The 45,307-nt window shown below is 61.5% G+C and carries 38 protein-coding genes and 1 pseudogene; 13 read left to right on the plus strand and 26 right to left on the minus strand.

Annotated elements, in window-relative coordinates; all coding sequences use genetic code 11:
• Positions 1 to 527: 527 nt before the first annotated feature.
• From cysG to ABIE33_RS33190, 9 genes and pseudogenes are all read right to left on the minus strand, one after another.
• A pseudogene (gene cysG / locus ABIE33_RS33150) lies at positions 528 to 1,670 on the minus strand (siroheme synthase CysG); the annotation flags it as partial.
• Entirely contained in the window at positions 1,642 to 4,299 is a 2,658-nt protein-coding gene (locus ABIE33_RS33155; protein ID WP_429132970.1) for a molybdopterin-dependent oxidoreductase, read from the minus strand. The gene ABIE33_RS33155 and the pseudogene cysG, both read right to left, overlap by 29 nt.
• A gap of 2 nt (positions 4,300 to 4,301) precedes the next feature.
• On the minus strand, positions 4,302 to 4,652 hold the full coding sequence (nirD, locus tag ABIE33_RS33160) for a nitrite reductase small subunit NirD (protein WP_429132971.1): 351 nt from the start codon (positions 4,650 to 4,652) through the stop codon (positions 4,302 to 4,304).
• A 4-nt stretch (positions 4,653 to 4,656) separates the two neighbouring features.
• Positions 4,657 to 7,116: a nitrite reductase large subunit NirB gene (gene nirB / locus ABIE33_RS33165; protein WP_429132972.1), complete on the minus strand. Its 2,460-nt coding sequence runs from the start codon at positions 7,114 to 7,116 to the stop codon at positions 4,657 to 4,659.
• 6 nt (positions 7,117 to 7,122) lie between these two features.
• Positions 7,123 to 7,923 carry an ABC transporter ATP-binding protein gene (locus ABIE33_RS33170; protein ID WP_429132973.1) on the minus strand — a complete coding sequence of 267 codons (801 nt, stop codon included), beginning with the start codon at positions 7,921 to 7,923 and terminating at the stop codon, positions 7,123 to 7,125.
• Positions 7,924 to 7,937: 14 nt separating this feature from the next.
• Positions 7,938 to 8,831, minus strand: coding sequence for a nitrate ABC transporter permease (ntrB, locus tag ABIE33_RS33175; protein WP_429132975.1), 894 nt, complete (start codon positions 8,829 to 8,831; stop codon positions 7,938 to 7,940).
• A 59-nt stretch (positions 8,832 to 8,890) separates the two neighbouring features.
• Positions 8,891 to 10,183, minus strand: a complete 1,293-nt coding sequence (locus ABIE33_RS33180; RefSeq protein WP_429132977.1) for a CmpA/NrtA family ABC transporter substrate-binding protein — start codon at positions 10,181 to 10,183, stop codon at positions 8,891 to 8,893.
• Positions 10,184 to 10,537: 354 nt separating this feature from the next.
• Positions 10,538 to 11,764 (minus strand): CmpA/NrtA family ABC transporter substrate-binding protein, encoded by a 1,227-nt coding sequence (locus ABIE33_RS33185; RefSeq protein ID WP_429133030.1) that lies wholly within the window; start codon positions 11,762 to 11,764, stop codon positions 10,538 to 10,540.
• 121 nt (positions 11,765 to 11,885) lie between these two features.
• Positions 11,886 to 12,473 carry an ANTAR domain-containing response regulator gene (locus ABIE33_RS33190; RefSeq protein ID WP_429132979.1) on the minus strand — a complete coding sequence of 196 codons (588 nt, stop codon included), beginning with the start codon at positions 12,471 to 12,473 and terminating at the stop codon, positions 11,886 to 11,888.
• Between the two features lie 9 nt (positions 12,474 to 12,482).
• On the opposite strand from ABIE33_RS33190, the gene ABIE33_RS33195 reads away from it, so the two are divergent.
• Positions 12,483 to 12,698, plus strand: a complete 216-nt coding sequence (locus tag ABIE33_RS33195; protein WP_429132981.1) for a hypothetical protein — start codon at positions 12,483 to 12,485, stop codon at positions 12,696 to 12,698.
• 165 nt (positions 12,699 to 12,863) lie between these two features.
• Positions 12,864 to 13,514, plus strand: coding sequence for a glutathione S-transferase family protein (locus ABIE33_RS33200; RefSeq protein WP_429132983.1), 651 nt, complete (start codon positions 12,864 to 12,866; stop codon positions 13,512 to 13,514).
• Positions 13,515 to 13,870: 356 nt separating this feature from the next.
• Here the strand turns inward: ABIE33_RS33200 and ABIE33_RS33205 are convergent, their stop codons facing one another.
• Complete coding sequence (locus ABIE33_RS33205; protein ID WP_429132985.1) at positions 13,871 to 14,767, minus strand: DMT family transporter; 897 nt, start codon at positions 14,765 to 14,767, stop codon at positions 13,871 to 13,873.
• Positions 14,768 to 14,925: 158 nt separating this feature from the next.
• Between ABIE33_RS33205 and ABIE33_RS33210 the strand changes: the two genes are divergently transcribed.
• Positions 14,926 to 15,399, plus strand: a complete 474-nt coding sequence (locus tag ABIE33_RS33210) for an Lrp/AsnC ligand binding domain-containing protein (RefSeq protein WP_429132987.1) — start codon at positions 14,926 to 14,928, stop codon at positions 15,397 to 15,399.
• A 271-nt stretch (positions 15,400 to 15,670) separates the two neighbouring features.
• Here ABIE33_RS33210 and ABIE33_RS33215 read toward each other — a convergent pair whose 3' ends face one another.
• The 4 genes from ABIE33_RS33215 to ABIE33_RS33230 all read right to left on the minus strand — a co-directional run bounded on the left by ABIE33_RS33215 (position 15,671) and on the right by ABIE33_RS33230 (position 20,099).
• Positions 15,671 to 17,524, minus strand: coding sequence for an ABC transporter ATP-binding protein (locus ABIE33_RS33215; protein ID WP_429132989.1), 1,854 nt, complete (start codon positions 17,522 to 17,524; stop codon positions 15,671 to 15,673).
• Positions 17,525 to 18,172: 648 nt separating this feature from the next.
• On the minus strand, positions 18,173 to 18,679 hold the full coding sequence (gene msrA, locus ABIE33_RS33220; protein WP_429132991.1) for a peptide-methionine (S)-S-oxide reductase MsrA: 507 nt from the start codon (positions 18,677 to 18,679) through the stop codon (positions 18,173 to 18,175).
• Positions 18,676 to 19,122: a peptide-methionine (R)-S-oxide reductase MsrB gene (msrB, locus tag ABIE33_RS33225; RefSeq protein WP_429132993.1), complete on the minus strand. Its 447-nt coding sequence runs from the start codon at positions 19,120 to 19,122 to the stop codon at positions 18,676 to 18,678. The genes msrA and msrB overlap by 4 nt, the downstream gene beginning before the upstream one ends.
• Positions 19,123 to 19,223: 101 nt before the next feature.
• A complete protein-coding gene (locus ABIE33_RS33230; RefSeq protein ID WP_429132994.1) occupies positions 19,224 to 20,099 on the minus strand; it encodes a LysR family transcriptional regulator in 876 nt (291 codons plus the stop codon).
• Positions 20,100 to 20,290: 191 nt separating this feature from the next.
• Here ABIE33_RS33230 and ABIE33_RS33235 point away from each other — a divergent pair, with 191 nt between their 5' ends.
• On the plus strand, positions 20,291 to 21,529 hold the full coding sequence (locus tag ABIE33_RS33235; protein ID WP_429132995.1) for a bifunctional alpha/beta hydrolase/OsmC family protein: 1,239 nt from the start codon (positions 20,291 to 20,293) through the stop codon (positions 21,527 to 21,529).
• 314 nt (positions 21,530 to 21,843) lie between these two features.
• A complete protein-coding gene (locus tag ABIE33_RS33240; protein WP_025430185.1) occupies positions 21,844 to 22,056 on the plus strand; it encodes a hypothetical protein in 213 nt (70 codons plus the stop codon).
• A gap of 190 nt (positions 22,057 to 22,246) precedes the next feature.
• Here ABIE33_RS33240 and ABIE33_RS33245 read toward each other — a convergent pair whose 3' ends face one another.
• Positions 22,247 to 23,668, minus strand: a complete 1,422-nt coding sequence (locus tag ABIE33_RS33245) for a PLP-dependent aminotransferase family protein (RefSeq protein ID WP_429132998.1) — start codon at positions 23,666 to 23,668, stop codon at positions 22,247 to 22,249.
• A gap of 108 nt (positions 23,669 to 23,776) precedes the next feature.
• On the opposite strand from ABIE33_RS33245, the gene ABIE33_RS33250 reads away from it, so the two are divergent.
• The 3 genes from ABIE33_RS33250 to ABIE33_RS33260 all read left to right on the plus strand — a co-directional run bounded on the left by ABIE33_RS33250 (position 23,777) and on the right by ABIE33_RS33260 (position 25,762).
• Positions 23,777 to 24,202, plus strand: a complete 426-nt coding sequence (locus tag ABIE33_RS33250) for a cupin domain-containing protein (protein ID WP_057217035.1) — start codon at positions 23,777 to 23,779, stop codon at positions 24,200 to 24,202.
• A 4-nt stretch (positions 24,203 to 24,206) separates the two neighbouring features.
• Positions 24,207 to 24,662: a carboxymuconolactone decarboxylase family protein gene (locus ABIE33_RS33255; protein ID WP_025430188.1), complete on the plus strand. Its 456-nt coding sequence runs from the start codon at positions 24,207 to 24,209 to the stop codon at positions 24,660 to 24,662.
• Between the two features lie 134 nt (positions 24,663 to 24,796).
• Positions 24,797 to 25,762 carry an NADP-dependent oxidoreductase gene (locus ABIE33_RS33260; RefSeq protein ID WP_429133001.1) on the plus strand — a complete coding sequence of 322 codons (966 nt, stop codon included), beginning with the start codon at positions 24,797 to 24,799 and terminating at the stop codon, positions 25,760 to 25,762.
• 45 nt (positions 25,763 to 25,807) lie between these two features.
• On the opposite strand, the gene ABIE33_RS33265 is transcribed toward ABIE33_RS33260, so the two are convergent.
• From ABIE33_RS33265 to ABIE33_RS33275, 3 genes are all read right to left on the minus strand, one after another.
• Positions 25,808 to 26,749 carry an EamA/RhaT family transporter gene (locus ABIE33_RS33265; protein WP_429133002.1) on the minus strand — a complete coding sequence of 314 codons (942 nt, stop codon included), beginning with the start codon at positions 26,747 to 26,749 and terminating at the stop codon, positions 25,808 to 25,810.
• Between the two features lie 174 nt (positions 26,750 to 26,923).
• Positions 26,924 to 27,718, minus strand: coding sequence for an SDR family NAD(P)-dependent oxidoreductase (locus tag ABIE33_RS33270; protein ID WP_429133004.1), 795 nt, complete (start codon positions 27,716 to 27,718; stop codon positions 26,924 to 26,926).
• 145 nt (positions 27,719 to 27,863) lie between these two features.
• Complete coding sequence (locus ABIE33_RS33275) at positions 27,864 to 28,655, minus strand: SDR family NAD(P)-dependent oxidoreductase (protein ID WP_429133006.1); 792 nt, start codon at positions 28,653 to 28,655, stop codon at positions 27,864 to 27,866.
• A 196-nt stretch (positions 28,656 to 28,851) separates the two neighbouring features.
• Here ABIE33_RS33275 and ABIE33_RS33280 point away from each other — a divergent pair, with 196 nt between their 5' ends.
• Both ABIE33_RS33280 and ABIE33_RS33285 read left to right on the plus strand, forming a co-directional pair.
• Positions 28,852 to 29,073 carry a DUF2798 domain-containing protein gene (locus ABIE33_RS33280; protein ID WP_025430193.1) on the plus strand — a complete coding sequence of 74 codons (222 nt, stop codon included), beginning with the start codon at positions 28,852 to 28,854 and terminating at the stop codon, positions 29,071 to 29,073.
• A gap of 26 nt (positions 29,074 to 29,099) precedes the next feature.
• A complete protein-coding gene (locus tag ABIE33_RS33285; RefSeq protein ID WP_429133009.1) occupies positions 29,100 to 30,050 on the plus strand; it encodes an alpha/beta fold hydrolase in 951 nt (316 codons plus the stop codon).
• Positions 30,051 to 30,063: 13 nt separating this feature from the next.
• On the opposite strand, the gene ABIE33_RS33290 is transcribed toward ABIE33_RS33285, so the two are convergent.
• Positions 30,064 to 30,969 carry a LysR family transcriptional regulator gene (locus ABIE33_RS33290; RefSeq protein ID WP_429133010.1) on the minus strand — a complete coding sequence of 302 codons (906 nt, stop codon included), beginning with the start codon at positions 30,967 to 30,969 and terminating at the stop codon, positions 30,064 to 30,066.
• A gap of 235 nt (positions 30,970 to 31,204) precedes the next feature.
• On the opposite strand from ABIE33_RS33290, the gene ABIE33_RS33295 reads away from it, so the two are divergent.
• Positions 31,205 to 31,498, plus strand: a complete 294-nt coding sequence (locus ABIE33_RS33295; RefSeq protein WP_429133012.1) for a DUF6916 family protein — start codon at positions 31,205 to 31,207, stop codon at positions 31,496 to 31,498.
• A gap of 15 nt (positions 31,499 to 31,513) precedes the next feature.
• Here ABIE33_RS33295 and ABIE33_RS33300 read toward each other — a convergent pair whose 3' ends face one another.
• Complete coding sequence (locus ABIE33_RS33300; RefSeq protein WP_429133014.1) at positions 31,514 to 32,077, minus strand: N-acetyltransferase family protein; 564 nt, start codon at positions 32,075 to 32,077, stop codon at positions 31,514 to 31,516.
• 116 nt (positions 32,078 to 32,193) lie between these two features.
• Between ABIE33_RS33300 and ABIE33_RS33305 the strand changes: the two genes are divergently transcribed.
• On the plus strand, positions 32,194 to 38,262 hold the full coding sequence (locus tag ABIE33_RS33305) for a putative Ig domain-containing protein (RefSeq protein ID WP_429133032.1): 6,069 nt from the start codon (positions 32,194 to 32,196) through the stop codon (positions 38,260 to 38,262).
• 441 nt (positions 38,263 to 38,703) lie between these two features.
• On the opposite strand, the gene ABIE33_RS33310 is transcribed toward ABIE33_RS33305, so the two are convergent.
• The 3 genes from ABIE33_RS33310 to nirK form a co-directional block, all read right to left on the minus strand.
• Complete coding sequence (locus ABIE33_RS33310) at positions 38,704 to 39,405, minus strand: Crp/Fnr family transcriptional regulator (protein ID WP_429133016.1); 702 nt, start codon at positions 39,403 to 39,405, stop codon at positions 38,704 to 38,706.
• Between the two features lie 120 nt (positions 39,406 to 39,525).
• Positions 39,526 to 40,443 carry an SUMF1/EgtB/PvdO family nonheme iron enzyme gene (locus ABIE33_RS33315; RefSeq protein ID WP_429133018.1) on the minus strand — a complete coding sequence of 306 codons (918 nt, stop codon included), beginning with the start codon at positions 40,441 to 40,443 and terminating at the stop codon, positions 39,526 to 39,528.
• Between the two features lie 110 nt (positions 40,444 to 40,553).
• A complete protein-coding gene (gene nirK, locus ABIE33_RS33320) occupies positions 40,554 to 41,702 on the minus strand; it encodes a copper-containing nitrite reductase (RefSeq protein WP_429133020.1) in 1,149 nt (382 codons plus the stop codon).
• Positions 41,703 to 42,037: 335 nt separating this feature from the next.
• Between nirK and ABIE33_RS33325 the strand changes: the two genes are divergently transcribed.
• Positions 42,038 to 43,261: an NnrS family protein gene (locus ABIE33_RS33325; protein WP_429133022.1), complete on the plus strand. Its 1,224-nt coding sequence runs from the start codon at positions 42,038 to 42,040 to the stop codon at positions 43,259 to 43,261.
• A 78-nt stretch (positions 43,262 to 43,339) separates the two neighbouring features.
• Here ABIE33_RS33325 and ABIE33_RS33330 read toward each other — a convergent pair whose 3' ends face one another.
• From ABIE33_RS33330 to ABIE33_RS33340, 3 genes are all read right to left on the minus strand, one after another.
• Positions 43,340 to 43,648, minus strand: a complete 309-nt coding sequence (locus ABIE33_RS33330; RefSeq protein WP_429133024.1) for a metal-sulfur cluster assembly factor — start codon at positions 43,646 to 43,648, stop codon at positions 43,340 to 43,342.
• Positions 43,635 to 44,171: a DUF2249 domain-containing protein gene (locus ABIE33_RS33335; protein ID WP_429133026.1), complete on the minus strand. Its 537-nt coding sequence runs from the start codon at positions 44,169 to 44,171 to the stop codon at positions 43,635 to 43,637. The genes ABIE33_RS33330 and ABIE33_RS33335 overlap by 14 nt, the downstream gene beginning before the upstream one ends.
• Positions 44,172 to 44,446: 275 nt before the next feature.
• Positions 44,447 to 45,307: IS110 family transposase (locus ABIE33_RS33340; RefSeq protein ID WP_429133028.1), on the minus strand; the 861-nt coding region annotated here is incomplete at its 5' end.

Genomic DNA, 45,307 nt, shown 5'->3' on the forward strand with positions numbered 1-45,307 from the left:
TTTCGGCTACCGCCTGAGCCTTCAACTCATTTGACCAACGTCGAACCTCTCGCGGCGCGCCCTCCAGGCGACCCGCAACGGCTTCGATCATATGGAACGTTCTATGTTCGGACATAGGTTCAGACATAGCAATTCATACCAAGCTCATTCCCTGAGCTCACACGAATAAACCCGATCCACCGCTATCGCCAGACGGGGTCAATGCACCGCTTACGCCATAAGCAAGTCGGCGATGGAACGAATTCTCGCCGCTTATCGGGCGAGCGGACATAAACGTGCGCTGCCGATCGGCCCTGCTTTCGCCGGAGATCGCGCAACGGCGCCTTGATCCGAGTTTATGGCGGCGCTTCGCGCAGGGCGAATAACGGAAAGGCTCCAGCGGCCGCTCTCGAAGGAAACGACGACGCTGCGGGCGGTTTGCTGTCTATAGAACCACAGTGCGAAATACGCGTTTGCGATGCGGCGCAAGACTGTCGCCTTGCGGTCTATGTCAATAAAGGCAATCGCAGTCGTCACGCCCGACGAGAGATGGGATCGCTATGATCACGGTCTCCGATCGGGACACACGGGTGTGCTGCCGTGGCGCTCGCCACCGCGATGCCCGGGACGACATCGACCGCAATGCCCCTCTCTTCCAACCGGGCGATCTCCTCGCGGCCACGGCCGACAATCGCCGGATCACCGGATTTCAACCGGACAACCCGTTTGCCGGCGCGTGCCCAGGATACCATCATGTCGTCGAGATCTTCGTGCCTGCAACTTGTGCGCCCACCACGTTTGCCGACCAGCAGACGCTTGGCCTCGCGCCGGGCAAGCTCCAGCACGTCGTCGGAAACCAAATCGTCGAAAAGGATGACATCGGCCGCTTGCAAAGCACGCACCGCCTTCAGCGTCAGGTGCTCCGCGTCGCCCGGCCCGGCGCCGACGAGCGTGACGCGGCCGGTGTCGGTCCGGTTCGCCGCAAGGCGATCCATCTCCGTCACCAGCCGCATCTCGGCACCCTCCTCCGGTGTCTCCTGAAAGGCACGATCGACAAAGCGCTCCCAAAAAGCGCGGCGTGCCGCGCCGGGCTTGAGGCGCGCATTGACCTTGTCGCGGATCGCCTGCGCCAGCGACGCCCAGTCTTTGAGCACCGGCGGCAGCAGCGTCTCGATGCGACGACGGATTGCCTGGGCAAGGATGGGTGCGGCGCCATCCGTCGATATGGAGACGACGATCGGCGAGCGATTGACGATGGAGCCGAACTGGAACTGGCAATAGGCCGGTTTGTCGATGACGTTGACCGGCACGCCGGCCTTTTTGGCCGCCTCGAAGAAGGCTTGGGCATCGCTCTCAGCCTCGCAGTCGGCGATCGCAAGCGCCGCGCCGATGATCGCTTCCTTTGTCCAGGCCTCGCAGTGATGGACGAACCTGCCGCCCGGGTGAGAGGAACCGCTCTCGAGCAGGCGGCTGCAGACCTCTCCGAGTTCCTCAAACGGCGCATAGACATGCACTTCGGCGCCGCAGGCCGCCAACAGTTCCGCCTTCCAGGCAGCGGCGTCTGAGCCGCCGGCCACAACGACACGGCGGCCTTCGAGTCCAAAGAACACGGGCAGCTTCGCCAAAGGCATCATACGCGGCGGCTCGGCGCGCAGGCGCCTTTCATTCCGCGGCAACAGCAAGGCATCCATCGACGATCCCCCTGATCTCGGCGCGGCAGGAGCCGCAATTGGTTCCGGCATTCAGCGTCTGGCCGACGGCTTCAACCGTACGACAGCCGCCACGGACGGCAGCAACGATCTGGTTGACCCCGACATTGAAGCAGGAGCACACGGTTGCGCCCGGATCGGGCTTGTCCGCACCCGGCCGGCCGGCCACGAGCACGAAGCGCAGGCGCAGATCCGAGTGCGAGACGCCGAGCTGCTCGACCGCCCAGCTGCGAGCAACAGCGACAGGCTCCGGCGCCAGATAAAGTGCCAGCAGAAGCCGATCGCCGTCGAAGAATGCAAGCCGGCGAAGGCCCGACGGCCCGTCCGCGTAGCCGATCGGATCGATATGCCCAGGGAGGTCGAAGATGCGCCGGCACCAGGCGACCCAATCGTCAGGCTCAGTCTGCGTCGCCAGTTCCAACCGCCACCCTCCTTGCGCCTTGGCCAGCGCCCAATAGGTACTATCAAGCCCGTCCGGCCTTGCAGCGCTGACGGCAAATCCATAGGTGGAGGCGGAAAAACGGCGGGCGGAAACGGCAACGTTCTTGGAAGCCGGCTGCCCTGAAACAGGATCGGTGATCGGCGGCACCAAAGCGTCGATGCGCGCCTTGGCCGCGAACTGGTCGTTCCAGTGCATCGGCACGAACAGGTTGCCGCGCACCTGGCGTTCAGTAATCAGCGCCCGGACGATCGCCGTACCATAGGGGCTCACCAGCACCACGAGATCGGCAGGAGCGAGATCAAGCTCCATCGCATCGCGCGGGTGGATCTCGACGAAGGGCTCGCCGATATGGGCGGAGAGCCGTGCGCTCTTTCCCGTCCGGGTCATCGTGTGCCAGTGGTCGCGGACCCGGCCGGTGTTGAGGGTGAAAGGGAAGGCATCGCTGAGGCGACCGGCGATCTGGCTTGTGGTCGCGATGAAGCGTGCGCGACCATCCGGATGGTAGAAACCGCCGTCGGCGAAGAAGCGCGTCGTCGCGCTTGCCTTGCCCCGCGGCTGCGGCCATTGGAACGGCATCAGCGCATCATAGCCAGCACAATCGATTCCGGTGTGAGCGCCGATATCGAAATCGCGCCGACCGCCGTTCTCGAAGCCGGATAGACCGGCGTGTTCGCCAAAGATTTCTGACGGCGATGCGTAGGCAAACGCGCCGGCAAAACCCATGCGGCGACCAAGCTCGGCAAGTTGCCACCAGTCCGCCCGGGCCTCACCGGGGGCCGCCAGGAAGCTGCGCTGTCGGGAGATGCGCCGCTCGGAATTCGTAACAGTGCCATCCTTCTCGCCCCAGCCAAGCGAAGGCAACAACACATGCGCATGGCGGGTCGTATCGGTCTGCCTGATGACATCGGAGACGACGACGAAGGGACAGGCCTTGAGCGCCGCCTCGACGGCATCGGCATCCGGCATCGACACCACCGGATTGGTTGCCATGATCCAGATCGCCTTGATACGCCCGTCGGCGACCGCGCGAAACATGTCAACGGCCTTGAGTCCCGGCTTGGCGGCAAGCGACGGCGCGCCCCAGAAGCGCCGGACCTGATCGCGGTCTCCGGCCTTTTCGATGTCCATGTGCGCGGCCAGCATATTGGCAAGGCCGCCGACTTCACGGCCACCCATGGCGTTCGGCTGGCCGGTGAGCGAGAACGGCCCCATGCCCGGCCGGCCGATGCGGCCGGTCGCCAGATGGCAATTGATGATGGCATTGACCTTGTCGGTCCCGGCCACCGACTGGTTGATCCCCTGGCTGTAGGAGGTGACGACCTTTTCTGTTGTTTCGAATAGCTGGAAGAAGGCGGAAAGCTCGGCTTGATCCAGCCCCGTCGCGCGCGTCAGCCCCTCGGCGTCCAGTGCGCAAGCGGCGGTGAAAGCGTCAGCGAAACCGGTGGTGTGAGCGGAGATATAGGTCTGATCGACGGCCGGGCTCGTAGCCAGGTGCGCGAAGAGACCATTGAACAGCGCGACATCGCCGTCCGGCCGGATCGCCAGATGCAGGTCGGCGATGTCAGCGGTCATCGTGCGGCGCGGGTCGATGACGACGACCCGCATCTGCGGCCGGGCTGCCTTGGCCGCCACCAGCCGCTGATATAGGACCGGATGGCACCAGGCGAGGTTGGAGCCGGTCAGGACCACCAGATCCGCCAGCTCCAGATCCTCATAGCAGCCGGGCACAGTATCCGCCCCGAAGGCGCGGCGATGGCCGGCCACAGACGAGGACATGCACAGGCGCGAATTGGTGTCGATATTCGCCGAACCGATGAAGCCCTTCATCAGCTTGTTGGCGACATAGTAGTCTTCCGTCAGCAACTGACCGGAGACATAGAAAGCAACCGAATCCGGCCCATGTTCGGCAATCGTGCTTGAGAAGCGCTCGGCAATATGGTCGAGCGCTTCATCCCAATCCGCCCGTTCACCGGCGATCTCCGGATAGAGCAGCCGCCCGTCGAAATCGAGTGTCTCGGCAAGCGCCGCCCCCTTGGAGCAAAGCCGGCCGAAGTTGGCCGGATGATCCGGGTCGCCTTTCACACCGACGCCGCCGTCATCGCCAACCGTCGCGATCACGCCGCAGCCGACACCGCAATAGGGACAGGTGGTTTTGACTTCGGTTGCCATGGCTACTCCGCCGCGATCATCAGGCTTTCGAGTGCGATGAACAGCGAGCCGCCATCGTTGCGCACGGGGATCGTGCGCACGGCCCCCTCATCTGCGCCCAGCGCCTTGCCGGTCTCGAGCGAGATCACCCAGTTGTGTAAGGGGCAGGTGACGGCGGTGCCGTGGACGATGCCCTGCGACAAAGGACCGCCCTTGTGCGGGCAATGGTCCTCGATGGCGAAGACCTCGTTTTCGGCGGTGCGGAAGACGGCGATCTTGCCTTGAGGCGTTCGCACGCAGCGTGCGCCCCGAAGCGGAATGTCCGAGATGTCACCGATTGCATGCCAGTTTCCTTTTGCCCAGTTCATGTCCATCACCTCACTCCGCCGCTTCAGAAAATCCGACCGTCGCCATTGGCCGGAACTCGTGCTTGTCCTTGCCGGAGACACGCTCCGACCAGGGGTCGACCTGGGCAAATTTCTGGCTGAAGACGAAGCGGTCGAAGAACGCCTTGCGCCGTTCGGCATCGTCCATGATCTGGCGGCGGATCTCGTCTAGACCGATGCGCTTGGCCCACTTGTAGATGCGCTCGAGATAACGGGCCTGCTCGCGATACATCTGCGTCAGCGCGACGATATGTTCGAGAGCGTCGTCCTCGGTCCTCACCAGACCGAGAACCTCGGTGCCCTTGATGTCGAGCCCGGCGGCACCGGCGAAGTGGATCTCGAAACCGCTGTCGACGCAGATGACGCCGATATCCTTGCAGGTCGCCTCGGCGCAGTTTCTGGGACAGCCGGAGACCGCCATCTTCAGCTTGGCCGGCGTCCAGGATCCCCACATGAATTTCTCGATGCGAATGCCGAGACCGGTCGAATCCTGCGTACCGAAGCGGCACCAGTCGGAACCGACACAGGTCTTCACCGTGCGCAGGCCTTTGGCATAGGCCTGGCCAGAGACGAAGCCGGCTTTGCCGAGATCGGCCCAGACGGCAGGCAGGTCTTCCTTTTCGATGCCGAGCAGATCGATACGCTGACCGCCGGTCACCTTGACCATCGGGATCTCGAACTTGTCGACGACGTCGGCGATCGCGCGCAATTCCCCAGAGTTGGTGACGCCGCCCCACATGCGCGGGACGACGGAATAGGTGCCGTCCTTCTGGATATTGGCGTGCACACGCTCGTTGATGAAGCGCGACTGGTAGTCGTCGGCGTATTCGTCGGGCCAGTCGCAGACGAGGTAGTAGTTGAGCGCCGGGCGGCATTTGGCGCAGCCGCAGGATGTCTTCCACTCCAGCTCCTGCATCACAGCGGGAATGGTCTTCAAACCCTTGGCCTTGATCAGGCGGCGGACATCGTCGTGGCCAAGCTCGGTGCAGGTACACATCGGCTGGACGGTGGCGGGATTGTAGGCGTCGCCAAGCGTCAACGACATCACCTGCTCGACGAGCCCGGTGCAGGAACCGCAGGAGGCGGACGCCTTGGTGTGCGCGCGCACCTCGTCGAGCGACGTCAGCCCCTTGCCCGTGATCGTCGCGACGATCTTGCCCTTGCATATGCCGTTGCAGCCGCAGATTTCCGCATCATCCGGCAAGGCTGCAACGGCCGCCGTAGGGTCCAGCGGGGATCCTCCCTGATAGGCCTGGCCGAAGATCAGGGTCTCGCGCATGGCGGTGATATCTACGCCCCTCTTCATCAAATCGAAGAACCAGGAGCCGTCCGATGTCTCGCCGTAGAGGACGGCACCGATGATACGGTTTTCCCTGAGCACGAGACGCTTGTAGACGCCGGCGGTCGCATCGCGCAGGACGATCTCCTCGCGTCCCTCGCCATCGGCGAAGTCGCCGGCGGAGAAGAGGTTGATGCCGGTGACCTTCAGCTTCGTATTGGTGACCGAGCCATGATACTCCGCTTCGCCCCCGGCAAGCCGATCGGCAAGCACCCTGGCGCTCTCGTATAGTGGCGCCACCAGGCCGTAGCAGGTGCCGCGGTGCTCGGCGCATTCGCCGAGCGCATAGATCGACGCGTCCGACGTCATCATGCCGTCGTCGACGACGATGCCGCGGTTGACCGCAATACCGGCTTCCTTCGCCAGGCCCGACGCCGGACGGATGCCGACGGCCATGACGACCATCGACCCTTCGATGACCCGGCCGTCTTCGAGCTCGATGCCTTCGACCTTCGTCTCGCCGAGGATGCGTTTGGTATTGGCCTTGGTGACGATATCGATGCCGCGTTCGGTGAGCGCCTTTTCCAGGAGATAGGCGGCGGCCGGATCGAGCTGCCGCTCCATGATCGTCGGCATCAGGTGGATGACGGTAACGTCCATGCCCTGGCGCTTGAGGCCGTAGGCAGCCTCAAGACCGAGCAGACCCGCGCCGATGACGATGGCGCGGCCGCGGCCCCTGCTGCCGGCAAGCATTTTTTCGACGTCGTCGAGATCGCGATAGGCGAGCACGCCGGGTAGCTGATGGCCGGGCACCGGAATGATGAAGGGGCTGGAGCCGGTGGCGATCACCAGCTTGTCGTAGCTGGCGGTGATGCCGTTTTCCGAGGTTACCGTGCGAGCCGTACGGTCGATCTGAGCGACCTTTGCGCCCTTGTGCAAGGTGACGCCGTTTGCGGCGTACCAGGCGTCGTCATGAATGACGATGTCCGCATAGGCCTTTTCGCCTGAGAGCACCGGCGACAGCATGATACGGTCGTAGTTGACGCGCGGTTCAGCGTTGAAGATCGTGACTTCGTAACGATTAGGTGCTTTTTCGAACAGCTCTTCCAGCATCCGGCCTGGCGCCATGCCGTTGCCGATGATGACGAGTTTCTCGGGAGTTTGGTGAGCCATGGGAAATCACTCCGCAGCTTCGACGAAACGGTGGCGCTCGTAGAGGAACTTGAGCACCGCTTCGCGGCATTTGAGGTAGGTTCGGTCGGCCGCAAGCTCGATGCGCCGGCGCGGGCGGGCAAGCGGCACGTCGAGGATCTCGCCGATGCGCGCCGAAGGCCCGTTTGTCATCATGACGATGCGGTCGGAAAGCAGCACCGCCTCGTCGACATCATGAGTGATCATCAGCACCGTATTGCCGAGCTCGGCGTGGATCTGCATCACCTGGTCCTGCAGATGCGCCCGGGTCAGCGCATCGAGCGCACCGAACGGCTCGTCGAGCAACAGAACCTTCGGCTCCATCGCCAGTGCCCGGGCGATGCCGACGCGTTGCTTCATACCGCCGGAAACCTCCGACGGGCGCTTGTCGGCGGCATGCGCCATCTGCACCAGCTCGAGATTGCGCATGGTCCACTCATGGCGCTCCGCCTTGGACTTCGTCGAACCGAAGACCTTGTCGACGCCGAGGCGAACGTTTTCATAGACCGTCAGCCAGGGCAGCAGCGAATGGTTCTGGAAGACGACGGCGCGGTCCGGTCCCGGCTCGTCGGCGACGCGGCCATCGAGTAGCACCACGCCGGTCGTGGCCTGCGTCAGCCCGGCGACAATATTGAGCAGCGTCGACTTTCCGCAGCCGGAATGGCCGATGATCGAGATGAATTCGCCTTTGTCGACGGAAAGCGAGACCTGCCTCAGAACCTCCGTCCTGACACCGCCGCGTTCAAAACTCTTGTCGATAAGCTCAAGCGAGAGATAGCTCTTGGTCATGGTCTTTGCCTTTCTCACGCGGTTGCGGTGCCGCGGGTGACGACACGGCCGACGAGGGCGATGAGACGATCGAGAAGGAAGCCGACGATGCCGACGTAGATCAGCGCGACGATGATGTCGCTGATCAGCGAGGAGTTCCATGCGTCCCAGATGAAGAAGCCAATGCCGACGCCGCCGATCAGCATTTCCGCAGCAACGATGGCGAGCCACGAAAGGCCGATGCCGATGCGAAGGCCCGTGAAGATGTAAGGGGCAGCAGCCGGCAGCATGATCTTGCCGAAATACTCGAAGGCGTTGAGCCGCAGCACCTTGGCGACGTTCTGATAGTCCTGCGGAATGTTGCGGATGCCGACAGCGGTGTTGATGATGATCGGCCAGATGGCGGTGATGAAGATCACAAAGATCGCCGAGGGCGTGCCGTCCTGGAAGGCGGCAAGCGACAGCGGCAGCCAGGCGAGTGGCGGCACCGTGCGCAACACCTGGAAGATCGGATCGAGGCCGCGCATGGCAAGGGCGCTCTGGCCGACGAGTACGCCGAGCGCGATACCGACGACGGCAGCAAGCGCGTAACCGATCGCGACACGCTGCAGGCTGGCCGAGATATGCCAGAACAGACCCTGATCGACGCCCTGCCCGACATAGAACGGATGGGCGATCAGTTCCCAGCTTTCTTCGAGAACACGGGTCGGCGCCGGCAGGCTGGAGTCGGGTGCCGAACAGATCACCTGCCAGGCAACCAGGATGAAGCTGAGGGTGACCAAGAGCGGGACGAAGTTGGTCAAGGCGGTGGCGAGCGCTACCGGCAGCCGTTGACGGGCACCGGGTGTGGCGGCACGGGTAAAGGCGATGACACGGGCCGCCGGCCTTGGGGCGGCATCCTGCGGAAGCTTGAGATTGGTGACGGACATACCGTTCTCCTAAAGGTTCAAGTCGAGCGGCGGCGGAGTTCGGCGGCCGCCACGAAGGCTCAGGCGACGCGCGAGATGCTCAGGCTCTTCAGGTAAGCCTGCGGATCTGCCGGGTCGAACACCTTGCCATCGAAGAATTTTTCGACGCCGCGGGAGGTCGAGGACGGGATGTCGGAGACGCCGAGCTCCTTGGCAGCTTCGCGCCAGATGTCCTCACGATTGACCTTGGCGACGAGCGCCTTGATGTCGGTATCGGGAGCAAACTTGCCCCAGCGGATGTTCTCCGTCAGGAACCAGCTGTCATGGCTCTGGAAGGGATAGGAGGCGTGATCGCGCCAGAACTTCATGAAGTGCGGGCTGGCCTCGACGATCTTGCCGTTGCCGTAGTCGTATTCGCCCTTCAGACGGTCGACGATGTCCTTCGGCGGTACGTTGAACCAGCTGCGCTTGCCGACGATCTTCGCCAGCTCCTCCTTGTTGGCCATGTCGTCGCACCATTGTGCTGCTTCCTGAATGGCCATGGTCAGCGCCTTGGCGGCGCGCGGGTTCTTCTCCACCCAGTCGGCACGCATGGCGAAGGACTTTTCCGGATGTTCGTTCCAGATCTCGGCGGTGTTGACGGCGGTGTAGCCGATCTTCTGGTTAACGAGCTGCTCGTTCCAGGGCTCGCCGACACAGAAACAGTCCATGGTGCCGACCTTCATGTTGGCGACCATCTGCGGCGGCGGCACGACGATCGTCTCGACGTCGGAGTCCGGGTCGATGCCGCCGGCGGCCAGCCAATAGCGCAGCCACAGATCATGCGTGCCGCCCGGGAAGGTCATCGCCACCTTGGCGGCCGTTCCTTCCGCCTTCTTCCTGGCAAAGGCTTCCTTTAGCGCGGATGCGTCGAGCCCGACTTTCAGATCGGCATAGGCGCCACCGACAGAGATCGCCTGCGCATCGAGATTGAGGCGAGCGAGGATCGCCATCGGCAGCGGCTGGTTGTTCTGGGTCACCTTGCCGGTCGAGATCAGGTAGGGCATCGGCGTGAGAATGTGCGCGCCATCGATGCCGGCACCGGCCGAGCCGAGCACAAGGTTGTCGCGTGTCGTGCCCCAGGAAGCCTGTTTGACCACATCGACCTCGGTCATGCCGTATTTTTCGAAAAGACCTTTTTCCTTGGCGATGATCAGCGGAGCGGAGTCCGTGAGCGCAATGAAGCCGAGAACCGCCTTGGTGGTCTCGGGTCCGGCCGATTGTGCAAAGGCGCCGGAAGGGAAGGCCGTCTTGACAGCGCCGAAGAGGGCGGCCGTCGCTGTGGTCTTCAGCAGGCTGCGGCGGGTCAGGCCGCCGGTCGAAAACTTGATCATGCGCAGGTTCCTCTGCTGCTGCCGGCCGAAACCGGACATAAAAAAACGCCGCCTGGTGATTGCGTCCGGGATCGGGAGGAACCCTCGGAAAACAAAAACCGTGCGACGTCAGTGTCTCTGGCAAACGCGATCTGGCGTTTGAACTCGCTTCGATCGCCGTTGACCGAAGCAATTTCTTAAAAGCAAGGGCCGTGCCAGTTCGACAGGCCAGGAACTAATAGATTGATATCGAAGGATAAAAATACGATCGAGCGCAGTTGCCCATCAAAACGGCTATTGTAGAATCTGCTGAATTATTGTGCGCTGCACACAACCAGCTCGGCGACTCTGCCCAAACAAGCAGCGCCCGAACCATCAGTTGTCGGCGTCGAATGCGGCCGCGCCGCCCTGGGTACGCACAGGAAACGCCTCGACATAGGCCCTGATGGCGGCAGGGTCGAAAACATGCCCGTCCATGAAGCGATCCTCAATGGATGCGCCCGCGATCCCGATATCGGCATCCACCGGCGCCGCGCCGTCCCCGAGCGCGAGCCGGTAGAGGTCCGGACGATAGGCCGAAGCCGCAGCCGCCGTCCCTTCCGGACTTATGCCGGCCTGTCCCCAGCGCGCCATCTGGCTGTAGATCCAGAGCGCGTGACTGGGGCGGGGATAGTTGGCGAATCCGCGACGGAAGACGAAGTAGTCATCGATGACCCGGCGCTGCCCTTGAGCGTCAATGGTGAACTCACCGGAAAGCACGCGGCGGATGATTTCGACCGGGGCGCCGACATAGCGCTGGTCGGCGAGCGCTTCGGACAGGGCATCGCGATTTTGCGGGTCGTCGCACCACCGTGCCGCCGCATCCAGCGCCACGATCAATCGCGAAACGGTTTCCGGATTGGCCTCGGCCCATTCAGGGCGCATGCCGACGACCTTTTCGGGCGCCGACGGCCAGATATCCTGCTTGGCGGCGACGATACGCCCGACGCCGCGCTCGGATGCGACCATGTTCCAGGGAGCGCCGACGCAGAAACCGTCGATCACGCCGGCGGCGAGCGCGTCGGAGGTCATCGGCGGCGGCACGACCACCAGCTTGACGTCACGATCCGGATCAATGCCGCCGGCAGCCAGCCAATAGCGGAACTCGTAATTGTGCGACGAGAACGGATAGGTGACGCCCAAAGTCGGCGGCGCTTCGCCGTGTGACTTCATGCGCCCAAGTACGGCGGCAAGCGCCCGGGCATTGGCAAGCGCGTCCTCAGCGCCCCCGAGCGCTCCTTCCTCAGTCATGCGGGCATAGAGCCGGTTGGACAACGTAATGGCGTTGCCGCCGCGCCCGAGCGAGAAGGGCGTGATCGTCGGCGAAGGATTGGAACCGAGCCCAAGCATGGCCGCAACCGGCATGGGCGAAAGCATGTGGGCAATATCGAACTGGCGGAAGGCCAACCGGTCGCGGACATTAGCCCACGACACGTCCCTGACCAGGTCGAGTGTCAGACCTTCGCTGCGGGCAAAACCGAACTCGCAGGCGGCGATCAGGACCGATGCATCGACGAGTGGGATGAAGCCGGCACGAAGCGTGCGGGCGCCCTCGCTGCGCATCTTTTGCGGCGCCGGCAAACCGTGACCGGCCGAGGCTTGGCCGCTGCCGATATCGCCGAAATTGGCCATGCTGTTCACTCCACCTACTCCTTGCGACCAAGCCGATGCGCCGCGCCCGCCATCACATCAACAGGCCGGCGGCCGTCACCACGCTTTGCGCGATTTCAGACATCTTCTTCTTTTCGTTCATTGCCGTCTGCCGCAGCAGGGCAAAGGCTTCCTCTTCCGAGAGACCGCGGATCTTCATCAGGATGCCCTTGGCGCGCTCGATGACCTTGCGCTCCTCAAGCGCGGACCGTGCGTCGGCCAGCTCCCTTTGCAGGCGGCTGAAGGCGTTGAAACGACTGACGGCCATGTCCAGGATCGGCTTGACGCGCTCCTTCTTCAGACCATCGACGATATAGGCCGACACGCCCGCCTCCACCGCCGCCTCGATCGAAGCGGTGTCGGAGCGATCCACGAACATCGCGATCGGCCGCCCGACCGTGCGCGTCAGTTGGAAGAGATGCTCCATCATGTCGCGATTTGGGTTTTCGATATCGATGACGATGACATCGGGCCTGAGACTGTCGATGATGCGTGCGACGCCCTGCACCTCGTGAATGACCGTGACCTTGCGATGCCCGGCCTCGTGCAATCCTTCCTCGATGATCGAGGCACGAATGGCGTTCTCGTCAATGACGAGAATGGTGAGGTCGCGGTTTGTCATGAGGCGATCATGATGCAGCGCAGCAATTTTCGCAACAGAATTGCCTATTTTCTTAACAAATCTCTCATTGCCTATTTTTTAATCTACACGGTGACGCCGGAACTTTCCCCAGGCATTGCTTTCTGCTCCGAAGCGGTCGGCACGGCGAAGCTTCAAGTCTGTAAAATCAGGCAGGATGCGCACAGCGCATTCTACGACCGATTGGCCGCTCGACAGTCGGCGTAGCGGCGAGACGTCATGCAATTGCTGCCAAGTCCGATCTGCGCCGATATGATGCACGCCGGGCGTAGGTCAGAACTGCAAGAGTTACCCAAAGCAATCTCGAGCACGGAGTGTCGGAATCTCGCTTAGTCAATCGTCTTCAAGACAGGCAAGCTATGGAGAACAGCGATGACGATCACCACCATTACGGCCTTTGAACAGTCGCCCGATCGCGGCAAGGGGCTGGCGCGTGACATGCGCGTTCGTTGGGCGCTCGAAGAAGTGGGCCAACCTTATGACGTTCGTCTTGTTTCGTTCAAGACGATGAAGGAACCCGCGCATGTCGCGCTTCAGCCGTTCGGACAGATCCCGACCTATGAAGAAGGCGATCTCGCCCTGTTCGAGTCCGGGTCCATCGTGCTCCATATCGCAGAGCGCCGTTCGGGCCTGCTGCCACGCGACGCGAACGCCCGGGCGCGCGCGATCACCTGGATGTTTGCGGCGCTCAACACCATCGAGCCGCCGATCGTGGATCGCGAAGTCGCCAGGTATCTGGAGGGCGACGAGACCTGGTACGAGCAGCGGATGTCTGCCGTCGAGGGCCGCATCCGTAAACGGCTGAGCGAACTTTCCGGGAGACTTGGCAACGCCGACTGGCTCGACGGCGAGTTCAGCGCCGGCGACCTTCTCATGGTGACGGTGCTGCGCAGGCTGGCCGGATCAGGCATATTGAACGAATATCCGAACCTCGCCGCCTATATCACCCGCGGTGAAGCGCGGCCCGCCTACCAGCGCGCTTTTGACGCTCAATTGGCGGTCTTCACCTCAGCATCAACATGACGCGAGCATCCTCGCGACCGTCCGCCCCGCCGGAGGTCGACCACAGCGACACCGGTGCCTTCGAAACTCCTGATGACGCGGTTCACGACAACCATCGCGGATCAGCGCGGCAGCCCCATTGCGCCGCTCGGGCATGTGCAGGTGCTCGCAACGCGTTGCAACCGCATCGTCTGCCGGCAGGATACAGCCCGCCAATTGCGGGCGCACATGAGCCAAGCTCAGGGTCCTTTGCGGCGTCCAATCGCCAACTCCTACCCACGCTAAACTTGCATGCTTGGCTGTCCATAATCGAGCAGATGGACGGCGTTCTTGAGGCTCCCGTCGTCAAGCGCCGTCTGCCGCCACTCTAGCAAGAGTCAGGATTTTCGCAGCATTGGGAACACCATTCCAAATGTAATCACAGCGATCGCAATGAACTGGGGAATGGTCAGCACTTCCCCGAGCACCACCATACCGATCACGGCCGTCGTCAATGGAATGCACGGCATGAACAGCGAAGCCTGTCGTGGCCCGAGTTGATGAACTGTATACGTGTAGAGAACGATCGCAACCGCACCGGCAAGGAAGCCCTGGATCACGAACTGCGTGGCGATCTCGGCTAGGGATGCGGCTGCCAGGCCACTCGGCGTCACAGTGTACAACAAGGGCAGAGGCAAAAAGGAGATGAGGACAACGGCAATCGTCGCCGTCACCGCATCGGCTGACCAGAGCCTCACCAGCACCGCATAGGCCGCGAACATGATTCCCGACCCCGCAAAGAGCAGATCGCCGCGCAGGGTGTCGCCTGTATCTACGCCTGCGGGGGAAACGAACAACAGCAGTCCGCCGATGATCGCGATAATGCCGATGATGCGCGCGCGAGAAACCTTGTCCTTGAACACGAGGCGAGAGAGCAGGAAGGAGAAGAAGACGATGGAAGCGGGAGACAGGGCCGCAGCATGGGCGGCCGGCGCGTGGGCGAGCCCCTGATTGATGATCATGGTATAGGGCAACCCCGCAAGCAGGGCCAGCAGACCCGCTTTGCACCAACCGAGATCCCTCAACTTTGCCGTGCCGGTCTTCCATAGCACCGGAAGGAAGACGAAAAGGGCGCCGGAAAATCGCAGGCCGACGATATCGGCGGCTGTCAGATGTTCGCGCAAGCTGAAGCGGGCGGCAACGAATTGCAAGGTGGTAATCCCGATGAACGCCACCCCCGCCAGGATCGCCATCCTTTTGCTGCCGTCAATCTCTGCAAAAATCGCAACACGCACGCTTGCCTCCGGGACGGCGGTGGACCCAGCCTGACCATTGGCAGGGGGTCGAAAGCTTCAGACCGCAACGACCACATCGTATTGCCTAAACGTGCGTGTCGGGATATATTGATTTCGTGTTTGTGAAGTGAATATCACTCTATACTGGATCAAACTGCGTGAAGAACGAAGTCGCAGGACTCGACGCAATCGACCGTAACCTGCTGAGGCTGCTGCAGGAAGACGGGCGCTGTACGACGCTCGAATTGGCGAACCGGGTCGGCCTGTCCCCCACCGGGGCGAGCCAGCGCGTCAAACGTCTGTTTCGGGAGGGTTATGTTAAGGCCGTCAGGGCGATCCTCGATCCGCAGAAGGTTGGCCGAGGAACGGTGGTTTTCATTCAGGTCCGCCTCGATCACACTGCTCCGCATATTTTCGAGCGCTTTTCCGAAGCGATCTCGAATGCATCGGAAGTTCTGGAATGCCACATGGTCATCGGCGGCTTCGACTATCTCGTCAAAGCAAGAATTGCCGACATGTCGATGTTTCAGGACTTTCTGGAGCGCGTGATCCTGCCTTTGCCCGGTGTAAGGGAGACCCATACCTACGCATCCGTGGCAGACGTAAAGCCCGACGCCCTGCTGCCAATATGAGGCATCGTGGCCCCAAAGACCGCTCGAAAACTCTCCGCTGATCAATCCCTTTTCGAAAGATAGTGGCGCAGCCTGATTTTCATGTGCTCGATGACGGCTGGTGAGCAAGGAACCCGCCGATCGAAATGATTTCTCGTTGTTGGCCGTCGTTGCCGAACATGATCTCCCGAGATCATCCTCTAGTCTTGCAACATAGAAACAGGCTTCCAGGCGACGGCATCTTGGTAACCGCTCCGATGGCCCATCTCGCCCCCGACTGCCTGTCTCAGGGCTAGCTTATTTCTTCAGGAATAAAGCCGCCGGTCTGGCGTTTCCACAGACGGGCAAACAGGCCGTCCTGTTCAACCAGTTCTTCGGGCCTGCCTTCTTCCACGATGCGCCCCTGATCGAGCACGATTATCCGATCCATCATGGCGATGGTCGAAAGGCGATGTGCTATGGCAATCACCGTCTTTCCCTCCATCACCAGGTTGAGTTTTTCCTGGATGGCAGCCTCGGATTCGCTGTCGAGGGCGGAGGTCGCTTCGTCCAGCACAAGGATCGGCGCATCCTTCAGCAGAACGCGGGCGATCGCCACGCGCTGCCGTTGACCGCCCGAGAGCTTGATGCCGCGGTCGCCGACGAAGGCGCCATAGCCCTTACGGCCTTCGCCATCAGCAAGATCGGTGATGAACACGTCGGCCTTCGCCGTCTTGGCCGCCTCTTCGATCTCTTCCTGCGTCGCTTCCGGCCGGCCGTAACGAATATTGTCGCCGACCGACCGGTGCAGCAGCGCTACGTCTTGCGCGATGACGCCGATATTGCGGCGAAGACTTGCCTGCGTGACATCGCGGATGTCCTGCCTGTCGATCAGGATCGCACCTTCCCCGATGTCGTAGAAGCGCAGCAGCAGGCTCACCAGCGTGGTCTTGCCGGCGCCGGAAAGGCCGACCAGCCCCACCTTCTCCCCGGGCCGCACCGTCAGCGATAGATTGGCGATGACGGGCTTCCCGGACTTGTATGCGAAACAGACGTCTTGGAAACGAATCTCGCCGCTGTTGACCACGAGATTCGTCGCTTCAGGCCGGTCTGTGATGGTCGGTGGCGTGGTCATCACGGGCATCGCATCCTTGATCGTTCCGATCGCCTGGAAGATCTGTTGGCCCATCTGCAAGAAGGTGAAGGTGTGACCGGACAGCCGTTGGAGGATATAGACCGCCCCGACGAACTGGCCGACCGTGAGAAAGTCGTTGACGAGGCCCGAAAACCCAATCGAAAGCATCGCCAGCCAGAGTGCCATGTTAAGCGCCACAACGGTCAGTTCTGACGTGCGATAGATGCGCTGTTCCCTGTGCTGCGTCTGTATGGTCTTCTGAATGATGCGACGGATAGCGCCAGCCTCGCTGTCTTCGGCAGCGAATTGCTTGATCATTTGCATGTTGGTGTAAAGGTCGGTAATGGCGCCGGCCATCAAGCTGCGCTGCTTGGCGGTGCTGCGCGAGCGTTCGACGAAGATCGGCGCCATCTTGATGGCGAGCGCCACGTTGAGCGCGATCCATACGATGACCGGCAAAGCGAGCTGCCAAGACAGGCTGCTCAGCAAGATGACGGAGCCGACCATCTGCAACAGGAAACGCGGAATGGTCTGGAAGGCCGCAATGATCTGCTGCTGAACGGCCGATGATACCTGTGATAGGCGCGAAGCGACCTGTCCGGCAAAAAGGTCGTGGAAAAACGCCAAGTCCTGCCGCTCGACCGCCTTGTGACCCTGCCATTGGATAGCGGCCGGCATGCCGACGCCGAGCGTATGCGAGTTGAGTGTGTTCAATAGAAACGAGGCGACCGGCATGGCCGGAAAGATCAGCAGCCCGAGAAAAGTCAGAAGGGGCCATTCGCTGTGCAAGAAGGCGGATGCACCCTGCTGCGATACGCCATCGACGATGACAGAAAGCCCCCAGACGATGGTGAGGTTGATGGCTTCGATCGCCATGGAGGAAAGCGCGAGCGCGATCAGCACACCACGGAACATCGATATGAAATGCAGAAGGACAGTCACCGGCCCCTTGGACGACAGCGGCCGGTAAGGAATATCCAGCGGCCGGATCAGGGTTTCGAACGGACGGTAGATCGCATCTGAAATCGACATGGGCCACTCGGTCAAATATCGGAAGGGGGAAGAGAAGGTCAGCGACGCAGATCGCAGATTATCACGCTCCTCCTGCAATCCTAATTAGAACATTTTGGCAAAATCCGGAAAGTTTGCAACTATTGGGAGGGAGCGAAGACCTCGGACATCAGTTCCCAGCCTTCAGGAAATATCGACGCCAAAATAATCGGCGATCTTGTTGCCCGGCGTCTTTGCCACGTCCCCGACTGGCATTGTGCCGTTTTGCCGCCTCGGTCGTTTTTCTGGAGCCTGTGGCCGCCGCTAGCAACGGGCGCACCAGGCGTCGGCAGCAATGAAGCCCGTGCTCGTTCGCGCGCGGTTTGGCCGGTTCACCTCAGAAGGTTCAGAATAGCGACGCCGGGGGCCGGGAAGACCACCCCGCGAGCCGCTCCAGTTGATCGAGGCCTTGTCGACATTGTCTGTCGGAAGTCCGACGTCACTGAGGTGCGACAAACACGAGCCGCTGAATGGCTGCGACGCACGGTTGGCCGCAAAGCGACAGCGGGCATATGTGCTCGCCACCGCACCCATGGCATCGGATCGTACCATCTTTCTCAGGCATCCCAGTATTCCGGCAAATCACCAGAGCGCTGGGATGCCATTCTCTTGAAGCTGAGGCGTCGGAAATTACGCGGCAGCCTCTCGCTTGGGCAGCACCCAATTCGCTCGCGGAAAGTGGCAGGTGTAGCCGTTGGGATAGCGCTCCAGGTAGTCCTGGTGCTCCGGCTCCGCTTCCCAGAAATCTCCAACCGGCTCGACTGACGTCACGGCTTTTCCTGGCCAAAGGCCCGACGCATCCACGTCCGCGATCGTATCTTCGGCTATTCGTCTTTGCTCATCGCCAAGAACGTAGATCGCAGATCGGTAGGAGCTGCCGATGTCGTTGCCCTGCCGGTCGACCGTGCTAGGGTCGTGAATCTGGAAGAAGTACTCCAGAATCCGGCGATAGCTGATCGTCTCGGGATCAAACACGATCTCGATGGCCTCGGCGTGGGTGCCGTGGTTGCGGTAGGTCGCATTCGGCACGTCGCCGCCGGTATAGCCCACACGGGTCTTGATGACGCCGGGCAACGCGCGGATTAGGTCCTGCATGCCCCAGAAACAGCCACCGGCCAAAACAGCTTTCTCGGTCATTTGAAAGTCTCCACTTGGTTGAGATAGGCACCATAGCCTTCGGCCTGCATTTCGCTGAGCGGAATGAACCGCAGCGCCGCGGAGTTGATGCAATAACGCAGCCCGCCCTGGTCAGCCGGACCGTCCGTGAACACGTGGCCGAGGTGACTGTCGGCATGAGCTGAGCGCACTTCGGTGCGGATCATGCCATGAGTACCATCAGACAATTCGCGTACGTTTGCGTGTACGATCGGCTTCGTAAAACTCGGCCAGCCGCAACCGGAATCAAACTTGTCGGCAGAGGCAAACAGCGGTTCGCCGGAAACGATGTCGACGTAGATGCCCGGTTCCTTGTTGTCATTGTACGACCCGGTAAAGGGTCGTTCAGTCGCATTTTTCTGGGTCACTTGGTACTGAATCGACGTCAGCCTGGCGATCGCGTCGTCGGTCTTTGTGTACTTCACAGCCATTACTCCTATTGGACTTGCTGGCAGAATATGGCGCTGGGTCGGCGATTTTCCCAATAGAGGGCGTGCATAGATTCAATAGCGATGTCATCGGGCGCTCAGGCCCAATCGTGACGGGCTGCCATCTGTGCGATCTTGCGCATTTCAAGTGGAGTGCCAGAACCGGAAACGGATGCCAATACCACCTCTCGCTCCAATGACATGCCTTCGATCGCGCGGGTTGCTATCCCCTCAACGACGACCGAACGCTCGGGCATGATGCAGATCGCGCGACCCTCCGCCACCAGTTGCTGGACCCAGTCCTCACGATCGGCACTGAAACGCGGTTGCATCACCGCATTGTGGTTCATCAGGTGCTCTGTGATCTGGGTATGGAACTCGCAGGCGAGCCGGTCGACATAAGGATACGAGGCGATGGCCTTGACGCTGACGACGTCATTTTCGGCGAGCGGATGCCCTTCAGCGCAGGCGAGTAGAAATCGTTCACGAAACAGCGGCACGATGTTGAGCTTAGGGTTGAAACGTGGCGCTTCTGGAAGGATGCAGGCGTGATACTTGCCCGAGAGCACCTCGGGCGCTCCCTCGCCGGCCGACAACTGATGCATATTGAGGTTTACGGCGGGCAGTTGGCTGAGCACGTCGTCAAAGAATGCCGTGAACGTGGCGGGGCCGATCGTCGGGGCAACGGCAATGTCGAGAATACGGCGGCGGCCGTGAACCGTGCTTTCTGAATGTTCGCGCACGTTTCGTAGAGCGAGTTCCACCCGCATGAATTCAGCTTGGACGTCGCGACCGAGCGCCGTCAGTCGGCTGTCCTTGCCATCGCGATAGATCAGTGGACTGCCCAGTTCCTCTTCCAGGCGCTGAATTGCGCGAGTCAAGCTCGGTTGCGACACACCGCTTCGCCGCGCGGCTTCTGTGAAGTTCAACGTTTCAGCCAGATTGAGGAAGTACGTGACCTGATTGATATCCATGTCTGACGTTCCACGTTAGTTGCCTGGATGCCGTCGCAAGACCGGCGCGCGTGCATTCTGCCGAGCGCGCAGCTTGCCGCAACCCTGCGCTCAGGTGAAGAGGACGAGCAGGATGGATTGGAACGAATCCTGTAGCCGGTCGTCGCTGCTCATATAGACTGCGCACTTCCCAGCAGCGAAGGAGCATTCCTATGGCTTTCAGTTCGCAACGGCTTCAATTTGCCGGCCATTCCGGAGCAACTCTTGCCGCCCGCCTCGACTTTCCCAGTGGGCCTCTGCGCGCCTACGCTCTGTTTGCCCATTGTTTCACCTGTTCCAAGGACCTGGCGTCGGCGCGCCGGATCGCAGCGGAACTGGCGCGGGAGGGTATCGCTGTCCTGCGTTTCGACTTCACGGGATTGGGATCGAGCGAAGGCGAATTCGCATCGACGAATTTCTCCTCGAATGTTGCCGACCTTGTCTCGGCGGCCGACTATTTACGTCATCACTTCCAGGCGCCCTCGTTGCTCGTCGGTCATTCGCTCGGCGGCGCCGCGGTGCTCGCAGCGGCCAAGGACATTCCTGAAGTCCGCGCGGTTGCAACGATTGGCGCACCGGCCGATGTCGGACACGTGTTGAAGAACTTGGGAGCGAGCCTCAAGGAGATCGAGATGTCCGGTTCGGCGGAAGTGGATCTCGCCGGACGCAAGTTTCTCGTCAAAATGCAATTTGTCGAGGATGCGCGTGCGCACCGCATCAAGGACGCCGTCGCGTCCCTGAAAAAGCCGCTGCTTGTTTTGCACGGCCCCTTGGACGAAACTGTCGGCATCGAGAACGCTACCGAAATCTTCGGCGCAGCCAAGCATCCCAAAAGCTTCGTATCGCTGGACAAGGCAGATCACCTTCTCACCGACCTTGAGGATGCAGCCTTTGCCGGACGCATCATTTCAGGATGGATGACGCGCTATCTCGCTGCCGATGCGCCCCAAGGTGCGGAGCCAATAGAGCATGTCCGGGTGACGGAGACAGGTGACGGCAAATTTCAGAACACGGTCCAGGCCGGTCGCCATCGTCTTTTCGCCGATGAACCCAAGGCCGTGGACGGGCTCGATTCCGGTCCGTCACCCTATGACTTCCTGTCCATTGCGCTCGGCGCCTGCACGTCGATGACGCTACGCCAATACGCCGATTATAAGAAGCTGCCGCTCGGACGCATCGGCGTAGATGTCTCGCATACGAAGATCCATGCCAGGGATTGTGTGGAATGCACGGAATCTGAGCGCAGCACTGGCGGCAGGATTGATCGCTTCGAACGCGTCATATCAATCGACGGCGAGGTCTCAGAGGAGCTTCGAGGCAAGATCGCTGAAATCGCCGACAAATGCCCGGTCCATCGTACGCTGGAGGGTGTCGCAAGGATAGAAACGGTCGTGAAAGCGCCGTTGCGATAACCGCTCTCGATAGAGGCGCCGCCGCAATCCGCCTGCGCGGATACAAATGATTACAGAAACGCCCCTAGGCAGACATATCCGGTATACGCGATCGCAGGAAGATGGGTTCGTTGGCATCAGATACAAACGCTTGAGAAATCAAGGTTACGTCTACATGCGCAACGAATACCAGTGTTCCAGGTGCGTTATCGATCTGTATCAAGGCGTCGAGACTTGCCTGCGGGCCATGTGGTTTGGCGGTAAATGGTCGGGGCAAGCAGCACCTGGAACACTGGCCGCGGATTGGGCGCCAATATCAAAGCAAGGCACGTGAAATGTCCGGCATCATCAATCTTTTCCTTGCCTTCTGCGTCGCCGCAGCGGCCTCCCTGTTTTACTCGGGCGATTTCAAGAGGGCACCGTTCGTGCCAATCAGTCGGTCCAGTGCCGGTCTCCTCGCCACAACTGAGGCACACGGAACGCTCGCTCCGCCTTTTCATTTCGAGGATCTCGATGAGGAGTTCTCACCCAGAACCCCGCGCCTCTAGCTGACAAGCACCGGCTGTGATTGATCGCGATCACCAGCGCTCCCATAGACTGCCCCTTGCTGGCCTCAGGCTCTGTTCTTTCGCCCTTGTGCACGCGAGTGGCGGAGTATGTTGACCGCCACCTTTGAAGGTTGGCACATTGGATCCGTGATCAGGCTGTCAGAAAAGACCGACGGATTGGGCCGGTGCCTCATCGCGACGATGTGCAGCGATGAATAATTTCCAGAAGGCGGTCACAAGACCGCTCGACATATTGCTGAGGACACGTGGCAACGCCCAAAAGCAGACCGGGTTTCGCGAAGGCCGGCGACGCGTGCCATACCGACAAGGGTGCCGGTGCCAGGCCGAACGGTAGCGTTTCGCGCACGATGGAAACATCTGGGGTGCCATCGGCGAGCCGCAACAGAACGGCCAGACCCGCCGTATCAACGGTTATCCCGTCTGCGCGCGCCTCCAGAAACCGCAGCAATGCGTCTCGGCGTGCCGTGTATGCGCGTTTCGTGCGCCGCAGATGCCGCAAGAAATGCCCCTCGCAAATAAACTCCGCGGTGGCGAGTTGTACGGATGGCCCGGGCGGAGGCGCCAAACATGCCGCCACCTCGGCGAAGCGGGCTTCCAGAGACCGCGGCACGAGGACAAAGCCGAGGCGCAATGTCGGACTTATGGTCTTGCTGAACGAGCCGATATGGATGACCCGGCCTGCACGATCAATCGAGGCGAGTGCCGGCGCGGCGCGGCCTGTCAGTTGCAACTCGCCCAAATAATCATCCTCGATTACCCAAGCTCCCGCCTGATCCGCCCAATCAAGAAGATGCAGCCGTCGCCCGAGCGAAAGCGTCATTCCAGTTGGAGCCTGCTGTCCAGGTGTCACAACGACTAGCCCCGCGTCCGGAGCGATGCGAAGGCCGTAGTCGACATCGATGCCGTCGGCGTCAACCGGGACAGGGACAGGCAACAATCTCGCCAACTCAAGCCCGCGCCGCGTGAACGGAAATCCAGGATCCTCCATCCATGCCTTGCGTCCTTCGAGCCCAAGCGCATGGAGGGTCAATCCAAGGCCGCTGGCAAAACCGCAAGTGATGAGGATCTGAGAGGGCAAACACTCGATCCCGCGCGCAATGGCAAGATAGGCGGCGATCTCTCGCCGCAGCTCGAGTTCGCCGCGTGGGTCCGGATACATCGCCGGTGCGCTCGCCTCGGCCCGCACACTTTGGGACCGGATCCTGGCGAAGAGTTTTGCGGGAAAGGTCTCCTTCGCCGGCACGCCCATCTGGAAGATTGCCGGGCCCGCGATCATCTCCTGATACCGCTCCATGAAGGAGCCAGGCTCCGGTGGGGAATCCTGTCGCCGGGATAGGATCGGTCGCTCCGTTACACGCGTTCCCGTTGAGCGAGATGGAACGATAAGCTGAGCCGCCGCCAGTTTATCGTAGGCCAGCCGAACGGTGCCACGGGCGACGCCAAGTTGGGCCGCCAAGTCTATCCAGGAGGGTAGGCGCGCGCCTGATGCCAATACGCCACTGTCGATCGCGGCAGTGATGCCCATGCAGATCTGGTCCGCCAGCGGGGTCTTCGCAGTGCGATCAATCTGCAGCTCAAGCGGTTTAGCCATTCCGTCCCGTGGTACAAGATTTTCGTGCGTTCCTGGTGCTTAATGCAGGACCAGCCGAGGGGTATTTATAGCGAGTAGATGAACAGGCTACAAAGGAGAAATGTCATCATGAATGCACGATCCATCATCGGTGCAGCCTGCGCCGCAGTCGCCATTGCCGTTGCGATGCCCGTCGCCGCGCATGATCCCCTCGAAACAGTTACGCCGGCCTTCGAGCAGAATATTCCGAACATTCCCGGCAAGTCGGTTCGCGCCGTGGTCGTCGATTACGGTCCAGGCGGAGCGTCACTGCCACATGTCCATGCAAAATCGGCGTTCATTTTTGCCTATGTTCTGTCGGGAGAAATCGAGTCACAGGTGAACGATGAGCCCAAGAGGACCTATCGTCCCGGCGAAAGCTTCTACGAGACCCCTGGCTCCAGCCACCTCGTAAGCCGCAACGCGAGCAAGACCGAACCCGCGAAGCTTCTGGCTGTCTTTGTCGTCGACACCGACGACAAGGAACTGACCACCACAGCCAACACAAAGGAATGAACAGATGTCAGCCCGTCTGGACTATAACCAAATCGCTCCTGCCGGCGCGAAAGCGCTGGGCGGTGTCTACGGTTACGTCATGCAAAGCGGCCTCCCATCCGTTTTGCTCGAGCTGGTCTATCTGCGCGTTTCCCAGATCAACAACTGTGCCTATTGTCTCGACATGCACACGCGGGATCTTTTGAAGAAGGGGCAGCAGATCGAGAAGATCGCGTTGCTTCAAGCCTGGCGGGAAGCCGGACCTCTCTTCGACGAGCGCGAGCGTGCGGCGCTCGCATGGGCCGAAACAGTGACGCGCGTGGCAGAGACGGGTGTGCCTAGTGACGCCTATGACGCTGTCAGCGCCGTCTTCAGCGAACGCGAACGCGTCGATCTCACGATCGCGATCAGCCTCATGAACGCCTACAATCGGATGGCCATAAGCTTCAGGAATGTGCCCCACGCGGCGATTGGCAGATAGCCTCGAAACAGCGCTCGCGGACCGCGGCCGATCGCGCGTCCGCAGCGCGGCCCAACGCGATTTGGCGGTGGAGCCCGGGCTGTTTCACTGTGAGCAGCGCGCTCGTCACTGCACTAACATCGAGAGGAAAACACATGCCGGATGTCTCAAAGACCTTCTCAGGAAAGGCATGGCGCGTCCATCAGTTCGGGCCGCCAGATGTAATGCAGTTGGAGCGCGTGGACACTCCAGAGCCAGGGATGAACGAGGTCATCGTCAAGGTCCATGCGGCTGGTGTTGGCCCTTGGGACGGGTGGATTCGCGCCGGCAACAGCGCCCTGCCCCAGCCTCTCCCGCTCATTCTCGGTTCGGACATCTCAGGCGAGGTCGTCGCGGTCGGCGCTGGGGTCCCGCGGTTCAAGGTTGGAGATGATGTTTATGGCGTCACCAACAAGCGCTTTTGTGGTGGATACGCGCAATACGCAGTCGCCAGTGCTTCCATGCTCGATCACAAACCAGTGTCGATTGACCACGTCGCTGCGGCATCGCTGCCCGTGATCGCGGTGACAGCATGGCAGGCACTTTTCGATCAGGCTGGTTTGGAAAGGGGCCAAACTGTGCTGATCCACGGTTCGGCGGGAAACGTCGGCGCCTATGCCGTGCAATTCGCCAGAGAAGCGGGCCTTCGGACAGTGTGCACCGCCGCGTCAGGTGACATCGAAAGCCTTGTTGCTCTCGGTGGCGAAACGGTCATCGACTATTCAAAAACCAGATTTGAGGACGAAATTCGCGATGTCGATGCCGTCATCGATCTGGTGGGCGGAGAAACCCAAACGCGATCGTTCCGGGTGCTGAAAAAGGGAGGGCGATTGATTTCGGCCGTTTCGGTTCCGGACCAGGCTCTGGCCGCACAGCACCAGGTCCTGGCCAAATTTTTTCTCGTCGACGTATCGACCGAAAGCCTTGCCGGCATCTCCTCTCTCGTCTCCCGAGGTGCACTCCGGATGAATGTCGGGGCGACATTACGGTTTGAGCAAGCGAAGGACGCGCACTTGATGCTCGAAGGCGAGCTGCCGAGACCGAAGGGAAAAATCGTCCTGGCAATGGGTGAAGCCAACTAACGAAAATCGCGCCAGGCTACTGGAGAAATGGAATGATGGGTCGCTTCAACAGGCCCTTCTTGCATGGAACACACCGATCGCCAGAACGACCCCGGCGATCAGTATCGCAACGCCGGCGCCTTCCAGAACCGTCGGTAGTCGAGCATGGACAATGAGCCCGCCAATGACGCCGAAGGCCGTTTCTGAAACGATCAATTGAGCCGCCAGCGCGACCGGCAGGCTGCGCGCGGCCACATTCCAGGTCCAGACGCCGCCAACTGTCGCCACCAGAGCGAGCGACACACCCCACAGGTACAATGGTGCAGCGGTGCCCCATCCGAAACCAAGCTTGGGAAGCTGGAACAACCCCATCGCTGCGCCAATCGGGTAGAAAACCAGCATCAAAATGCCGCCGCCGATGAGGATGAGAGCAGACCACACACCTGAAGGCATGCCCGGTCTGGCGGCCAGTGCTGCCTGGTTAGCAATGGCAAACCATACCCACAACACGACGGCTGCGATAGAAAGTGGAACCCCAATCCAGAGTGAACGCACAGAATCCAATCCGACCTCGGTGAACGCGGCGCTGTTGACAAGAACAAGACCGAACAACACCAGCATGAGCGGCATCATCAAAAATCGCCACGGCAGGGATCCCTGCCGCCGATTGCCGATGAGGGCCAGAACGATCGGGACAAGTCCGAGGAATGCGGGCGCAATCACCGGCCCGGCATAGATGGCCGCGCCCGTAACCGTGAGGAAATAGCCGACATAGCCGATGAAGGCGAGCCACGTGGCGATGAGCCAGTTGCCGGGGGTAAGGTACTGCGCCACCCCCTTTGTGATCACCAAGATATACGCGCCAACCACCGCCGAAACGACATGGCGGATCAAAGCAAAATCGAAGGTAGAGTAATCGCCGATGACGAACGGCACGATGAAGTTGAGGGAAAAGGCGAATGCGGCAAAAATCGCCGCGAAAACGCCGATATAAAACTGCCTGTCCATAACTGGCCCCGATCTGCCAAGCCAAGCGAGGCGGTCCCGCCGTCTGCTCGTTCCATGGCCAATGTTTCTCTATGCTACACAGCGATAGAGGCTTCGCGCTTCCCTTGATCTAAGACGTTCGTTCGAGGGCACTGCCGGGCGTCGACGTTGTCGCCCCTGTGCCCTCAATGGTGGTCAGTTGGCCAGGTAGCGGTCGGCGGGTTTGTTCGTAGACAGATTGTCGGCCATCGCCTGGCGGGCAGCCTCGAAGGTGTCCCACTGGCCGACATCGTGAAGGCTGGGGATCGTAACGAATTCGTTGCGGGCGAGACCGATGAGCGCGGCGTCGACCAAGGCATCGGCCGGCATGATGATTTCCTGGGGCAAGTGCTGAACGGGCAAGCCGGCGATATCCCAGAAGTCGGTCGCAGTGGCGCCTGGCAACACGACCTGCACATGAACGTTGCTGTCGGCGAGCTCCTGACGCAGGCTCTGGCTGAAGGCGAGAACAAAAGCCTTTGTGCCGCCGTAGACGCCATTCAGTCTCTCAGGTGCAACCGCCACGATCGAAGCGATATTGATGATGGTGCCCCTGTTCCGCTCGACGAAGGCAGGCACCGCGGCATAGGTGAGGCGCATCAGAGCGTCGACGTTGAGTGCGATCATCGCGCTCATGGCGTGAGCGTCAGATTGGAGCAGAGGCGCAGTTGCGCCGACGCCGGCATTATTGACCAGCATGGTTATCCGCGGATCACCGGCGATCTGCGCCGCGACCCGCGCCACATCGTCCGCGACCGTCAGGTCGGCCGTGACCGTTTCAACCGTGCGGCCCGTCTGCTCGTGAATGGTTGCAGCAGCTCGCCGCAGCCGATCGCCGTTTCGCGCGACGAGGATCAGATCATAACCCTTCCGAGCCAGGCGATCAGCGTAAAGCGCACCGATACCGCTCGATGCACCGGTAATGACAGATTTTCCCAACGTCTCTTGCATCGTCGTTCCTCTCTGATTGTGGTGAAAGCAGGCCGTCATCGCTGGCGAGCTTCGGTCTCTGCTCATGCCCTTTAGATTAGGCTGGACACCCAGCGACCGGTACTGAGGGGAAATGAGAGCCAGCCTCTCGTTTCGTAGTCTCGGGTCAGACAAGGCGCCGATATCGCGGCGCCAACTCGCCATTCACGAGATCATCGAGCAGCGTCTTGCGCGCGTGTTCGTACCGCGCCCATTGGCTTGCCTTCGCCAGAGAGGGAATGGTCAGCGGCTCGCGACGGTCGAATCCGACCAATGCGGCATCCACCACGTCGGCGGCACTCATCATTCCGGGCAGAAGTTCGGCTTCACATCCCGCAAATGGCCAGACATCGGTGCGGATTGCGGCGGTCAGAACCAATTGTACATAAACGCCGTGATGTCCCAGTTCGTGTTGCATCGTGCGGGCCAGGGCGATCAGGAAGGCCTTGCTCGCGCAGTAGACGCCGGTTGCAGTTTCGGGTGCGATGCCGACGGCCGACGCCACGTTGATAATCGCACCGTGGCGCCGAAGGGCCATGCTCCGGGCGGCGGCCGCCGAAATGCGCGTGTATGCCCTCACATTCGTGCCAATCAGGCGGTCGAGATCTGGCGCAGAAGCTTCGGCCAGTGCCTTGCCGGGAGGCAGGCCGAGATTATTGACGACGACGTCAAAGCCGGTTCCTCGCGCGAAACTGGCTTCCACGTCATCCAGGCCGCGATCGGTGCAAAGGTTTGGAGTGATGATCTCGACCGCCGCATCGGTTTCGGCTTGCAGAATACGCGCAAGCGCGGCTGGTCGATCAGCACCATTTGCAAGCATCACAACATCGTATCCGCGGCGCGCCAGCCGATCGGCATAAAGGAGACCGATCGCGCATGACGCGTAGGTCACAAGGGCCTTCGGGTGCGTTCGCGACATGACATTTCGTCCTTTCGCGACCGGTGTATGTCATTCCGCCCCGTTTGGGACTTGCCGACATCAAGAGGCTGCCTCTCGCATTCTTGCTCTACCGGCCGCGGGCGCGGCGCTCAATTCTTATGCCAGGTCCTGAGCGCGTCGCTGACGACAAGCAGGCTGATTGAACCACTATTTCCGAGCCCTCTGGGAGAGAGACATGCACATACATCTGAAACGGAAAATCGCATTCGCCCTGTCGATGGGCGTCGTGACGACGGGGATCATCTCCTTCTCGCTTCTCGCCTTCAATCTGGGCTTTTCGAATGGATTTGTCCTGACGTGGCTGCGTTCCTGGGGGATCGGCTACGTGATCGTCATTCCCGCAATCCTCCTGATCGGCCCTCGCCTTCAGGCGCAAGTCGATCGCCTGGTCTACTGATCTGACGCTACATTGAGGAAACTGACATGCCAAAATCATCCATTCGGAGGTTGTTTGCAGCCGCCGCGGTGCTTTGCTCGGCCATCGCACCGGCAAGCGCCGAAGACAGCCAACAACCAAAGGCCAACATCGACTTCCTGAAGATCGATGCAGACATCACGCTTAGAAGAATGGTAGTGCACAACCCGAGACCGAAAGGGACCGTTCTTTTCCTGCATGGGTTTCCGGAGACCCTCTATGCCTGGAAAGATGTTTCGCTCGCCCTTGGCAATGACTACGAGGTTCATGCTTTCGACTGGCCAGGCTACGGCCTCTCATCAAGGCCAGCGGTCGACAGATTTTCCTATGCACCCAAGGACTACGCGCGCGTCTTGAAGGAATACGTGGCGAAGGCGGATATCGACACATCGAAGCTGACGATCTACGCAACCGACATCGGAGCCCTGCCGGCGCTTCTCCTGGCGTTGGAAAACCCTGATATCGCCAAGACGATCATTGTCGGTGACTTCGCTCCCTTCAACAGGCCCCAGTACATGTACGAGAGCCTGCAAAGCCGGAAGGTGGCGGGAGCGACCGGTCAGGCGCGTGCCCAGCTGAACAAGAATCGCGCGGATATCCTCGAGAACGCCTTCAGACGAGGCCTGCCCAAGGAAGCGCAGTTCGAGGTTTCGCAGGAATTCAAGGACGACATGGCCAACGGCTGGAACCACGGCGCTATGACGACGGCAGACGCTTTCTCATACTACTATTCTCACTTCACGCGGGACCAGGACTATTTTGAATCGCAATTGGCCCGGTTCAAAACACCCGTAAATGTGGTTTGGGGTGAGAACGACCTCTACATCAAGAAGGAAATGGGGCTCGAACTCGCCTCAAGGCTCCCCGCAAAACTCAATCTTCTTGCCGGCGTTGGGCATTACCCTCATCTGCAGAGCCCGAAGCAAACGATCGAAGAGGTTCGAGCTTCATTTCGGTGACGGGGCGTAGCTGTCAGGCCGCCGATCCATACCCACTGCAAGTCGTACGGAGCCGCGGCAGGGCCCAGTCGATGAAGGCGCGCACTTTCAGTGCGAGTAGCCCTTGACGCGAATAAACGATGTGGATCGGTTTCGCCTCGCCGCCATAACCTTGCAGGATCGGCACAAGCGCGCCGGTGGAGAGCTCCTCTGGCACCTGGTAGTCAAAGACCCTGGAGATGCCGACTCCACCTAACGCGGCGGCAACACAATTTGCCGCCGTGTTGACTTCGAGCCGGGTGATCGGAAGAGCTTCGATCAGTTTACCGTCGACGTCAAATCCCCAGAAGAACGAGCGGTTGTTGAACATGATGCCGTCATGCTTCGGCAGGTCGCTCGGATGCTCAGGGACGCCATGCCGCTTGAGATAAGCTGGACTGGCAACCGTCAGAAGTCGAAACTCGCCAGCCTTGACTGCGTAAAGAGAGCTGTCGGCAAGTTCCCCGAGACGAATGGCAACATCCACCTGCTCGTTGACGAGATTGACTGAGCGGTCCAACGACAAGATGTTCAAGGAGACTTCCGGGTGCTTGTCCATGAAGTCCAATGCAATCGGCAGCACGTAGCGGCTTCCGAACTCCACCGGCATCGTGATCGTCAACGTTCCGCGCGGTGTTTGATATTCACCCGAGGCGCGTCGCTCGGCCTCCTCCAGGTCCGCCACGATCTTCCGCGCCGCTTCGACATAATCACGACCGGCATCAGTCAGTTGCAGGTTTCGGCTTGTGCGAATGATTAGGTTTGCACCGAGGTGCCGCTCGAGATCAGCGACTTTGCGGCTGACACTCGGCAAGGGAGCATTCAGCTTGCGGCTGCCAGCCGACAAACTTCCGGCGTCGACCACCGCAAGCAGTACCCGCATAGCATCAAGTCGATCCATTGGACCCCGCGACTAGAGTTCGGCTTCAGCTTGCCAGTGCCCTGAGAGCCAGCCGCTGGCGGGGGTATTGTAGCGCCGAACATCGCCGAGTCGCTATGGGTGCGTTTCAAACACGATCTGGCGGGCCCTGCGCAAAAGCAAGCGACTCGCCATCTTCGAAGCCTTTTGCGCTCAACCACAATGTTGTAGAAGTGTTGCAATCGACCTAAGCGGGAATCATCAGGGAGAAGTGCGCATGGAACTGCTGACGCTACAACATTTTGCGGGTTGCGTCGGGCAGGCGTTCGATCTGTCCCTTGGTGAAAGCACGGTGCCGTTGACGCTCGCGGAAGCTTCTCCGGGCACCACACAGATCCTGCCTGGCATGCGGCGCGCGCCTTTTTCCCTGGTGTTCCGCAGCAGTTCGGCGATCGTCCTGCCGCAGCAGATCTACCACCTGAGGAATGCGTCGCTCGGCGCGCTGGAGATCTTCCTCGTACCGGTCGCCAGGGACAAGCAGGGCATCGTCTACCAGGCCGTATTCAATTGATGAGGTGAAAGCCGGTCAGAGACGCCCAGTCTCGGCGAGGTTGCTGCAAGACCATTCCATCCGGACGTGTGAACCACCATTCTCCTCGGCTCGAAAACCAACACGATGGTAGAGAGCCTGCGCCCGGCAGTTATGCTGCTCGACGTGCAGGACGACGGCCTCGCAATCGGACACCGTCGCCTCGTGCTGGATGGCCGCCAACAGCGTGGTTGCGTGGCCTTGACGGCGCCATTCCGTCAGCAGTCCGATGTCGACGATGAGCCAGCGCTCCTTCGTCGCATCAAGATAGACGCGGCCGACTGGCTCGCCTTCGATCTCGACAACGAGAAAATCTGCATCGGGAAACGTCGCGGTGTAGTGGCGATGCTGGAACAGGAACTGCTGGTCGAGGAAGGCGCGCTTCTGTTCGACCGGCCACGGCACGGCCGCCAGTTCGTCCGCCCGAAACGAACGGTAGAGTTCGAGCAGAAACGGTATGTCCGCAGCCGTCGCATGACGCAGGACGATGTTTGCCACCGACAGGCGCGAAGGTTCGCACCGCGCCGGAAAGTCGATCTCGGCAATCTCGACGGGCGGCATCACCCGAACGACGGGTAGACGCCGTTGAGCGCGATGCAGAAATTTACGGCCAGGTAGGGCTGGCGGTTTTCATGCGGGAGGTTCCCTCCCGCTAAGCCGATCATGTTGGGAGCAAACTGGGCGTTGCTCTCTACACGTATGCGCGCGTCAGCGGCGCCTTGCCGCCGGGGCTGGAGCTTTCTTCTGGCGGTGTGATTTCCGGAACGCCGACCGGTTCCGGCCCGTACAACTTCACGGTGCGCGTCACGGACGCCACCACACCGACGCCGATTACCTTCGACAAGAGCTACAACGTGACAATCGCGGCGCCCGTGATCGACGCGACGCCGGACAACCCGCCTGACGGCGGCATCGGGGTCGCCTATAGCTTACAGTTTTCGGCAAGCGGCGGCACCCCAGGCTATACCTATACGCGCGACAGCGGCACCCTGCCGAACGGCTTGAGCCTTTCGACCGGCGGGCTGCTGTCCGGTACGCCCACGACGGCTGGAAGTTTCACTTTCAAGCTGAAAGTTCAGGACAGTACGACGATTTCGACCGGCGGCGTCCACTTCCTGGCGCAGGACGTTACAATCACCATCAACACCTTCCCACCCGTGACCCTGTCGCCGGCGAGCGGTTCGGCGCTTTCCGGCGGTACGGTGGGCACGGCCTATTCGAACACGTCCGTCTCGGCCAGCGGCGGCTCGGGTACGATCACCTATGCGGTGACGGCAGGTTCATTGCCCGCCGGCCTCGCGCTGAGCGGATCGACGGGCGCGATCAGCGGGACGCCGACCGCCGCGGCGAGCGGCACGGCGACCTTCACGGTGACAGCGACCGCCGCGACCGCCGGTTCGGCTTCTGCAAATTACTCCATCACGGTGGCCGCGCCGCCGGTGGTGCTGTCACCGGCGAACGGAGCCCTGTTGGCTGGAACGGTCGGCGTTGCCTATGCGAACAGTTCGATTTCGGCCACCGGCGGCGTTGGCGCGATCACCTACGCCTTGACATCCGGTTCGTTGCCGGCGGGCCTCAGCATCAATGCCTCGACTGGCGCCATCACCGGCACGCCGTTGGCCGGCGCGTTCGGAACCGCAAACTTCACGGTGAAGGCGACCGCGGCAACCGTCGGGTCGGATTCGAAGAACTACTCGATCACGATCGCAGAGCCGCCAGTGGTGCTGGCGCCAGCAGCCGGCGCCTTGGCGGGCGGCGTCGTTGACGTGGCCTATCCGGGGGCATCGGTGTCTGCGAGCGGCGGCTTGGGGACGATCACCTATGCGGTGACGGCGGGTGCGCTTCCCAATGGCCTTGTTCTGGACCCCTCGACGGGCACGATTTCCGGCACCCCGACGGCGGCCGGGTATGGCACGGCAAACTTCACGATAAAGGCGACGGCCGCAACCGCAGGCACGGCAGCTGCCAGTTACTCGATCACGATCACGGCACCGCCGATGACGCTGACGCCGGGGGGCGCGTTGACCGGTGCTACCGCTGGTGTCCCCTATTCAGAGACGTCGATCAAGGCGACGGACGGACTGGGCACGGTCGTCTATTCGGTATCGTCCGGAACCTTTCCGCCGGGCTTGACCCTGAATGGATCGACCGCTGCGATCAGCGGCACGCCATCGCTTGCGGGTACTTTCAACTTTGCGGTCACAGCGACCGATGCGCATAGCCGGACCGCCACTGAGAGCTACAGCATCACCGTGGCTGCTACGGTTCCTGACGCACCGACCGCCGCTGCGGCGACAGGCGGTGACAGCAGCGCAGATGTGAGCTTTGCTGCACCCGCTTTTAGCGGCGGCACGCCGATCACCAGCTACACCGTAACCTCAAATCCGGACGGCATCACCGGAACAGGACCGTCGAGCCCGATCACGGTGCCCGGCCTTTCCAACGGCACCAGCTATACATTCACTGTGACCGCGACCAACAGCACCGGCACAGGCCCTTCGTCAGGCGCTTCCAACGCGGTTACACCGAAGGCTGCGCAAACCATCACCTTCGCCAATCCGGGCGCACAGAACTTCGGCACAACACCCACATTGACGGCAGCATCGAGTTCCGGACTGACGGTTACCTTTACGTCGTCTTCCGCCGCGGTGTGCGAGGTCAGCCCGGGCGGGCAGTTGACCTTCCACCTCGCCGGTCCTTGCTCCATCAATGCCGACCAGGCGGGCGACGGCAGCCACTTGGCCGCGCCGCAGGTCACACAGACTTTCACCGTCAACGCGGTCGCCCCCGGTGCGCCGACAGGCACGAGCGCAACGGCCGGTGTCGCGGCCGCCACTGTCTCGTTCACCGCGCCCTCGAACACGGGCGGTGCGACGATCGCCAGCTATACCGTCACCTCAAGTCCGGGCGGCTTCACGGGAACGGGACCGTCGAGCCCGATCACGGTGCCCGGCCTTTCCAACGGCACCAGCTATACATTCACCGTGACCGCGACCAACAGCGCTGGGCCGGGTCCGGCGTCCAGCGCATCCAATGCGGTCACGCCGAGGTCGTCCCAGACGATTGCCTTCGGCAATCCGGGCGCGCAGAACTTCGGCACCGCTCCGACTTTGACGGCGAACGCGAGTTCCGGTCTGCCCGTTGCCTTTGCGTCCTCGACCACGGGGGTGTGCACGGTTACTCCCGGCGGAACGCTGACCTTCCAGCAGACCGGTATATGCACCATTGAAGCCTCTCAGTCGGGCGATGGCACCTACCTCCCCGCACCGGCGGTCGCACAAAGCTTCGCCGTCAATCCCATCGTGCCGGGTGCGCCGACGGCGGCTTCTGCGACCGCCGGCGACACGCAGGCGATGGTATCCTTCGCCGCACCGTCGAGCACGGGCGGTGCGACGATTACCGGTTATACCGTCACGTCAAACCTTGGCGGCATCACGGGGACCGGCGCATCGAGCCCGATTGCCGTGAGCGGCCTTACCAACGGCATCAGCTATACATTCACGGTGACTGCGACCAACAGCGCTGGCACGGGTCCGGCGTCCACTGCCTCCAACGCGGTCATCCCGAAGGCGGCACAAACCATCACCTTCGCCAATCCCGGCCCGCAGGACTATGCGGCACCCGTGACGCTGAGCGCGAGCGCCGACTCCGGGCTCACCCCAGTCTTCCAATCGCTGACGTCAAGCGTCTGCGTGATCACGCCAGGCGGCGCCTTGACCTTCCGCAATGGCGGCACCTGCACCATCGAAGTATCGCAGCCGGGCAACGGTTCCTATCTGGCTGCCCCGAATGTCAGCCAGTCCTTCCTGGTTTCGGCGCCGATTTTCGCCTTCACGCCGGCCGCCGGCGCATTGCCGGTCGCGACCGTGGCGACGGCCTACAATCAGAGCTTTGGTGTCAGCGGCGGAACGGCGCCCTATAGCTTTGCGATCGCCGGCGGTGCGCTTCCGGGCGGCTTGACGCTCGACACTTCGACCGGTGCGCTTACCGGTACCCCGACGGCTGATGGCGCGTTCAATTTCACGGTGCAGGCGACCGACAGCTACGGCGCGGCCGGGACCAGCAGTTATAGCCTGACCGTTCGCATCCAGGCACCGATCGCGGGTGCCACGACTGCAACGGTTGCGGCCAATTCGTCCGCCAATACTATCACGCCCAATCTTTCCGGCGGCGCAGCCGCGTCTGTCGCTATCGTCGCGGCGCCATCGCATGGTGCAGCTAACGTGACGGGAACCACAATCAGCTATACGCCGGCGACCGGTTACTCCGGCGCCGACAGTTTCACCTACACTGCGACGAACGCAACGGGCACGTCGGCGACGGCGACGGTTACCGTCACGGTGTCGCCGCCGACGCTCGCCTTCACGCCGGCGCCAGGCGCGCTTGCCGGTACGACGGTCGCGCAATCGTACGATCAGACGATCACGGTTGCGAATGGAACGGCGCCCTATAGCTACGCGATCACTGCCGGAGCGCTTCCCGCGGGCTTGACGCTCGCCGGCGATGGCCGCCTTTCCGGGACGCCGACAGTTGACGGACCGGCGACCTTCACCGTCACGGCGACCGACGCGAACGGCGCCACGGGCGATGCGGCCTACAGTCTGGCCGTAGCCGTTCAGGCACCATCTGCCGGTGCGGTTTCTGTCACCATCGCCGCGAATTCTGCAGCAAACGCCATTACGCCCAATCTTTCCGGCGGAGCGGCTGTGTCCGTCGCGCTTGCGAGCGCGCCGGTCCACGGAGCCGCGTCGGTGTCAGGCACGTCGATCCTTTATACGCCGGCGGCCGGCTACTCGGGCACTGACAGCTTTACCTATATGGCGACGAACGCAACGGGGACGTCTGCGTCCGCGACGATCACAGTGACGGTCTCGCCGCCGGTCCTGGCGTTTTCGCCACCTGGCGGCACACTCGCCAATGCAATCCCCGGCGTTTCCTACAGCCAGATCATAACGGCGAGCACGGGAACGGCACCCTACAGCTACACGATCGCGTCCGGTGCTCTGCCAGGGGGGCTGACGCTGGACGGGTCGAGTGGGACCATTTCCGGACGGCCGACCGGCGATGGCGACTTCCGTTTCACCGTGACGGCGACGGACGCCAACGGCGCGACAGGTCAGGCGAGCTACCAGATCGCCGTCGTCTCCAGCAATTTCGTCTTTAGCCCGCCCGCCGGCGCACTGCCGGATGCGATGGTCGGCGAAGCCTATTCTTCGCGCATTTCGGCGACCGGCGGGGTTGGCGCTCTGGTCTACAGCGTCACGAGCGGCGACCTGCCGAAAGGCATGGTTCTCAACGTCTCCACCGGCGAACTGACCGGGCCGCTCGCCAATGATGCGACGCCCGATACCTATCGTTTCACCATCGGGGTAGCTGACAGCCGTGGTGCCAGCGGATCGGCGGCTTATAGCCTGCAACTGAAGGCCCGCGCCGTCACCGCGCCGGATATCTTCGTCGAGGTCCCTGCCGGCTCGACACCGAATAACGTGTACCTCAACAGCGGCGCCACCGGAGGCCCGTTCATCGGCGCCGCGGTCGCCTCGGTCTCGCCGCCGATCGCCGGCGCGGCCGAGATCATCGAGGGTGAACTCGCCGCTGCCGGCAGCTTCACGCCGGTCGGCTTTTACCTCAAGTTCACGCCGAACCCTTCTTATTCCGGCCCTGCCGTTGTTGGTTACACGCTGCAGAGCGCGATCGGCTCCTCCAATGTCGGGCGTGTCACCTACAAGATCGCGCTCGATCGTGTGGCGGCCGGGGAGGAAATCGACAGCCTCGTGCGCGACTTCGTCCGAAACCGGCAGAACCTGCTGTCGTCGACGGTCAAGGTGCCGGGCCTTCTCGATCGACGCCGGGCTGCGACGAGTACCGATCCGGTGACGACGGCTGTAACGCCCTCGGACAAGGGCGCACGGCTCGGCTTCTCCTCCAGCCTCGCCCAGATCCAGGCAGCGCGTGATGCAGCCGATGCGGCTGCAGCCGGCCAAACTTTCGTGAAGACTGACCGGCTCTTTGACATCTGGGTGAACGGTAGCTTCCTGTTCCACAAGGACGAAGATGACAAAAGCGACAAATGGGGCAATTTCGCCCTGTTCTCCGCCGGCGCCGATTATCTCCTCAGTGACCGCGCGCTGGTCGGCCTCTCGGTCCACTACGATTACATGACGGATCCGACCGACGAGGACGCTGAACTGACCGGCAACGGTTGGCTCGCCGGTCCCTATGCCTCGTTCGAAATCGGGCAGAATGTTTTTCTCGATGCTAACCTGCTCTACGGCGGCTCGTCGAACGACATCGACACCGGCATTTTCCGTGGCGGCTTCGATACAAGCCGCTGGCTGGCGGATGTGAAGCTCACCGGCGAATGGCAACTCGACGAGATCACCATTTTGACGCCGAAACTCAGAGCCGTCTATATCAACGAGGAGACTGACGATTACACCGTGAAGAACGCGATCGGCGAGACGATCGATCTAAAGGGCTTCATCGAGGAACAGGCGCGCTTCAGCGTGGGGTTCGACGTCGAGCGGACGCTTGAGCTGGAAAACGGCCTGACGTTGTCGCCCTCGGTCGGTGCAGATGTCGGCTTCGCTTCACTTGACGGGGAAGGCCTGTTCGGACGGGTCTCGGCTGGCCTTGCGCTTTCCAACAACAACAACTGGGATCTCGATTTCTCGCTGCTGTTCAATGTTGAGGGTGACGGCTCGCGATCCGGTGGTGCGAAAATCGGCGCACGCGTAAGCTTCTGACTATAACGCCCCGGCTCACTGACACGGGCAATGGAGTAGCGATCAAGGGCAAGTCGGCGCGGACAAGTTGGGGATCCCTCTCCGGCCGCTTCGGTCTGCTGGTACCGTTCCCAGCCACCGGCCGCGAGCACCCCTGGACTGCATGTGACCAGCGATGCTCTGCGCTCGATCGGCAATGGTCTGGAAGAATTGTGCCGCGTCGACCTGCGACTATCGAGAGCTTGGCGCTTCTTCTCGATCGCAGGCGAGTGCCATCTACTGACCGTGACGGTGAGCCCACTTGCCCTTCGAGGCAAGAGCCATATCAAAGACCTGACGCGAAGTGGGCGACGCGGCAGTCGCCACGGCCCCGGCACCGAAGGTCACAGCACTACGCGCGCACAGGTCCAAGTGCTGAGACGCTTCCAGCGTTCTGAGCAAGCTTCCGTGGGCAGTCGAATCCTAGCTCTTCTCGACCTGTTCCGCGAGCCGTCGCAGCCCCGGCAGATCGCAGAGAAGCAGCTTCTGTCGCCCGCCCTGTACCAGTCCCCGTCCCTCCCAGGCGCTGAGAATGCGCGAGACGGTGTGGAGCGTCGTGCCGGTCATTTCGGCAATGTCCTGACGGGAAATTGGAAAGTCGATACGCACGCCGAGCTCTTCGCGTTTTCCGGCCTGGTCGGCCAGGCGCAGAACCGCGTGCGCGACGCGGCGTTCGACTTCCTCGGTCGACATCTCGCGGATGCGGGTATGGGCCTCGTCGAGCCGCTGGCCGATCGTGTGCATCGCATTGATGGCCAGATGCGGATTGCTCTCGACGAACACGTTCCAGAGCTCGGTCGGCCAGGCGAGGACGAGGCTTTCCGTTGCCGTCATCGCCGTGCCCGGATAGTCGCTGCGCTGCAAGGCGCGGGCAAAACCGAACAGATCGCCCGGGTTGACGACACGGACGATGATCTGCTGTCCGTCGCGGGTGACCTGGGTGACCTTAAGGCGTCCGTGCAGGAGCAGGTAGAACGAATCCGCCGCAGCCCCCTGCTCGAAGACGGCCTCATTCTGCGGGACGCGCCGCACGGTCGCATGCGCCAAGAGCTTGTCCAGCTCCTGATCGCTCATCTTCTGAAACAGCGGGAGTGATTTGACGAGTGTTCGGTCCAGTGCAGCCACGTCGTTTCCTGTCTCCTGCGGATCGGCGATGCGGGCTGCTATATCACGTGCGATCGGGAGGAAGAAGCGGACAACACCCTTTCGCCGCCCTTAAGCGGCGATATTCAAGGCCCCGCGCTGTTACACCGCACCGGGGAAACGGCGCTCGAAGGCGTACAGCATGTCCGCATACCAACGATCGTCGCGAACCAGGCGGAAGCCGAGATTGTCCGGCGGCACGCCGACCGCGCAACCGCCGCTCTTCGGATCGCGAATGAAGAAGCTCATCGACGCACGGTGCTTGCCGTCGACGACGTAGATCCCGCAGGCTTGCGATATCTTCAGCACTTCGCCATCGACGCCGATCGTCACGCGACGGTGGCAGGTCTGCGTCCATTCCCAGACATTGCCGTCGAGATCGGCGACGCCGAATTCGTTTTCGCCGAACGTGCCCGACGGTTGCGGCATTGGGTTCTTCGACTTCTGCCGCGCGGATTCGCGCTCGTAGTCGGCAAGCCACCTCAGCGCCGGATTGTCCTTGCTGCCGTCAATGCCGAGCGCGTCGTCGGGAAATTTCCGGCCGGCCGCGAAGGCCCATTGCCGATCGGTCGGCAAACGCCAGACCTGCCCCGTCTTTTCCGTCAGCCAGGCGGCATAATTGCTGGCGTCGGTGTAGTTGACGCCGGTCATCGGCGTATCATTGCCGAGGCTTGCCGCCGGCTCACCCTTTTCGCAAGCGCCGTCTTCGACGCATCGCTGAAAATCCGTGCGGCTAACCTGGTACTTCATGATCCTGAACGGTTTCGCCAGCGTCGCATCAACCAGCGGTGCATCGACGGCAAAGCCATTCTTGATGAAGTGGCCTTCGGCCCGGTATTCCATGCGGCGCGGCTCGATCGTCACTGTCACTGGCGCTTCGATGCGGGTGTCGACCGTTGCGTCGAGGTCATCCAGCAGCCCGACCTTGGCCGAAAGCACCCCGCCGATGGCAACCAGCAGCAAAGCTGGAACGGCGACGGAAAACACCGAAACCGAATTCTTGTGACGTCTATCGCGCATGTTCTTCCCCTTCTATTGGCATGCGCCGATGGATCCGGCGCATGCCCTTGTCGCTGCCTCGTGCTGCCCAAAGACCTCTTCGGGCAACGTGGCCGATTGTCATGTCGGGGCTACATCGACGCCGGCTTGACGACCGAGGTCATCAGATCGTCGTTCCACTCGCCGGTGACCTTGAAGTGTCCGGCCGCGCCCAACTCGAAGGCCTCGATCAGGTTGTGGTTGACGTAGGCATAGATGCCCGGCTGCCGGAATGTGTAGAAAGCCGCGCCGGCCGTGCCGCCCGGAATGAACCAGGTTTCCTGATCGAGCTCGGGCGGATTACGGAATTTGCCGGTTGCCCAGACATAGTCGCCGTGTCCACCGATCAGGTGTGGCCGTGTATCGCGGTTGGCCTGCGAGTGGATGACGAGCACATGTTCGCCAACGGCCGCTGTCAGCGCCCTCTCTCCAGTCAGCGCTCCGACCGCGCCATTGAAGACGACGTGGGTCGGGGTCAGCGTGCGCATCACCTTGACGGTATCTTCATAGGCTTCGCCCGGCGTTTCGTATTTCTTGTAATTGCCGGCTTCGTCGCGCGGGATGTAGAAATCCTGCTCGCCCACGTAGTAGACCTTGTCATAGGTCAGCGGCTGTCCCTTCTCATCCTTAAGCCCGTCACGCGGCAGCACCATGATGGCGCCGTTCATGCCCGAGGTTACGTGCCAGGGCACCATGCCTTCCGGCGCGCAATGGTAGACGAAGACGCCAGGCTTGGTCGCCTTGAAGCGCAAGGTCGTCTCCTCGCCGGGATTGACCTGCGTCAGGCCGCCACCGCCCAAGGCCCCCGTTGCTGCGTGAAAGTCGATATTGTGCAGCAGCGTGTTGGTGGCGGGGTTGATCAATCTGAGTTCGACATAGTCGTTCTCGTGGACGACCATCAGCGGACCGGGAACCGAGCCATTGAAGGTCATGGCGTGCACTTCGGTGCCGTCGCCGTCAATGACCAGCTTCTTTTCTTCGATGGTCATGGTGAACTCGACCACGCGCGGGCCGGTCTTGGCGACCTGATCGTGAGCATGAACGAAGGGCGGAGCGACGAGGTCGACCTTGACCCGTTCCAGTGTCGCAATGTCGACCGGCGCCGTGTCCGCTGCCGCGGGAGCGGGAGCGGCGGCCGTTGCGGCCTGGGTCGAGGTCGCCGTCAGGATCGGCGTCAGCGCGCCAGCGAAGGCGGCGCCGGCCAGAATCGTCCGGCGAGTCATCTGCAGCTGTTCTGTCATCATTGCTCTCCTTGGGCATGACCGCGCGACCGGAGTGGCCGTCCGAAAATCATGCCGAAATTCAACGTGTTACGGTGTCCTCTGCCGTCCGTGGCGGGCTCACCTCAGGTTTTGACCACCGGTTTTTCAGTAGTCATGCCTCAAGTAGAACCGAGAGCGAATGACGTCTTTGTCTTGGAACAAATCGCCCCGGAAAGTGGATGTTTTTCTGCAAATCTTCGCGGGGGCGGCGTTCGCCAGGCTCTATAATTGCGTTTTCGCAAAGATGCCTCGGCAAGCCCCGGATAAATCGATCCCATCCACCCGTCCGCTCGACGAAAGAACAGGATCGAACAATGTTTAGTTACTTCAGCAAACCAAGGCCCAGCGGAGGAATCCCGCGCGGAATCGCCACCACCGGTCCCGTTCTCTTTTCCTATGGCTTCAGACCCTTCTTCCTCGGCGCCAGTCTCTGGGCGATCTTCGCCATGGCCGGATGGATCGCCACCCTAACCACGGGTATCGATATTGCCGGTGAATATGGGCCTGCCCACTGGCACGCCCACGAGATGCTCTTCGGGTTCTCGTCCGCCGTACTCGCAGGCTTCCTTTTGACCGCGGTTCCGAACTGGACCGGAAGATTACCCGTTTCCGGCAGGCCGCTCGCCTACCTGTTCTCCCTGTGGATTGCCGGGCGGCTGGCGCTGCTTGCAACAGATGTCATCGGGTTGAAGTCGGCAGTCATCATTGAAGCCGCGTTCATGCCGGCATTGCTCGCGATCTGCGCGCGCGAAATCATCGTCGGTCGGAAGTGGAAGGATCTGAAAATCGTCATTGGACTGGTCCTCCTCTCGGCGGCCAATGTGTGGTTCCACATTTCCGTCGTCCGGGAATTTGACGTCGACGCGGCGGCGCGGCTGGCGATCGGCGCCTATGTCATGCTGATCATGATCGTCGGCGGCAGAATTCTGCCGAGCTTCACCCGCAACTGGTTGAACAAGTTCGGCCGGACCGACTTTCCGGTTCCCTATAACCGCTTCGACACAATGACTATTCTTGTCGGCGTCGCTGCTCTTGCCTGCTGGACCTTCGCGCCGCAGCACATCGTCACGGCCACGATAGCGTCCGCCGCCTCGTTGCTGCAGGCGGCCCGGCTTATCCGCTGGCGCGGCTGGACCACCTGGCCGGACAAGATCGTGTTCATCCTGCACGCGGCCTACGCCTTCGTGCCGCTCGGCTTCGCAGCCGTTGCTGCAGGTGCCGTCGGCGCCCTCGACGGCTATCCCGTCATGCATGTGATGACCGTTGGCGTCATGGCCTGCATGATGCTGGCCGTCATGACGCGTGCGAGCCGTGGACACACCGGACGGCCCTTGGCTGCGTCGAACCTCAGCTGCGTTTCTTACATCGCCATTATCGGCGCGGCGCTGGCGCGCCCCTTCGCCGAAATCCTGCCGGCGCACTATCATCATCTGATCGCGCTATCGGGAGCACTCTGGATTACAGCCTTTGCGCTGTTCTGCATCGAATACGGACCGATGCTGGTTCGCGATCGGCGCTCGCCACGTGGCGCCGCCTAGCGACCGCGGGAAACTCACCTTGCACAAATGAAATGGAGGTTGCCGTAGACACGGCAACCTCCATTAGGCGTTTTCAGATTACTGTACGATTGATCCCTCGAGCATCATCTCCGGGGTCCACGGCGGTTCGTAGGTCAGCCGTACTTCGGCATATTCGACGCCCGGCACGTACCAGACGCAGGTCTGCACGGCCTCTTTTAGAAAAGCCGTCGCGGGGCATCCCTTTATCGTCGTCGTCATCGTCACCCGGACAAGTCCACCGTCCTGGACGGCAATGTCGTAGATCAGACCGAGATCGACCACATTGGACCCCATTTCCGGGTCGACAATCATCCGCAGGGCGCTGCGTATCCGTTCGATCAGGTCTTCGCGTTCAGTCGGCTGCATTTTCGTGCCCCTTGCGTCCACCCACACGGATCAGGATGCGATAGGTCTCGCCCGCCGCGTCGAAATTTCCGGCCCATTTGTGACCGCGCTTGGCTAGTTCGGGGTAGAGAAACAGCGGCTCTCGCGCGAGCAAGGCGAAAAGCACCTCGCCGGCCTGCATCCTTTCCACCACGGCCAGAATGCGAACCATCGGCTCGGGCGGGTCCAGATCCGTCAGATCGAGTTGGCGCACGGGATCCGGCCAGGCATCCAGATCTGTGTCTCCGGACGAGACCCTGATCTCGTCCACCTGTCCCTCCGGCGTGAACAGAACCTCCCAGTCGCCGTTGCCGAGCGGCTGGTCCTCGTGGGCAAAGCCGCGGCCGGCCATGACGCTGAAAAGCGGCACCGGCCTGAACGTCGCGATCAGTTTCAGCGGTTGTCCGGGTGCCAGACCGTCGACAGCACTCATGATGGCCTGGAACGGGTCGTTACCGCTCTTCAAAAGCGGCCTGACATCGAGCTCGTAGGGGTCTTTGGTCATGGTTGTCTCCAATGAAAGAACTCAAGGGGTAAAACACCTTCATTTGGCGGCTTTTCCCTGGGTTCGGTTATATTTTGACCGGCATTGGCGCCGATCGGCAGAATCCTGCTCTCCGCCGGGCAGACCGCGTTTGGCTGTCCTTCGGTTTTTGAACCAGTCTCCAATTCGTGACCCTGATGCCTTCTCGGCTTCGGTCACAGCGTGGCGTTCGGCTCCCGGTTTCCCATTCTCCGCTAGGAGCGCAGCCCAGTCCTGCCGGGCTCGCTAAACAACCATCAGGACAGCCGGGATATCGTCGACGCGCCTTCCGTGGTGCTGGTGCCGTGCGGCTCGAAAGCGCGCTGGTCACGCAGGATCTGGAAGGCGATCGTCAAAAGCTTGCGCGCAATCGCAACCCGCGCCTTGTTGGTTCCTCTGATCTTCAGGTGCTCGTACTGGGCTCGCAGCTGTGCATCGCTGGTGATGGCTGGAGCAACTGCTTCGACGAAAGCCCAGCGCAGCCACTTGTTGCCCTGCTTGATGATCTTGCCGTGATAGGTCTTGCCGCCGCTCGAATAGGTCGAGGGCACCAGCCCGGCATAGGCGGCCAGCTTCTTCGGGTTGCGGAACCGCGCTATGTCATCGATCTCCGCGTCGATCAGACGGGCAAAGAACTCGCCGATGCCGGGGATCGTCTTCAACAGCCTGACATTGGCGTTGGCTTTGGTCATCGCCCGGATCGTCGCTTCCGACTGCTTGATCCGCTCATTGATGGCGCCAATGAAAGCGAGGCCACGGTCGATCTGGATGCGGTCGATCTCAGAGACGTTGACCTGCGAAAGCTGAATGCGGCCGGCCTTACCAAACAGATCGCCGAGCGTCTTCAGTTGCGCCGTCTGCTCCGGATAGCGATCAAACACCGTGACGATGCGGTTCTTCGTCATCGTGCGCAGCCGCACGTAGAACATCCGCTCCCGCAGGGCGACACGTAGCTCTCGGGCACGTTCGCCTGGCGCCCAGGCTTCCGGCACCAGGTCGGCGCGCAGCAAATGCGCCAGCACGGTCGCATCGATCTTGTCGGTCTTGATCTTGGCGTCGGCGATCGCCTTGACCTTCAACGGATGGGCGAGAACGACATCATCACAAATGTCGTCGAG

The sequence above is a fragment of the Ensifer sp. 4252 genome (assembly GCF_050434565.1).
Taxonomy (GTDB): Bacteria; Pseudomonadota; Alphaproteobacteria; order Rhizobiales; family Rhizobiaceae; genus Ensifer.

What these genes read in the sequence shown, in the direction of transcription:
- ABIE33_RS33265 (WP_429133002.1), bottom strand. Translation starts at nt 26,749, where the DNA reads ATGGACAGGCAGTTTTATATCGGCGTTTTCGCGGCGATTTTTGCCGCA.
- ntrB (WP_429132975.1), bottom strand. Translation starts at nt 8,831, where the DNA reads ATGTCCGTCACCAATCTCAAGCTTCCGCAGGATGCCGCCCCAAGGCCG.
- ABIE33_RS33330 (WP_429133024.1), bottom strand. Translation starts at nt 43,648, where the DNA reads ATGCAGCCGACTGAACGCGAAGACCTGATCGAACGGATACGCAGCGCC.
- ABIE33_RS33250 (WP_057217035.1), top strand. Translation starts at nt 23,777, where the DNA reads ATGAATGCACGATCCATCATCGGTGCAGCCTGCGCCGCAGTCGCCATT.
- nirD (WP_429132971.1), bottom strand. Translation starts at nt 4,652, where the DNA reads ATGGACATGAACTGGGCAAAAGGAAACTGGCATGCAATCGGTGACATC.
- ABIE33_RS33255 (WP_025430188.1), top strand. Translation starts at nt 24,207, where the DNA reads ATGTCAGCCCGTCTGGACTATAACCAAATCGCTCCTGCCGGCGCGAAA.
- ABIE33_RS33170 (WP_429132973.1), bottom strand. Translation starts at nt 7,923, where the DNA reads ATGACCAAGAGCTATCTCTCGCTTGAGCTTATCGACAAGAGTTTTGAA.
- ABIE33_RS33290 (WP_429133010.1), bottom strand. Translation starts at nt 30,969, where the DNA reads ATGGATCGACTTGATGCTATGCGGGTACTGCTTGCGGTGGTCGACGCC.
- ABIE33_RS33335 (WP_429133026.1), bottom strand. Translation starts at nt 44,171, where the DNA reads ATGACCAAAGACCCCTACGAGCTCGATGTCAGGCCGCTTTTGAAGAGC.
- ABIE33_RS33260 (WP_429133001.1), top strand. Translation starts at nt 24,797, where the DNA reads ATGCCGGATGTCTCAAAGACCTTCTCAGGAAAGGCATGGCGCGTCCAT.
- ABIE33_RS33240 (WP_025430185.1), top strand. Translation starts at nt 21,844, where the DNA reads ATGTCCGGCATCATCAATCTTTTCCTTGCCTTCTGCGTCGCCGCAGCG.
- ABIE33_RS33235 (WP_429132995.1), top strand. Translation starts at nt 20,291, where the DNA reads ATGGCTTTCAGTTCGCAACGGCTTCAATTTGCCGGCCATTCCGGAGCA.
- nirK (WP_429133020.1), bottom strand. Translation starts at nt 41,702, where the DNA reads ATGACAGAACAGCTGCAGATGACTCGCCGGACGATTCTGGCCGGCGCC.
- ABIE33_RS33280 (WP_025430193.1), top strand. Translation starts at nt 28,852, where the DNA reads ATGCACATACATCTGAAACGGAAAATCGCATTCGCCCTGTCGATGGGC.
- ABIE33_RS33245 (WP_429132998.1), bottom strand. Translation starts at nt 23,668, where the DNA reads ATGGCTAAACCGCTTGAGCTGCAGATTGATCGCACTGCGAAGACCCCG.
- ABIE33_RS33215 (WP_429132989.1), bottom strand. Translation starts at nt 17,524, where the DNA reads ATGTCGATTTCAGATGCGATCTACCGTCCGTTCGAAACCCTGATCCGG.
- ABIE33_RS33195 (WP_429132981.1), top strand. Translation starts at nt 12,483, where the DNA reads ATGATGCAGCGCAGCAATTTTCGCAACAGAATTGCCTATTTTCTTAAC.
- ABIE33_RS33295 (WP_429133012.1), top strand. Translation starts at nt 31,205, where the DNA reads ATGGAACTGCTGACGCTACAACATTTTGCGGGTTGCGTCGGGCAGGCG.
- ABIE33_RS33200 (WP_429132983.1), top strand. Translation starts at nt 12,864, where the DNA reads ATGACGATCACCACCATTACGGCCTTTGAACAGTCGCCCGATCGCGGC.
- ABIE33_RS33275 (WP_429133006.1), bottom strand. Translation starts at nt 28,655, where the DNA reads ATGTCGCGAACGCACCCGAAGGCCCTTGTGACCTACGCGTCATGCGCG.
- ABIE33_RS33230 (WP_429132994.1), bottom strand. Translation starts at nt 20,099, where the DNA reads ATGGATATCAATCAGGTCACGTACTTCCTCAATCTGGCTGAAACGTTG.
- ABIE33_RS33300 (WP_429133014.1), bottom strand. Translation starts at nt 32,077, where the DNA reads ATGCCGCCCGTCGAGATTGCCGAGATCGACTTTCCGGCGCGGTGCGAA.
- ABIE33_RS33185 (WP_429133030.1), bottom strand. Translation starts at nt 11,764, where the DNA reads ATGCGCAGCGAGGGCGCCCGCACGCTTCGTGCCGGCTTCATCCCACTC.
- ABIE33_RS33190 (WP_429132979.1), bottom strand. Translation starts at nt 12,473, where the DNA reads ATGACAAACCGCGACCTCACCATTCTCGTCATTGACGAGAACGCCATT.
- ABIE33_RS33315 (WP_429133018.1), bottom strand. Translation starts at nt 40,443, where the DNA reads ATGCGCGATAGACGTCACAAGAATTCGGTTTCGGTGTTTTCCGTCGCC.
- ABIE33_RS33155 (WP_429132970.1), bottom strand. Translation starts at nt 4,299, where the DNA reads ATGGCAACCGAAGTCAAAACCACCTGTCCCTATTGCGGTGTCGGCTGC.
- nirB (WP_429132972.1), bottom strand. Translation starts at nt 7,116, where the DNA reads ATGGCTCACCAAACTCCCGAGAAACTCGTCATCATCGGCAACGGCATG.
- ABIE33_RS33270 (WP_429133004.1), bottom strand. Translation starts at nt 27,718, where the DNA reads ATGCAAGAGACGTTGGGAAAATCTGTCATTACCGGTGCATCGAGCGGT.
- ABIE33_RS33285 (WP_429133009.1), top strand. Translation starts at nt 29,100, where the DNA reads ATGCCAAAATCATCCATTCGGAGGTTGTTTGCAGCCGCCGCGGTGCTT.
- msrA (WP_429132991.1), bottom strand. Translation starts at nt 18,679, where the DNA reads ATGACCGAGAAAGCTGTTTTGGCCGGTGGCTGTTTCTGGGGCATGCAG.
- ABIE33_RS33325 (WP_429133022.1), top strand. Translation starts at nt 42,038, where the DNA reads ATGTTTAGTTACTTCAGCAAACCAAGGCCCAGCGGAGGAATCCCGCGC.
- ABIE33_RS33180 (WP_429132977.1), bottom strand. Translation starts at nt 10,183, where the DNA reads ATGATCAAGTTTTCGACCGGCGGCCTGACCCGCCGCAGCCTGCTGAAG.